Here is a 57,671-nt window from a genome sequence, read left to right as displayed (position 1 = left end):
AGGGGCAAGGGAATTTCGCCATTATGGAAAATCACGAGCTGCAATTGTCGATACAGGCTCTGAGCGCTGAGGATGATTCTTCTACAACAGAAGAACAAATGGACTCTTTACTACAGTTGTTAGACGCTTTAAATGCTCAACTCAATTCTGAAGAGACCGTTCCAGCGGCAGAAGAAACATGGATTTTGGTAGAAGACATTCTTGAACAAATTGCCGGCCTGCTGCTTCAAAAGCTTCCTGTATCTGTGCAGGACGCTATGCGGGCAGATCACCAGCCAACCGCTTCTGCTAACGTAAAGGAACAAATCAGCCAATTGCTTCCGCTTCTTCAACAGCTTGGCTCTAAATCCGAACAGAACAGCGTGGATCTGCCCTTAGCTTCGAAACAGCAGCTGAATGTATTATTGGCACAGTTGGAGACTGTTACTCGTCATATTGCATCAACGACGGTGAAACAAAATGTGCAACCTGTGATCGATGCAGATGCTCTAGTCGCAGCACAGGCAGGTCAATCCGAAAAGACGGAAACAGGCAAACCTAATCCTTCGACTGCATCAACAGGACAATCTGTTTCCAGTCCTTCCCTTACTGTGGTGAATATGAATCACGCTGCGGCTCAAGCGTCTGAGAGTCAACCGATCCAAGAGGTTTCCGAGAAGCCAGCGGTGACCCAGGATGCTTCTGCAGCTGTTAAGGAGCCGCAAGTTGAGACTGCGGTGAATGTAAAGACGGATGTCCCTGTACATAAGGCGGCAGCTGATGTACAAGCCAATCCTACCGTGAAGATGCATGCTCATCAATTTGCGGAGGAAATGAGCCGACTGGTCAAATCCATGAATTTGTCACAGCAAAACGGCATGGCGGAAGCGAAAATTATTTTGATGCCTGAAACACTGGGGCAAGTTGAAGTCCGCATCAGCATGCAAAACGGTGTCATGACTGCGCAATTTGTGGCCGATACGATGCTCGGCAAGGATGCCCTGGAAACACAGCTCCTTCAACTGAGAGCTTCTCTGCAGCAGCAGGGACTGCAAGTAGATAAACTGGAAGTAACCCAAAGCAGCGTATTTGCAGGCATGAATCAAGAGCAGCAGAGACAAGGCTTCACACACCAGTCTCCTTCGCCGAAATCGAATAAAGACAAAGTAGAGGCTTACGAACAAACTGCAATCGTTGACGAAGGAATGGATGATTCAGGTTTGGACGATGAAGTGCGTGAAGGCGGGTTCCATGCAACAGCGTAATTCATCTGCTCGTAAAGGAGGGTTAGAGAAATGGCGGATAATGTATTTGGTACGAGCAATATATGGCCGAATTATTCTACGCAAAATATTAACAAAGTAACACGAGAGCCGAAAACGGAATTAGGTAAAGATGAGTTTTTGCAATTGTTGGTTGCACAGTTGAAGAACCAAGACCCTACCCAGCCGGTAGAGGATCGTGAATTCATCTCCCAAATGGCGCAATTCAGCTCTGTCGAACAAATTATGAATATGTCTCAGCAGTTGAGCATGATGCGCCAGTCCATGGGGATTTCATCCGATTTGATTGGGAAAAACGTGAATTTCATCGTTTGGAACACTGCGACTTACCAAGAACAAACCATGACGGGTATTGTCGAAGGGATTAAGATGAAGGATGGCTATCAGTATGCAATTGTTGATGGCCAAGAAGTGTCGCTGGATCAAATCACTAAAATTTGGTTTTCGGAAGAAGAGCCTGTTGTAGACGACGGCAGTGAAGAAAGTGAACACACCGATTCAACTCCCGACACAAACGAGTCTACTGCTGGGGACACTCCCGTGACTGAAGGAAGTGAATAAGATGGCAGACCAGTTTAGGGTTGGCAGCTTATACAGCCCTCAGATTCATCCGAAAGCGGTGAACAAGGCTCAAACTTATGCTCGCCGGAACGAAACCAGTTCATTTGAAAATCTTCTCAATCAACAGCTGTTGAAATTTAGTCACCACGCCGAAATGCGGTTGGAACAAAGAGGAATTGAAATTCCTCCTGAGCAAATGGAGAAGCTGGAGGCCGCAGTCAATAAGGCGGCTCAAAAGGGTGCGAAAGAAACACTGTTGCTGATGGATCAAATGGCTTTTATCGTGAATGTCAAAAATCAAACTGTCGTAACTGCTATGGATCAAACGGCATTGAAGGATCACATCTTTACGCAAATTGACAGTGCAATGATAGTTCAATAAACCAATTGGGCTGGCCCGCTTATGGAGGCCCTGGCCGCTGACCGATTGATGCGGCTTATAACGAAGGAGGATGTTTTCATGCTTAGATCACTGTACTCCGGAATTTCCGGTATGAAAGGCTTTCAAACAAAATTAGACGTCATTGGTAACAACATTGCGAATGTGAACACCGTTGGATTCAAAGGAAGCCGTGTTATGTTTCAGGACATTTTGTCACAAACGATCTCTGGGGTTTCTGCACCAACCGATGAGTCCGGCGGTGTGAACCCGCAGCAGGTCGGACTTGGCGTTGAAATCGCAGCAATCGACACGATCCATACGGGAGGCAGCGCAATGACGACGGGTCAAGTCACAGATTTGCGCATTAACGGTGACGGTTTTTTCGCGGTTAGCTCCGATGTCGATGGAGAGAACTCCTATTTAACTCGTGCCGGTAATTTCACAGTGGATGCGAACCGTTATCTTGTCAATGCGGATGGAATGTTCGTACTCGGCGCTGACGGCGCTCCGATTCAATTGGATGATGATATTAACGCTTTTACCATTTCGCAGAACGGACAATTCGTCGTGATCAACGCAGATGGTACGAACGAAGTGCGTGAGGATCTGGCGATTGGCGTTGCTCGAGTAACGAATCCTGGTGGCTTGGAGAAAGTGGGAGGAAGCCTTTATCGGTTAACTCCAAATGCGGAGATGGATGCTGAAAGTGTACTTGACATCATCGGTGCCGCAGGCGATGAAGAGTTGGGAACAGGTACAATTATTTCCGGACAGTTGGAAATGTCGAATGTCGATTTGACATCTGAATTTACGGAAATGATCGTTGCTCAAAGAGGATTCCAATCCAACTCCAGAATTATCACTACATCGGATGAAATTTTGCAAGAGATTGTAAACCTGAAGAGATAATGACGCTTAAGTAAACGTTAAAATGATTGGCTTTCGGCTTCCCGGTTCAGCGATGCTGGACCGGAGCCCTACATATTTTTCGGCAGGAGGAGCCTGATGATATCCGTTACCCGTTTAAATGGCACAAAGTTTACGTTAAACGCTCTACTTATTGAATCTATTGAGTCAACTCCGAATACCATCATTTCCTTGATCACAGGGAATAAATTCATAGTTCTCGAACCAGTAGAAGATGTGGTAAGCTTAGTTCGACAATATTTGAGAGGGATCGGTCTCATTGGGACGACTGCACTACTTCATGTCGAGGAGGAGGCTGACTAAATGAAAAAAATGCTTCCCGTATTAATTATCGTCCTAGTTTCAATTACCTTAATTTCGGTCGCTGCCTTTTCCTTATATCACTTTGTACTTAATGACTCTGGCAGCAGCAATAATGAAGCCGCCATCGAAGAGACAAAGCCGCTTACCGCGGAAGAGAAAAAAGAGCTTACCGTGGAAGTGAATGATATCATAACGAATTTATCCGAATTAAATTACATTGTTAAAGTGAATATGGATTTCATCGTAGATAGTGAAGAAGCCAAAAACGAATTAACTCTGCTTACTTCAACCGTTAAATCGATTATGGTAAAAACATTGGCTGACACGGCACCTGATGAAATGAAGGGCAGCAAAGGCCAAGATACATTTACAGCAAAAATTATGAATGCGGTCAACGCAGAACTTCAAGAAGGCAAGCTAGTCCAGGTCCAAATTACAGACTTGGTCATTAATCGTCAATAGGCTTTCATGGTGACTTTGCAAAGGGGGTGGATGTTATGGTAGATGTACTTTCGCAAAATGAAATAGATGCCCTCCTCGCGGCGCTTTCTTCCGGGGAAATGAATGCAGAGGAACTGAAAAAAGAAGATACGGAGAAGAGAGTCCGTGTTTATGATTTCAAAAGAGCGGTTCGGTTTTCGAAGGATCATATTCGGAGCTTGACTCGGATTCATGAAAATTTTGCCCGATATTTGACGACATATTTTTCTGCACAGCTTAGAACTTTTGTACAAATCAATGTCGTCCAAGTGGAGCAGCTTCCTTATGATGAATTTATTCGTTCGATTCCGAAATTGACGATTTTGAACATTTTTGAAGCAGCGCCTCTTGAAGGAAGAATGGTGCTTGAGGTAAATCCGAACGTTGCCTTCGCGATGCTGGACAGATTGCTTGGTGGATCAGGCACAGCACCATCTAAGGTCAGCGCGCTGACCGAAATTGAAACCAATGTCATGGAAAGAATTTTTTCGAAAGCTTTCGATAGTTTGCAGGAAGCCTGGAAGACCGTAATAGACATTGAGCCTCGAATGGAGGCATTGGAGACGAATCCGCAATTTATGCAGATTGTTTCTCCTAACGAAACCATAGCATTGATTTCATTAAGCACTAAAATCGGTGATACGACAGGAATGATTAATCTATGTATTCCTCATGTGGTGATTGAGCCTGTGATGGCCAGATTATCTGTTCACCACTGGTTCGTCTCACAGAAAAAGGCGAGGGATGAAAAGGATCAAATCGCACTTACGCATCACCTGAATCAAGCCAAACTACCCGTCATTGCTGAATTGGGTTCCTCAGAGATTACCGTTCATGAGCTTCTGAATTTGGCGGTTAACGATGTAATCACTCTGAACAAGCCGACAAATGGCGGCTTGCAGATTAAAATAGGTGAAAAAGTTAAGTTTATCGGAAATCCCGGACAAGTAAAAGGGAAAGTAGCTGTCCAAATTATGGAAGTTGTTGAAGAGGAGGAAGAAGATGTCGAGTAATAAGGATTATTTATCTCAGGAGGAAATCGATGCGCTTCTTAATCACGCGTCATCTCCTTCTGAAGAGGGAAACACTTCTTCAGACACTTCGGTCGAAGATATTTTAACCTCTTTGGAACAAGATGCACTGGGCGAAATCGGTAATATCACTTTTGGAAGTGCGGCGACTGCTTTGTCTACACTGTTGGGCAAAAAGGTGGATATTACGACTCCAAAAGTATCCATCGTGAGAAGTGAGGCACTGCAGAGCGAATTTCCCGAACCGAACGTAGCCGTACATGTGAATTATGTGGAAGGCTTTCAAGGCGTTAACTTGCTTGTTATTCAGAAGCGGGATGCTCAGGTCATTGCGAATTTAATGCTGGGCGGCGATGGTACAATCGTTGAAGAAGAGTTGAACGAGATTCATATCAGTGCCGTGCAAGAAGCGATGAATCAAATGATGGGTTCTTCCGCGACTTCGATGTCTACGATATTTAACCGATTGGTGAATATTTCACCTCCAGGAATCGACATTATGGATTTGGCGAACGGCCAAACGGAAACACCCCTTCCGCAGGAAGAAGTGTATGTCAAGATTTCGTTCCGTTTGAAAATCGATGATTTGATCGATTCGACCATCATGCAGCTCCTTACCGTTTCTTTTGCCAAAGAAATGGTGAACAGCTTGATGGGCGGCTCTGAGGCAGCAGAAGAAGTAGCCGCAACAGCGGTAGAAGAACCACCTGCACCTGCGCCACAAGCTGTACCGCAGCAGGCTCCAATGCACGATCAACAGCCTCCTGCAGCTTCGGTGCACCAAGCACCTCCTGTATATCAAGAACCATATGCGCAGCCGCCATACTATGAACCATCTGCACCTGCGTCTGGACATATTCAGCATCAGCGCAATGTTAATGTGCAGCCAGTAGAATATACCCAGTTTCAGCCACAAGGTTTTTCACAAGCAACAGGCGGCAACCTAAATCTTTTGATGGACATTCCTTTGAAGGTTACCGTAGAACTAGGGCGTACATCGAAACTAGTCAGGGAAATCCTTGAATTGTCCCAAGGCTCGATTATCGAGTTGGACAAGCTTGCAGGCGAACCTGTAGATATTTTAGTGAATAATAAGTTGGTGGCCAAAGGCGAGGTTGTCGTTATTGATGAGAACTTTGGGGTTCGTGTAACGGATATTGTCAGTCAGGCAGATCGTTTAAAAAACATTCAATAATCGATTATGCAGTTACTAATTAGGTATTTTCAATCATTTATGAAATTGATTTAATCATTGTACTTTTATTTCAGGAGGAGACGGATACTATGTCGAACAGAGTATTAATTGTGGATGATGCAGCATTTATGAGAATGATGGTAAAGGACATTTTAACGAAAAATGGTTATGAAGTCGTAGGAGAGGCAAGCGACGGAGCACAAGCCGTTGAGAAATACAAGGAAGTAAAACCTGATCTGGTAACGATGGACATTACGATGCCGGAAATGGATGGGATCGCGGCTTTAAAAGAAATTAAAAAAATGGATCCGAATGCAAAAGTCATTATGTGTTCCGCTATGGGACAGCAGGCGATGGTTATCGACGCTATTCAAGCAGGAGCTAAAGATTTTATCGTGAAACCTTTTCAAGCGGATCGCGTGATCGAAGCCATTAAAAAGACGCTGGGATAAGCCCCGGCCTTTTTTTAAGAGAGAGGATTGTGTTCAGTGAAAAGAAGAAAAAAAGGATTCATTCTGCTGCTTACATCGCTGTTGCTGCTAGTTGCATTGAATTCGCCTTTTGCAGTGTTCGCTGCCGATCAGGAAGAGAGCAATACAGAATTTAGCGGAATAGAATCCGGATTTTCATCTTTCGTATACGTGTGTGTTGTTCTTCTTATTATTATTGGATTAATTGTCGTCATTCTTCGCTTTTTGGGGAAGAAGAATAAAATGCTCTTTTCGCATCCTGGATTAAGAGTGGTTAGCGCAATTTCCCTTGCACAAAATAAATCTCTGCAGCTGGTTGAAGTCGGCGAGAAAATATATGTTCTTGGTGTCGGTGATGATATTTCCGTGATCGATACGATTGCATCTGCTGAAGAAAAGGACCAGCTGCTGTATTTGCTTGAATCGAAACAAGCCGAGACGTTGTCCTCGAAATGGTCCGACTGGCTGAATCGTATGCGGTCGCCGAAGAAAGATGAGAAAGAGACGATGGATCATGATGACGCTGCTTCTTTTCAGCAAGTAATGATGGAAAAATTCAATCGGATATCCGATCAAAAGCAAAAATTGCAGGATTTGCTGCAGGAACAAGAGGACAATAGGAAGGATCGCAGATGAAAAAAACAAGTATGACGCTATCCGCTATATTGATGATATGGCTGGCAGGGGTAAAGCCAGCGATGGCGGAAGATCTGATAAATATTCCTGGCGTAGAGTCTTCCAGCACGGTAACGATCATTTTATTGATTACTGTGCTGAGCATTGCACCTGCAATCTTACTGTTGATGACTTGCTTTACCCGAGTTGTCGTCGTGCTGGGATTCGTGAGAACCGCACTAGCGACCAACGCGATGCCGCCGACACAGGTATTAGTCGGACTGGCTATGTTTATCACTTTTTTCGTCATGGCGCCTACTTTAGGTGAAATCAATGAACAGGCACTGCAGCCGTATTTGCGTGGCGAAATTACAAGTCAAACCGAAGTGCTGGAAAAGGCAGCAGAGCCCATGAAAGAGTTTATGGCGAGTCATACACGAGAGAAGGATTTGCTGCTATTTCTTGATTATGCGGGGGCCGAGAAGCCGGAAGATGTTCAAGATATTCCTTTAACGGCGCTTATACCCGCCTTTGCTCTGAGTGAACTAAAGACAGCATTTCAAATGGGCTTTATGATTTTTATCCCTTTTCTGATCATTGACATGGTCGTGGCCAGCATTTTGATGTCTATGGGGATGATGATGCTTCCGCCTGTGATGATCTCACTGCCATTTAAAATCTTGTTATTTATTTTAGTAGACGGCTGGTATTTAGTCGTTCGGTCACTGCTGCTCAGTTTTAATACATAACGATAAGCGAGGGAGACTTCATGAGTTCAGAGTTTGTCATAAAATTGGCTGGAGAAGCCATTTATACGGTTTTAAAAGTTAGTCTGCCCTTAATGCTGTTGGCTCTCGCTGTCGGGTTAATTATTAGCGTGTTTCAAGCAACAACACAAATTCAGGAGCAGACTTTGGCGTTTGTTCCTAAAATTATCGCAGTACTGGTCGCTTTATTGTTTTTCGGCAGGTGGATGATCACAAGCATGGTGGATTTTACGTACAGCCTACTAAATAATTTACACAACTTTATAGGGTAGTGGTCGATGGTGCAATGGTTTTTAGATCACCTGCCACATGTTCTGCTTGTTTTTTGTCGAATCACATCTTTTTTTGTCGTGGCACCCATATATTCCTATCGCGGAGTGCCTGCGCCATTTAAGATTGGCTTCTCTAGCTTTATTGCATTGATCACATTTGCAGCCATTTCATTTGATGAGCCCGTTACGTGGACGCTGAGCATCATTCCATTAATATTGAAGGAAGTCGCCGTAGGATTGATGCTGGGCTTTTTGGCCTATTTGTTTTTTACGGTGGTACAAATTGCCGGATCCTTTATTGATATGCAGATGGGTTTGGGGATTGCTAACGTGGTGGATCCGATGACAGGCGCACAAAGCCCGATCATCGGTAATTTCAAATTTTATCTGATGACTTTAATTTTTCTATCGATGAACGGTCATCATTATTTGATTACTGCGATTATGAAGAGCTATCAGTGGGTTCCGATCAACAGCTTGTTTTTTGCCAACTTGGAGAATGGAAGCATCAGCGAATTTATTTTGAACATATTTATTCAGTGCTTTACATTTGCTTTTCAAATGTCAGCGCCGATTATTGCCGCTTTGTTCTTAACCGATGTGGCGCTTGGGATTCTAGCAAAAACTTCACCACAGTTTAATGTTTTTGTCATCGGTTTGCCGCTGAAAATCATTGTTGGTTTCTTGCTGCTGATTGTGGTCATTCCAGGCCTGCTATATTTATTTACACAACTGTTCGAATCCATGTTTCAGGAAATGGAGCGATTTCTTAAAATCATGGGAGCTTAAGTGAGGGGGAGAAGATGAGGGTGACTACCTTCGAGCCGCGGATGCGGATGAATCTTCAGTTTTTTTCGCAAGAAAAAACAGAGAAGGCTACCCCGAAAAAGCGCAGCGATTCTCGTAAAAAAGGTCAGGTTGCCAAAACCGCTGAACTGCCCAGTGCACTCATTTTATTGTTCAGCTTTTTAACTCTATTTTTTTTGGGCGGTTATTTTAAAGAGAGAATTCATCATCTTTTCCTGCTGACGTTCAACAAATATATGGTGATGGATGTAAGTATTCATACGGTCTTGGCCATGGCCAGCGAGGTCATATGGCAAATTCTTCTGCTGCTTATGCCGATTATGTTGGTCGCCGTTTTATTTGGATTTATCGGGAACTACGTCCAATTCGGACTGCTCTTTACAGGCGAACCTTTAAAAATGAAGCTGAACAAGCTGAATCCGATTGAAGGCTTTAAACGTATATTCGGGCTTCGTTCTTTAGTAGAACTGTTAAAATCGATTATTAAATTGCTCGTAATCGGTCTTGTCGTTTTTTATACGATATGGAAAGAAAAGGACAACATTCTCGCTTTAGCGACCGTCCCGCTGGATCATATCTATTCGTATATTGCGGGCTTGACTCTAAATCTCGGACTTCAGATTGGCGTATTGCTCATTGTACTTGCTGTACTGGATTATTTCTATCAAAAATACGAATACGAGAAAGGTTTGAAGATGTCCAAGCAGGACATTAAAGATGAGTACAAAAAAGCGGAGGGTGACCCTAAAATTAAAGGCAAGATTCGCGAGCGTCAACGCCGAATGGCGATGCAGCGAATGATGCAGGAGATACCGAATGCGGATGTCGTCATTACGAACCCAACGCATTTTGCTGTAGCAATTAAATATGACAATCAACAGATGGATGCCCCCACTGTGATTGCAAAGGGTCAGGACTTTTTAGCTTTAAAAATTAGAGAGAAAGCGAAAGAGCATGGAATTATGACGATGGAAAATAAACCTCTCGCCAGAGCGTTGTATCACCAAGTTGAAATCGGGGAAGCGATTCCTGCCGAATTATTCCAAGCTGTGGCCGAAGTTTTAGCATATGTATACAAGTTGCAAGGAAAAACGTCGAGTAATTCATGATTGCTGCTAGTTCATGAGGAGGACCTAAAGGGTGAAACCAAGAGATCTGCTAATATTAATTGGCATCATAGGCATCGTATTAATGATGGTATTGCCGCTGCCGACAATACTGCTGGATGTCCTTCTAATCATCAATATCTCGTTAGCCTTAACGATCCTGTTGCTAGCTATGAATACGCAGGATGCATTACAGTTTTCTATTTTCCCTGCGATTTTATTGGTAACCACCTTGTTCCGTCTGGCACTTAATGTTTCCTCAACAAGATTGATTTTATCCGAAGGCCATGCAGGGGACGTCATTACCACGTTCGGGAGCTTCGTCGCCGGCGGCGAATTAGCTGTCGGGTTTGTCGTATTTTTGATTCTCGTCATTGTGCAGTTCCTGGTCATTACCAAAGGATCGGAACGGGTTGCAGAAGTCGCGGCACGTTTTACATTGGATGCGATGCCAGGGAAGCAAATGAGTATTGATGCTGATTTAAATGCTGGATTGATCAACGAACAGCAGGCTAAGGAAAGACGGGAAAAAATTGAGAAGGAAGCCGACTTTTATGGAGCGATGGACGGTGCGAGTAAATTCGTTAAAGGAGACGCCATTGCGGGGATCATTATCCTGCTCATAAACTTGATCGGCGGATTTGCGATCGGGATGGCGAGCGAAGGATTGTCCTTCAACGAGGCGATTTCCAAATACTCCATTTTAACGATCGGGGACGGATTAGTCAGCCAAATTCCTGCACTGCTTATTTCTACGGCTGCTGGTATTATTGTGACACGCTCGGCATCTGACGGTAATTTTGCGGAGGATATCTCTTCACAGCTGCTCAGCTATCCTAAACTGCTTTACATCGTCGCCGGAACGATAACGGTATTGGGTCTTTTTACCCCAATTGGTCCTGTGACGACATTACCGATTGCCGCTATTCTCGTTTTCGCTTCTTATCGTATCCAGAAAACGATGAATAAACAGCAGGCTGAAGCCAGTCAAATGGTAGAGGAACAGGAAATTGAGGAGGTTCGCAGCCCAGAGAGTGTAGTAAATCTGCTGCAGGTTGATCCTATTGAATTTGAGTTCGGATACGGGCTCATTCCTTTGGCTGATGCTCAGCAGGGAGGAGACTTGTTAGACCGGATTATTATGATCCGCAGACAATGTGCTTTGGAACTAGGACTTGTGGTTCCTGTGATCCGTATTCGCGACAATATTCAACTAAAACCGAATGAATATGTCATTAAAATTAAAGGAAATACGATCGCGCATGGTGAATTATTACTTAATCACTATTTGGCGATGAGTTCAGGACTAGATGATGATACTATTACTGGAATCGAAACGACAGAGCCTGCTTTCGGACTGCCTGCATTGTGGATCGACGAAGCAATGAAGGAGAGAGCTGAAATGTCCGGTTATACGATCGTCGACCCTCCGTCCGTGGTTGCCACTCATCTTACGGAAATGATCAAGCGTCATGCTTATGAACTCGTGGGCAGACAGGAGACGAAAATGCTGGTCGATCATTTGAAGGAAAGCTCTCCTGCTTTGGTTGACGAATTGATTCCGAATATTTTGTCGATTGGTGACGTTCAAAAAGTACTTGTCCGCCTTTTGAAGGAAAAGATATCGATCAGAGACTTGGTCACGATTTTCGAAACGCTGGCGGACTATGGAACCTACACGAAGGATCACGATATTTTAACGGAATATGTTAGACAAGCCTTGTCGAGGCAAATTACACATCAATTTGTCGGTAATGAAGAGGTGCTCCGGGTGGTCACGATCAGCCCCGCTGTGGAGAAGAAAATTGCTGAAGCGGTTCAACAGACCGATCAAGGCTCTTATCTTGCTTTAGATCCGATGACCAGTCAATCCATTATTCGCAAAATGAATGACGAACTGCAAAAGCTGCTGCAGATCGGCCAACAGCCAATCGTTTTGGCATCTCCTACGGTTCGCATGTATTTGCGGGGTCTCATGGAAAGAGTCATGCCGGATATCCCGGTATTGTCTTACAATGAACTGGAATCCAACGTTGAGGTACAAAGTATTGGGGTGGTGAACATATGAGAGTAAAGCGCTATTTGGTAGACACCATGCCAGATGCCTTGCATAAAATACGGGCCGATCTAGGTAAGGATGCTGTCATTATTAATACGAAGGAAATCAAAGTTGGCGGCTTTTTAGGTTTATTTCGCAAAAAGAAAATCGAAGTCATTGCCGCGCTGGATTCGAACGAGAAGCCTACGCCGGTAACGACCGCCGCTAATCTGGACAGCTTTACTGAAGCATTGAAGTCAGCCCAGACCAATGTACTGAAGCCGGAAGTAGAGAGTGCTATAGAACAGGCACCCATCATCCCGCCGGTAATGACGGCTAGGTCGGAAAGGGTTTCGGCATCCACCAGGTATCAGCCAACGTATGAAAGGTCGTCCACGAACCGTCCATCCTCTTCTGAACCGATGGGTGAACATATATGGGATGAATTGAAGCAGTTGAAGGAAATGTTGAAGAAGTTAAACCATCTACAGACAGAGGGAACTCCGTCACTGCCTGAAGGGTTTCAGACTTACAAAGAATTGCTGCTTCAACACGGGGTAATGCGTGAGATTGTCGACTCGATTATGGAACAGGCAATGGACGCAAATAAGTCTGCTGCGGGTCAAGCAGCAGAAGTCGCTTCAGAAGCCGTTCCTTTCATTCGCAGCGTGATGCAAAACATTCTTCCGGAGGAGAGGTTTGAGGGACTAAACGAACATGCCAGAATCGTCAATTTTGTTGGACCAACCGGTGTCGGCAAGACCACCACGATTGCCAAACTAGCTGCTGAGCAGGTGTTGAAGCAAAATAAAAAGGTGGGCTTTATCACCTCTGACACTTACCGGATTTCTGCGGTGGAGCAGCTGAGGACCTATGCCAATATTTTGAATGTTCCTTTGGAAGTCGTTTTTTCACCGCAGGAATTAATCAAGGCCTTCCAAAAGCTCGAGGATTGCGACCTAATTTTTATGGATACGGCTGGAAGAAACTACCGCAATGAAATGTTTGTATCGGAATTAAACAGTTTGCTTTCATCACATGAGAGCAGTGAAACGTATCTTGTGCTGAGCTTGGCTGCTAAATACGCTGACATGAAATTGATTACGAAGAATTTCTCGAAATTTAAGCTGGATAAGGTGTTATTCACGAAGCTGGATGAAACCGAAACGTATGGTGCGATTCTGAATATAGCCTATGAGTTCCCGCTCAAATTGTCTTATATAACGAATGGACAAAACGTCCCTCAAGATATCGAATGCATGCAACAGAACGACATCTTAGAACTACTGTTGGGGGAAGATGGCCATGGTTGATCAGGCCCAGGCATTAAGAAATTTGGTGAAAGCGTCGGCGGTAGACGGTCAAGCGAAACAAACCAGAGTAATCACGGTGACAAGCGGTAAGGGCGGCGTCGGTAAATCAAACTTCACGCTCAATTTTGCCCTTGCACTTCAGTCTCAAGGCTATAAGGTTGTGATCTTTGATGCAGATATCGGTTTAGCCAATTTGGATGTATTGATGGGGATGTCGCCGCAATACCATCTGTATCATTTGCTGAAGAAAGAAAAAACGATCCATGAAATTATTCATCAAGGACCAGGCGGCTTGCAGCTCGTTGCCGGCGGCTCAGGGTTCAATGATTTACTGTCATTAACCGATGAGCAGCTGGAATATTTTGTAGAACAAGTAAGCCAGTTAAGCGGAGTGGTCGATTTTATTTTGTTCGATACGGGTGCGGGTTTGTCAAAAGAGACCTTAAAGTTTATCGTTTCCGCCGAACAGACCTTTGTCGTAACGACACCGGAACCGACTTCGATTACCGATGCCTATGCCATCATTAAAATGGTGCAGCAAATGGATCATCACAACGTTCAGTTTAAATTAGTCATTAATCGGGTGTCGGATTGGGAGGAAGGAAAAGCGACTTCGGACAAAATCAGCTTTGTCGCTAAACGCTTCTTAGGTATTGATATTGAGACCGTCGGTTATGTTTCCGATGACAGCCACGTGTCTAAATCAGTTAAGAAACAGGTTCCCTTTTTGATCGAACATCCGTCCTGCTCAGCTTCTCGGGATATACAGCGTATAGCCAAACAATTTATTAGCGGCAGCACGATGAATGGCGAGCAGACGGGTCTAAAAGGCTTTCTGACCAAAATGATACGCTTCATGAAATGATGGCTAACATCCAGATTTAAGCTTCATAGGGGTGATATGTGATGAAACGGTATAAAATCATGGTCGTAGATGATTCAGCGTTCATGAGAAAAATGATATCTGACATGATAAGCAGCGATCCGCTGTTTGAAGTCGTATGTAAGGCAAAAAATGGCCAAGAAGCAGTTGAGCTGGTGAAAGTGCACAGCCCCGATGCGATTACAATGGATGTGCACATGCCGCTTATGGATGGTCTGGAAGCGCTGCGTCAAATCATGAAGGTGCAGCCGACCCCTGTGATCATGCTTAGCAGTGAAACAGCGGAGGGTACAGAGGTTACCATTCAAGCTCTGCAAGCAGGAGCGATCGATTTTATTCAAAAGCCTTCAGGTGCGATATCCTTGGACATTCATAAAGTAAGTTCAAATCTTTTGGAGAAGCTGAAGATTGCCGTAAACAGCCGCCAGAACATAGCCATGCCACCGGCTGTTTCTATAAGTCCAAAGCCTCCAATATTTCCGAAGAAGTCGGGAGATCGTTTTCATCAGTTGGTTGCAATTGGCACTTCAACAGGTGGTCCCAGAGCCCTTCAGCATGTTCTATCTGAAGTCCCTCAAGGGTTTCCTTCGCCGATCGTCATCGTGCAGCATATGCCGCCGAAGTTCACCTTGTCTTTAGCGCAGCGGCTGGACTCGATCTGCAGCATTCATGTGAAAGAGGCTGAGCACGAGGAAATGCTGAAGCCAGGTACAGCTTATATTGCTCCCGGTGGATACCATATGAAGGTGAAAAGAAAAGGAACAGACTATCAAATTACTTTGTCGCAAGAAGAGCCGATGATGGGGCACAGGCCATCCGTTGACCGCTTGTTTGAATCGATTGCCACTCTGCATGAACTGAAAAAATACGTTCTGCTGTTAACAGGGATGGGCAGTGACGGTGCTCGCGGAATGCAGGCGATTAAAAGTGAGGGTTCAGCGGTTACTTTCGCAGAATCCAAGGAGACCTGTGTTGTCTATGGGATGCCCAGATCAGCCGTTGAGCTTGGAGTTGTTGATCATGTTCTTCCGCTCCAAAGGGTGATGTCCAAGATGTTGGAAGTTTTTCAGGCGGTTGACAGCTAAGATGTTAACCGCATAAAGCCTGACCCATTATTTAAGGAGGTGCAAACATATGGAAGTGAATCAGTACTTATCCATGTTTATCGACGAATCCAAGGAACATCTTCAGGCGATGAATGAAAACCTGTTGAGTCTAGAGAGCAATCCAGAGGATTTGTCGATCGTTCAGACTATTTTTCGTTCTGCTCATACCTTGAAGGGGATGTCGGCAACGATGGGGTTCGAAGATTTGGCTTCGTTAACCCATGAGACCGAAAATGTCTTGGACATGGTTCGCAACGATCAATTAAAAATGAACGAGCACATTTTTGATGTGATGTTCAAGAGCTTGGATCATCTTGAAAAGATGGTTGAGGACATCATTCAGGGAGGCACGGGCAAAGCGGATGTGACTGAAGTGGTCGGCCTGCTTAAAGCGATTGTCAAAGGGGACGTTCCGCAAGATAATCAGCAGACTGCTGCGTCAGACAGTGGGCCCATATTGGATGAATTTCAGCTTTCCATATTAAAACAATCCGCGGAAGCGGGTCATTCGATATATCGTATTTCGGTATCGATTCGTGAAGACTGTATGCTCAAAGCGGTTCGAGCCTACATGGTGTTTGAAGCATTGGAACAAAACGGTGAAGTGGTCATTTCCTCGCCGCCGGCGGAGGATATTGAACAGGACAAGTTCGGGCGCCAATTTTCTTTGTATTACATAAGTCAATTGGACGTAAGTTCTCTGCAAAGCACAATTGAGAACATTTCGGAAATTGAAACGGTCACGGTGGAGCAGCTTCAAGTTCAAGCACTGGATGAAATTGCATCAGCTCAAAAACAAGCCGCTGCAGCAGCGGTTGCCGAAGCCCCAAAATTGGAAACAAAGAAGGCTGATGGTGAAGCAGGCAGCAAGCAAGCAGCGCCAAAGGCTGCAGGACAGATTGCTCGTACCATTCGGGTCGATATTGAGCGCTTGGATCAGCTCATGAATTTGTTCAGTGAAATGTTAATTGACCGTGTTCGTCTGGAATCGCTTGCGGACGAAATCAGACGTTCGGATTTGACTGAAACCGTGGAACACATGACTCGCATCAGTTCTGAGCTCCAAAACTTAGTACTGAAGCTGAGAATGGTGCCTGTCGATACGGTATTCAATCGTTTTCCTAGAATGATTAGGGATATTGCCAAGACGCTGGGCAAAAAGATCGATCTGGTGATTTCCGGCGCGGATACAGAGCTTGACCGTACGGTCGTTGATGAAATCGGTGATCCGCTCGTTCATCTTCTTCGCAACTCTGTCGATCACGGTGTTGAACCGATTGAGGATCGGGTTAAGGTGGGCAAATCTGAGATTGGTACGGTGCATTTGAGAGCGTACCACAGCGGAAATCATGTTTTCATTGAAATCGAAGATGACGGCCGAGGCATCATTAGAGAAAAAGTATTGAAAACGGCTTTGAAGAACGGTGTTGTCACCGAAGAACAAGCAGGAAAAATGTCAGACAACGAAGTGTTCCAGCTTTTATTTGCTTCCGGTTTCAGTACAGCGGATAAGATTACCGATATATCTGGACGCGGCGTTGGTCTAGATGTCGTTAAATCAAAGATTCAGTCCTTGGGCGGGCACGTTGAGGTGGATTCGGTACCGAATAAAGGAAGTAAATTTACGATTCAGCTTCCGCTTACTTTATCGATCATCACAGCGATGCTTATCCGATTAGGCCAAGAAAAATATGCGATTCCGCTGTCTTCTATCGTAGAAACGGCACTTGTGAGTAGACAGCAGTTGAAGTATGTTCACGGGCAGGCAATGCTGGATTACAGAAACGGCGTGATTCCAGTCATTTCACTCGCGGACGTGCTGGATTGTCCTCCGGAGTCTTCTGAGTCAGCAGAAATGAATCTAGTCATCGTGAAGAAAGCTGAGAAGCATGCAGCATTGATTGTGAGTGAGTTTATTGGCCAACAAGAAATCGTCTTGAAATCACTCGGAAACTATTTAAATCAGACGTTTGCGGTATCCGGTGCAACGATACTCGGTGACGGTCAAGTGGCATTGATCATCGATCCGACGACATTGATTAAATAGCGCCTTTCATCTACGAAACAATCTTTCCTATTATATTGTGGTTTTGATCATAGAAATGGATGGTTCTATTAACGCATTGTGACAATAAGGAGGTTATCAAGATGGCGGAAGAATTAGAATTAAAGGTCATCGTGTTTGCTCTTGGCGAAGAAGAATATGGGGTAGAGGTAGACAAGGTACAAACGATTGAAAGAATGACACCGCTCACTCGAGTTCCTAAGACACCTGATTTTATCAAAGGAGTTATCAATTTAAGAGGCGTTGTCGTTCCAGTAATCGACCTAAGAGGCCGGTTTCAGCTGCCTGAGGCGGAATATACGGACAGCACACGCATCATCATCGTTCAGGTGAACGATATTCAAGTTGGTTTAATTGTTGATTCTGCGAACGATGTCATCGATGTGAGCAGTGACAAGATTGAAGCCGCACCTGAAGTCGTTGGCGGCATCAGAGCCAAGTATCTTCGTGGAGTGGCAAAACTGGACAATGGCAAGCTGCTGATCATGCTTAACTTAGATCAAGTTTTGAATAAAGATGAAATCATTCAGCTTGAGAAAATCGAGGAGTAGAAATCGTGTCGCTTTTTAATCAATTGGATGATTTAAAGTTCGATGTCTTGAGGGAAGTAGGAAATATTGGCGCTGGTCATGCCGCGACCGCATTGTCCAAATTACTGGACAAGCCGGTAGATATGAAAGTCCCTCAAGTAAGGATAGTAGAATTTGAGGAAATACCGGAGAGTGTAGGCGGAGCTGAAGAGGTTGTTATTGCTGTATTTCTTAGAGTTATAGGGGACGCGCCGGGAAATCTGTTCTTTTTGTTAAGCAGAGACTCGGCCTTGAGTCTTCTCTCTAAAATGGTAGGATTGGAACATATCCCTTCCGATGAAGATTGGTTTGATCTGAATGAAATTCAGATTTCAGCAATCCAAGAGATTGGCAATATCCTTGCCGGTTCATATCTTTCTTCACTGGCAGATTTTACCCAATTGGACATGTCGCCGACAGTCCCTTCCATGACCATTGATATGGCAGGGGCGATACTAAGCTACGGCATCATGCAATTTGGAGCGATGGGCGAGCATGCCGTGCTGATCGACACTTCATTCTATGATGGTACGGACCGGGTAGAAGGTCACTTTTTTCTCATTCCTGATCCGGAATCGTTCGAAAAAATATTTTCTGCATTGGGAGTGCCTCATGAATGACAGAGTTGCAATTGATTAAGGTTGGGATGGCCGACCTGAATGCCACGAACGAGGATCGAATTCTTCGTACAACCGGATTGGGCTCATGTGTCGGCCTCACTTTGTTTGACCCCCTGCACAAGGTAGCGGGTCTTGCCCATATTATGCTTCCCAGCTCTAGCATTGCACGGGAAGGCCAGTTGAATAAAGCGAAATACGCGGACACTGCCATACCAGAGCTTATAGACCGAATGCTGCAGCTCGGAGCGAACAAGGGAAGGCTTGAAGCAAAGCTGGCCGGAGGTGCTCAAATGTTCTCATTCAACACAGGGAATGACATGATGAAAATCGGTCCAAGAAACGTTGATAGCTGTAAGGAAATTCTTGCGCAGCTGCACATCCCGATCCGATCCGAAGATACGGGCGGGAATTATGGTCGTACGATTGAAATCTCTAACGATACGGGAATGCTGACCGTGAAGAGTGTAAATAAAGGCATAAAGGAAATTTAAAATGAAACGGAAATTACAAATCAGCTATATTTTAGCGATTGTTGGATTTGTTTGCACGTACTTGTTTTCAAGCATGAATAATCCGATGGGGACGGCATTTATCCGTTCATTCATTTGTTTTGTCATCTTTTTTATCTCGGGAGTCGTTGTGCTGAGTCTCATTGAAAAAATTGTGAAGGAAGCCACGGTGAGTTCTGAGAATGCTGTCCAAGAAGAAGGTGTGGGCCAACAGGTCGATCTGTCCACACCTGAAGATTGGGTCATGCCAGAAGCTGATGCGGAACATGCTGCCGGCAGTGAAGGGGAGCAAGGTTTTGAACCTATACAATTCCCTCGTTTCAAAACGAAAGAAGAACGAAGCCCTGAGGAAATGGCCAAGGCCATTCGTCATCTTTCTGATCAATAAGGATGGTGAAACCGATGAGAGCGGTCAAACAATTCGATCGCAAATCCGAACAGCAGCTGTGGATAGAGTGGAAGCAAGATCATAATTCGGAAGCCAAAAAGGCGTTAATTGAAAAGCATTTGCCTTTAGTAGATTATGTTGTCAACCGTTTAGCTATCGGGTTACCGGGAAATGTTTCAAAAGATGATCTGACGAGTCATGGGATCATGGGATTAATCGATGCTGTTGAAAAATTTGATTTAAGCCGTAATTTGCAATTTGAAACTTATGCCTCATGGAGAATTAGAGGTTCAATTATAGATGGGCTGCGGCAAGGGGATTGGGTACCTCGTTCCGTGAGGGAAAAAGCAAAAAAGCTGGAGGAAGCTTACCAAACCTTGGAGCAGCAATATTTAAGATCTGTATCGGACGACGAAGTCAGTTCCTATTTGCAGATAAATAAAAAAGAGTTGGATCAGATGCTGCAGGAAGTGGCGGTAACGACTTTATATTCCTTGGAAGAACCGATCAAGGAAGAGGAAGCAGAAACTCGGATGGCGCTGCTTATGGATGAGTCGGCGAAAAATCCGGTTTCTACGATCCACGATGTTTATTTGAAGGAATCTCTCGCTAGAGCGATTGAACGTTTAACGGAAAAAGAGAGAATCGTCGTTACTTTGCTGTACTATGAAGACCTGTCTTTAAGTGAAATTGCTGAGGTGATGTCGCTTACGCCGTCACGTATTTCTCAACTTCATTCCAAGGCGATTTTAAGATTGAGAGGCGCTTTACAGAGAAATAAAGAGCAGCTGATGAACGAGGTCTAATTTAAAGCAAGTTTTATTGAAGGGGATGAAGTAATCGATGAGCAGCGTATTGGATCGTATCATTCAGATCGACATATCCAGTGATAAGCTGGCAGCTTACTTATCCTTTCGTCCCGCAGATGAAGAAGACATAACTTTTTCGACGGAAGAGCTGGAAGCATTTGTACAAAAGCACGGGGTTCGCTTTGGCGTTTATCATGATGTTTTATCCAAAATCGCCAAGCAGCCTGAACAATATTTTGCAACCAAAATACAAATTGCAGCAGGTCAGCCCCCTGTTCAAGGTGAGAATGGCTTTATTCATCTAATTCTACCTAATCAGAGTGGATCCTCACCGAAGGATGCGGGTGATGGCAGCGTCGACCTGAAAGAAATTAAGCGTCTGAATAACGTGAAAAAGGGGCAGCCGATCGCAAGCCGAGTTGAAGCGAAAGAAGGGATTCCCGGAAAAACGATTGGCGGCGAAGATATTCCAGCAAAGCCTGGTACAGAAGCACGGTTTAAAATTGGAAAAAATGTCGTTTGTGATCCGGGCAATACGACGATGTACGCAGCGATTGATGGATTGTTCACTTATACAGAGGATGAGAAAATGAACGTATTTCCTGTATACGAAGTGAACGGGGATGTCGATTACAGTGTAGGAAATATTGATTTTGTCGGTAATGTCGTCGTGCGGGGCAATGTGTTGACTGGATTTAAAATTAGTGCGGCTGGGGATATTCGTATTGTCGGCGGAGTTGAGGGAGCAGAGATTGAGGCCGGCGGATCGATTGAAATTTCAGCGGGCATTCTAGGCCATAATAAAGGTCATGTCATTGCTGCTCAGAACGTGAAAAGCTCTTTCATACAGGATGCCAATGTGAAAGCAGGCAAGAATGTGATCGTCAATCAGAGCATCATGCATTCTCAGATTCGTGCGGGAAAGGCAGTCGTATGCAATGGCAGCAAGGGCCTTATCGTCGGCGGCCACATTCAAGCCGGAGAATATATCCAAGCTAGAACAATCGGAAATACGATGTCTACAGCAACTGTACTAGAAGTTGGTGTTCTGCCTGAGCTTCGCAATGAGCTGTTGGAATTGAAAGGGAAAATGACGGAGTCTATGGATAATTTGGACAAGACGGATAAAGCTCTAAAACTGCTGGATCAAATGGCAGCAACAGGACAGATCGATAAGGATAAGCTTGCGCTCCGAGTCAAATTAAGCAATACTCGCAAACAGACAAACGAAGAATTAGAGCATATTCGCGAACGAATGCTCGAAATTGAAAAAGCGCTGGAGGATTCTGGAGACGCATACATTGAGGTCATGTCAACGATTTACGGCGGTTCCAAGCTGGTGATTGGGCGAATGATCAAGTTTATAAAAGACCCGATTAAGTACATCAAGTTTCATATTCGAGACGGCGAAATCAGCACAAGTTCAAGATAGAGCTTCATTCCGTTTGGTTCAGGTGGACGCGATTAAAGAAAACGCGGGAGGTACCAAGGATGAACTTGAAGCCGGTAGAATTACAAGTGGCTCTTCCTCGTACGGCAGAAGCGGGGATTCAACAAAAAAATCAAATGGATCGTCCAGTAACTGAACAGCAAATGCTTGCAGCGGCCACGATACAGGAAGAGTCGACAGCGAGGAAGAGAGCGTCGAAGGCGGATGAATCCGCTGAATCTGATCTTAGAGATGCACAGCATCAAAAGAACCCATCAGATCCGCAGCATCACAGGAAAAATAAAAAGGAGTCTTCCTCGGAGACATGGAAACATCCGCATAAAGGACATCATATTGATTACACATTATAAACGAAACTGTAATAAGTTTGCGCAGGGCGCAGCCTTAAGATGAGCTTCGGATTCAGGTGTGATAAAGGAGTTATAAAATGGAAGCATGGCAGCTGATTGCGATATTGGGGGCAGTCATTGTGTTGTTTTCGTGGATGCAGCCCAAACGAAATGATATGGGACCAAACGGCGGGTGGCTTAAAGAAATGGAAACGACATTGGAGCAGTTCTCCATGGAGCTTGAAGCCGGCAACGAAAAAGTAATGGAACAGGTTGCTCAAATGAAACAGCAATATGAGGATCAAATTCACACGCTTCGAGGCAAAGTAGAGATGATGGAGCAACAGCTGAATGCGGTGCAGCAGTCGGTTCGGCTCGAGATGAAGGAAATGCTGCATGAACAGCAGCTAAAGCTCGAAGATTGGAAGAGCAGGCAGAGCACAGTTGTTCCTGTAAGGGATAAAGACGCGGATGCTCCAAAGGCGGTGCCGTCCGAATCCGGCTCATCAAAGGAAGATGAGTCTTCTATTGCGACAAGATACAAGGACTTATTGGAACTGTATGAACAAGGGAAGTCTCTGGAGCACATCTCCAAAAAATTCGGCATTCATAAAGGGGAAGCGCAGCTCATCGTGACACTCGCAAGAGAGGAGAAGCTAAACCGTGTTCAAAAATAAGTGGTTTCTTCGTGGGCTCGGCATCGGAATGTTCTTGGCCGCGGTACTTATCTTCTTCATGCAGTCGGCGCAAAGCATGAAAGATACACCGATCGCCGACGTGACAGAAATGACGGAGAATGCTTTGAAATCAGAAGCGGAGAGACAGGGGTACAAGCTGTATCCCATGAACGAGACATGGTACAGCGAAACGCAGCTGCAGGAGAGAATCCAAGCTGCGCTCGATGAAAGGGAACCCGTTCAACCGGAAAAAGAGATCATTCACTCTTTTTATATTTCCTACATGATGAGCACAACACAGGTTTCCGAGCTGCTGCTTGCCATGGGGCTCATTACCGATAAAGCCGCCTTTCTACAAGAAATGATTAATGAAAAACTAACGGATAATTTGCAGGTCGGTGTATTTGAGTTTACGGGACAGCCAAGCATGGATGAGATTATCGAAACTATAACAACACCTCGTTAAGGCGAATTTCGTCGATCTGAGGTGTTGTTTCCTTTTTGTCGAAGGAAACCCAGGTCTCTATTGCAACACGATTTCAGTTATGGTATATTATTTGACGGTGTTAAAAACACACGTTGTCCAATTTTGTCAAAGGTGCTTTCAATGATTGAAAGTCTTGATGAAAGATGAAGGCAGCGGAGGTACACAAAAACCAATATTAGAGGAGGTGTGTGAGGATGGCAGTCATTTCCATGAAACAGCTTTTAGAAGCTGGGGTACATTTCGGTCACCAAACTCGTCGTTGGAATCCGAAAATGGAAAAATACATCTTCACCGAAAGAAACGGAATTTATATTATCGACCTGCAAAAAACGGTCAAAAAAGTGGAAGACGCATACCACTTTGTTAAGGATCTTGCTGAGAACGGCGGAACGATTCTTTTCGTCGGAACAAAGAAGCAAGCTCAAGATTCAGTGAAAGAAGAAGCCGAGCGTTGCGGCATGTACTTCATTAACCAAAGATGGTTAGGCGGTACGCTGACCAACTTCGAAACGATTCAAAAACGAATCAATCGTCTTCATGAGCTGGAGCGTATGGAAGAAGACGGTACATTCGCAGTTCTTCCTAAAAAAGAAGTTATTATTCTAAATAAAGAAAAAGCTCGTTTGGAGAAATTCCTCGGCGGCATTAAGAACATGAAGAAGCTGCCTGATGCTTTGTTTGTTATCGATCCTCGTAAAGAGCGTATTGCGGTAGCAGAAGCACGTAAATTGGGAATTCCTATCGTTGGTATCGTGGATACGAACTGTGATCCTGATGAAATCGATGTAGTCATTCCGGGTAACGATGATGCCATCCGTGCGGTTAAATTGCTCACTGGCAAAATGGCTGATGCAGTAATTGAAGCGCACCAAGGGGAACAAACTACAGCTTAATGGCAAGAACAGCTTGAGCATCTTACTTAAGCGGTTTGAAAGGGTGGTTGGAAGGTCGAATAGAGCCTTATCACCACCCTTTTTTTAAAAGATACAGAAAAGCAGTTTTTGTCTTAAAGTGTCGCGTTGTAAAAAAGAATAAATCACAAGGACATAAAGGAGGCTTACACTTATGGCAGTAAGTGCGAGTGCAGTAAAAGAGCTAAGGGAAAAAACCGGTGCGGGAATGCTGGATTGTAAAAAAGCGTTAGAAGAAGCAAATGGAAATATTGACAAAGCTATTGAAGTGCTTCGTGAAAAAGGTCTTTCCGCTGCTGCGAAGAAATCGGACCGTATTGCAACTGAAGGCTTGGTCGAATCTTACATACACGCGAACGGCAGAATCGGCGTGCTTGTTGAAATTAACTGCGAAACCGACTTCGTAGCTAAAAACGAAGGCTTCAGANAAACGAAGGCTTCAGAGAGTTTGTTCGTGATGTAGCGATGCAAATCGCCGCAACAAGCCCGAAATATGTTCGTCGTGAAGAAGTACCTCAGGAAGAACTGGACAAAGAAAAAGAAATTTTGCGCGCACAAGCGTTAAATGAAGGCAAACCTGAGAAAATTGTAGATAAAATGGTCGAAGGCCGTATTTCTAAATATTACGAAGAATATTGTTTGATGGAGCAAAGCTTCGTTAAAGACCCAGACAAAACGATTACTGAGCTGGTGAATGAGAAGATCTCCACCATCGGTGAGAACATCACGATCCGCCGTTTCGTAAGATATGAGCTCGGAGAAGGTTTGGAAAAGAAACAAGACAACTTCGTAGAAGAAGTAATGTCTCAAGTGAAACAATAATCAGGTGAAAGAAAAGAATGGAACACCAGCCGTGTTCCTTCTTTTTTACCACATCGGATAGATAAAGCTTACGATGCACTATGACGGAGAATCCGCGAAAGAGGTTTCTCAAAAATATGGAACGCCAAAATGACAATTTCGTTCACTGGCGATTCCGTAAATGTGATGCCGAGGATGAAATTGTGACCTAGAGTTTCGCTGTTTCGGCTGATTAAATCCTTTCTTCACGGGGTGGTATGTTCCTCAGGGCATTCGGGGAAAGTGAAGGAGAATATCGAATCATGGTATATTAACACGTAATTGCAAATCGTGTGAATGGAGGGCGCGGAACTTTGGCACAGCCTGTTTTTAAAAGAGTAGTATTAAAGCTGAGCGGTGAAGCTTTGGCTGGTAATCAGGGATTTGGAATCGAAGCGGAGACGATTAACTCTGTTGCTCATCAAGTCCAGGAAGTTGTGGAATTAGGTGTCGAGGTCGCCATCGTGGTAGGCGGCGGGAACATCTGGAGAGGCATTTCGGGAAGCGCTCAGGGCATTGACCGGGCTACGGCAGATTATATGGGTATGCTGGCAACCGTCATGAATTCTTTGGCTCTCCAGGATGCACTCGAAACGATTGGAGTTCCAACACGAGTACAGACGTCGATCGCGATGCAGCAAATTGCTGAACCGTATATTCGCAGAAGAGCCATCCGCCATTTAGAAAAAGGCAGAGTTGTCATTTTTGCGTCAGGCACAGGTAATCCGTTCTTTTCCACGGATACGACTGCTGCGCTGCGTGCGGCGGAAATTGAAGCTGAAGTGATCCTAATGGCTAAAAACAAAGTGGACGGTGTCTACTCGGCGGATCCGATGAAGGACCCTAGCGCTGTCAAATACGAGCATCTCACGTATATGGAAGTGCTGAATAAGAACTTGGGCGTGATGGATTCAACGGCATCATCGCTCTGTATGGATAACAATATCCCATTAATTGTGTTCTCTATTACGGAGAATGGTAATATAAAACGAGTCGTACTCGGAGAAAAAATTGGTACAACTGTCAAGGGGAGTGTGTAAATCATGCCTCAGTCGATTAAAGCCAATGCGGAAGAAAGAATGAATAAAGCCATTCAAAATTTAAAACGCGAGCTCGCTTCTCTAAGAGCTGGAAGAGCGAACCCAGCCTTATTGGAAAGAATTCAAGTTGATTATTATGGTGCACCTACACCGTTAAACCAAATGGCAAATATCTCAACACCGGACGCTAGAACATTAATCATTCAGCCTTGGGATAAAACGATCATGGGTGCGATTGAAAAAGAAATCATGAAGTCCGATCTGGGGCTTACGCCGACCAATGACGGTACGATTATTCGAATCGTCATTCCAGCACTTACAGAAGAGCGAAGAGCCGAGCTTGTCAAAATGACGAAGAAGTTCGGTGAGGAAGCGAAAGTCGCTGTTCGCAATGTGCGCCGTGACGCGAATGAAGAGATCAAGAAAAAAGAAAAGACGGACATCTCCGAAGACGAATCCCGTCGTCATCAGGATGACATCCAAAAGCTAACCGATCGGTTTGTTGCAGAAGTGGATCAAGTCTTGGCAGCCAAAGAGAAAGAAATCATGGAGATATAGCAATGACTACCCCGCGTTTCGTGGGGTTTTGTCTATGTCCTGATTCCTTGACGGGGGATTAACTATGAAACATATTTTACGCAGGTTCAAACAACATCATATTACGGCGGATGATATCTTGAAAGCCGGATCGGTACCGAAACACGTGGCAATTATTATGGACGGCAACGGGAGATGGGCTAAAAAATTCGGGCTCCCTCGTGCTGCAGGTCATCATACCGGTATGAAAAACGTGAAAAAAATCACGATTGCCGCCAAGACGATTGGTGTTGAGGTACTGACTTTGTACGCGTTCTCTACGGAAAATTGGAAGCGTCCCAAGGAAGAAGTCGATTATTTAATGAAGCTGCCGCAAGAGTTTTTTCCTCTGGAAATTGAAGATTTAGAGCAGAATAATATTCAGGTGCGGATGACGGGTTCTAAAGAACAACTCCCCGAATTTGCATTAAAGCCTATAGAGAATGCCATTGAACGAACCCGTCATAATGATGGCATGATCCTAAATTTCGCCTTGAATTACGGCAGTCGGTTAGAAATCGTACATGCTGCGAAGCATCTCGCTGAGGATCTTTTGGCCGGTCGTATACATACGGATGACATTAATGAACAAGCGCTTAACGATAGATTGTTAACGTCTGACTTACCTGATCCGGATTTGCTGATACGTACGAGCGGAGAATTGCGTCTGAGTAATTTTATGCTGTGGCAGCTGGCGTACACGGAGTTTTGGTTCACGGAAGCATACTGGCCAGAATTCAATGAACCGTTATTTTACTCTGCGATTCGGGAGTACCAGAACCGGGCAAGAAGATACGGCGGCCTATAGTCCCAGCATTGGAGGTGCATTTTGTATGAAGCAGCGTCTGATTACCGGTGTTCTCGCAGCGATCGTATTTCTTTTTTTGCTGTATTTCGGAGGAGCCGGATATACCATATTGATCTTAGCACTTGCCCTCATTGGTTTATTTGAATTCGTTCGTTTAAACCGAATTGCACCGTTTGGAGTACCGGCACTGATCGGGTACGCTGCAGTAGCTTGGCTCACCATCCCTTGGGAGCATTATGAAGGTGTACAGTTTTACGGAGAACAGATGATTTGGATTTCGATGTTGGTGTTTTTTGCGGTTACCGTCACTAGCAAAAATCGAATCAATGTCGAGCAAGCAGCGTTGCTCTTTCTTGGAGTGGTTTATGTCGGAACAGGCTTCCATTATATGCTGTCGACTAGACTCATTCCGGAGGACGGTCTATTTTGGACTTTATTGATTTTTATCAGTATTTGGGTGAGTGACATCGGAGCTTACTTTACGGGTAGAGCCATTGGGAAGCATCTGCTTTGGCCTGCGATTAGTCCGAAAAAAACAGTGGAGGGTGCCGTAGGCGGTTTAATCTTGTCTATTGCGGCAGCTTTGCTTTTTTCATTGTATTCTCCCGAAAGGCTGGATTTTATCGAGGCGCTGTGGATTGGATTGGCTGCATCGGTTATAGGGCAGTTGGGCGATTTTATACAGTCCGCATACAAACGCGCCAGAGGCGTGAAAGATTCAGGCACGCTGCTGCCTGGACATGGCGGGGTACTGGATCGTTGCGACAGCTGGATTATCGTGTTTCCATTCATTCACTTTATGTCACTCATTCCGGTATAAGTCTGCCGAATGATCTTTGGATGATTGCCAGAGGAGGAACCAATGAAGAAACGAATTGCAATTCTAGGATCGACGGGTTCGATTGGAACTCAAACGCTCGATGTGATCAAACACCATCCGGAGCAGTTCGAGGTCGCTGCGCTGGCTGCAGGAAGCAACATCGATTTGCTGGAATCCCAAATCTTTACCTTTAAACCGAAGCTCGTTTCGGTCGCAACGAAGGAATTGGCTGATCGATTAGCAGCAAGAATCGGGTTTGGCACTCGCGTAGTGTATGGCGACGAAGGGATTCTGGAGGCAGCTGCCCATCATGAGGCGGATGTGGTGGTCACAGCGATGGTAGGCAGTCAAGGGCTGCGGCCTACGCTAGCGGCCATTGAGTCTGGCAAGCATATCGGGTTAGCGAACAAGGAAACGTTAGTCAGTGCCGGACACATTGTGACGGAGAAGGCACGCAAGCATCAAGTAGATCTCATTCCGGTGGATAGTGAGCACTCCGCCATCTTTCAATGCTTGAATGGGGAGAAGCGCGAGCAGATTCGCAAGCTGATCGTTACCGCTTCCGGTGGTTCGTTTCGAGATAGAAGCAGAGATGAGCTGAAGGATGTCACTGTGGAGGATGCATTGAAACATCCGAATTGGTCCATGGGCGCCAAAATCACAATCGATTCCGCTACTTTAGTTAACAAAGGACTCGAAGTGATTGAAGCACATTGGTTGTTCGGTATTCCATATGAGCAAATTGAAGTCGTCATTCATCCGGAAAGCATCATTCATTCGATGGTAGAGTTTCAAGATCACAGCATTATGGCGCAGCTGGGCAATCCAGATATGCGGGTGCCAATTCAATATGCGCTGACCTACCCGAATCGTCTGCCAAGTCCCTCTGCTCCATTACAATTCGGACAGCTGAGATCATTGAATTTTAAATCTGTAGATTATGATCGATTTCCGTGTCTTCGATGGGCGATCGAGTGCGGCAAGCAGGGCGGGACGGCTACAACTGTGTTTAATGCCGCGAACGAAGCTGCCGTCGGCTTGTTCTTGGACCGCCGAATCTCCTTCTTAGAAATCGAATCCTATATCGAGCAGGCGATCACGGAGCATCATTCCATACCCAATCCAAGCCTTGAAGAAATCGCCGAGGCGGATCGATGGGCAAGAGCCAGTGTCCTGAAGTGGTCACAGGCCTGAAGCAGTTTTTTGGAAGATGAGGGTTCTCTTGTGTTTGAACTGGGAATAATGATAATCTAAGGACATGTACAACACGGAGGAGGATTCGGGACGTTGACGGTAGAGGGCATTTTATTAACCATGTTCATGTTTTTTTTATTGGTCGGATTTCATGAGTGGGGGCATTTCTACTTCGCGAAGAGAGCAGGCATCTTGGTTAGAGAATTTGCCATCGGCTTTGGTCCGAAGCTGTTTACTTATAAAAAAGGTGAAACCCGCTATACACTGAGATTGTTCCCGATCGGCGGATTCGTAAGGATGGCCGGTGAGGATCCGGAGCTCGTGCAAATTAATTCCGGTCAGACGATTGCCGTCCAGATCGATTCGCAGGGTAAAGTGCATCGAATGTATTTAGATCGGCTGGATGAGCGTGAAGATTGTATCATCGGGACGGTCGAGCATCTGGATTTAGAGCACGAATTGACTTTGAAATTAGATGTAGACGAAGAACTTCAATCGTTCCATGTTCATCCGGAAGCGATCATGATCGCCAGAAATACAGAAACCCAAATTGCCCCTTGGAACCGTCAATTTGGCAGCAAATCTGTAGGCAAACGGGCTATGGCCATTTTTGCCGGTCCGTTGATGAATTTTATTTTAGCTTTTATCCTCTTCTTCATTTTTATCTACATGACTGGAATCCCGAACGGAGAGCCTACCCATTTGGAGATTGGCCAAGTCGTCGAATCGTCTGCGGCTAGCGAAGCGGGATTAGAAGCAGGAGATGTGATTAAAAGCGTAAATGGCGAGGCGGTCGCCGGCGACAGTCAAAAGCTGATTGAAACGATTTCCGGTTCGGCGGATCAAACGATGGAGTGGGTTATTGTGCGCGGCGATGAAGAACATACGCTGCAGGTGACTCCGAAAATGGAAGACGGGCAGGGCAAGGTGGGTATTACCATCATACAGAAGGGAATACCATACCGAAATCCAACCATTGGCGAGGCCTTCGAGAATACGGCGCTAACTATGAAGAATGCAACCGAGCAAATCTTTTTAGCCCTTAAGAAGCTCGTTACATTACAATTCAAAATCGATGATTTAGGCGGTCCCGTACGTATTACAGAGGTCACGAATGAAGCGGTAAGCCAAGGCTTCAATATTTATATATCATGGACGGCGATACTTAGCCTATATCTTGGCATATTCAATTTGCTGCCGTTCCCTTCATTGGATGGAAGCAGGCTGCTGTTTATCGGCTTGGAGGCGCTGCGGCGTAAGCCGATCGATCCGAACAAAGAAGGCATCGTGCACTTTATCGGCTTCGCCTTACTGATGGTGCTGATGATTGCGGTCACGTACAACGATATTTTACGATTATTTAAAGGGTAAAACGTATATTAAATTCAACACTACTATGCATGAAGAACATCGGCTTCGAGGGGGGCGTTTCGTCCTTTCATCGGAGCCAAGCACGTTTCGGGTGAAGTTAGGAGGACGTTATGTCGAAGGATAAACAATTTGTTCGGGAAATCACACCGCAGGCCGAGGATTTCTCGAGATGGTATATTGATGTAATCAAAAAAGCTGACCTGATGGATTACTCCCCGGTACGCGGCTGTATCGTGTTCAAGCCGGAAGGCTACGAGCTGTGGGAGCTTTGCCAGCGTGAATTGGACGCACGGTTCAAAGAGACGGGCCATCGAAATGCATATTTCCCGCTTTTCATTCCGGAAAGCTTCTTTCAGAAGGAGAAGGAGCACGTGGAAGGCTTTAACCCTGAGCTTCCTTGGGTGACAGAGGCTGGCGGGGAGAAGCTGGAGGAACGCTTGGCCATTCGTCCTACTTCTGAAACCGTTATTGGTCATATGTATTCGAAATGGATTCAATCGTACCGCGATTTGCCGGTACTCATCAATCAATGGGCGAACGTTGTCCGTTGGGAGAAAAGAACGCTGCCGTTCCTGCGAACGAGCGAATTTCTGTGGCAGGAAGGACATACGGCTCACGAGACAGAGGCAGAAGCGAGACAAGAAACGCTTCAAATGCTTGAGATTTATCGTGATTTCGTCGAAAATTTCCTAGCGATTCCGGTCATTGTGGGACAGAAGACGCCTTCCGAGAAATTTGCTGGAGCAAAGGAAACGTATTCGATCGAAGCGATGATGAAGGATGGCCGTGCGGTGCAAGCGGGAACGTCGCACTTCATGGGCACGAACTTTGCTGAAGCGTTCGAAATTAAATATTTGGATCGGGACAATCAACTGCAGTACGCGCATACCACCTCATGGGGAGTCAGCACTCGTCTGATTGGTGCGCTCATCATGGTTCATGGGGATGATCGCGGTTTATGTCTGCCTCCGAAAGTCGCACCGACGCAGGTCATTATGATTCCGATCGGTCCTGCCAAAACAAGGGATCAGGTTGTGGCTAGAACGGATGAACTGTATGACGTGCTGAAGAAAGCAGGCATTCGGGTTCGAGTGGACGATCGACAAGACTTGAGTCCAGGCTGGAAATTTAACGAATATGAGATGAGAGGCGTACCGATTCGTCTGGAGCTAGGCCCTAGAGATATGGAAAACGGACAAGCCGTTCTCGTTTCCAGAGTCACTGGCGAGAAGCGGGTGGTCGCTCAGGATCAGCTCGTGGAGGAAGTAGAGCGGTTACTCGCGGAAACCCATGAGCAAATGTATAATAACGCGAAAGCATTCATGGAGGAAAATCTGAAGTCGGTGGATTCACTCGACGAACTTAAAGCCTCGATGGAGCAAAAACGCGGCTTCTACTTGGCCGGATGGTGCGGATCGGCGGCGTGCGAGCATCAGGTGAAGGAAGAGAGCGGTGCGACAAGCCGCAACATTCCATTCGAGGTGCAGGAGCACAAGAGCACATGTCTCGTTTGCGGCGATGTTGCGAAGCACACGGTCGTATTTGCGAGAGCTTATTAATTCGAATACGTTTAAATAAAGAATAGGCAGACGGTGAAAATCCGCTGCCTTTTTTATTTCACGTTTTGAAGGGTTCCATTCTCAACTGCTCCTCTTCAACTGCAAAGTTTTTCTAACCCCCATACAGGGAATCGTTCATCACGGAAGTCTCATTTATGGTATGATAGAGAATAGTAGATTTGGATGTTTTGAGATTGAGAGAAATTGAATTTGGGGGAGCGATACGATGGGACAACCTGCACAGAAGAGAGAACGTTTCGAAATGCTGATGCAGCAGGCTGGCATTCCCGACGACTGGGTAAAGCAGTACTTTTACGAAGGCTACATAGATCAGGTGATCTGCAGCCGTTCCAATAAGGAATGGATTTTTCGCATCGCCAAGCAGACGCTGGTGCCCCAGCAAGTTTATCGGAGCTTCTGTAAATATATTCAAGATAAGTTTGCGCATATTGCGAGAATCAGCTTTATTATCGATTATGATGAGCAGGTAGGCCACGCAGAAATTGCCGAGGAATATTGGCCATTATTTATAGATTGGATTCAGCGGGAAGTGGCTTCTGTGAATGGCTGGATGACAAAAGCACGTAAAGAAGTTGTCGGCAAGACACTGCATCTGCGTCTGCTCGACCAAATGGGCATTGAGCTGGCCAAAAAGCGGAGTATTGATGAGAAGTTGAAATTCTTCTTTAAGTCGTTCTTCTGCCGGGAATTCAACGTCTTATTTGAGCTCAGCGATAACAGCGAAGAAGAATATGAGAAATTTGCACAGCAAAAAGCCGAGGAAGAGAAGACCGTAACACAGAACATCATGACGGCGATTGAGAAGGAGAAGGAAGTGGAGGACGGCGAGGATCCGGTTAAACTTGTGTACGGGTATGACTTCCAGGATCAGCCGGTACCGCTGCAGGAGATCGTCGACGAAGAGAAGAAGATTACGATCCAAGGATCTGTCTTTAATTTAGAGGAGAAGGAGCTGCGCAACGGCAATACCTTGTTCCAGTTCTGTTTAACGGATTTCACGGATTCGCTGCAGTGCAAGGTGTTTGCGAAGAACAAGGAAGACTTGAAAATACTAAGACTGCTGAAGAAAGGGATTTGGGTTCGGGCCAGAGGACGGATTGAGTATGATCGTTTCATGCAGACTCCAGAACTGGTCATGATTCCATCGGACCTGCATGAGGTGCGTTCTCCAATCGCAGAGCGAGTGGATCAGGCCGAGGAGAAGCGGGTTGAATTCCATCTGCATACGAATATGAGTACGATGGATGGCATAACGCCGGTCTCGGAATATATAAAGACGGCAGCAAAGTGGGGCCATAAAGCGATTGCGATTACGGACCATGCCGGTGTTCAGTCTTTCCCGGAAGCGTACCATGCTCAGGAGAAGCATAAGATTAAAGTGATTTACGGTGTGGAAGCGAATGTCGTGAACGATTCCGTTCCGATCGTTACCCATGCGGTGGAACAAGAGCTGCAGGATTGTACGTATGTCGTATTCGACATCGAGACAACGGGTCTCTCAATTATTAACAATAAAATCATTGAAATCGCTGGCGTAAAGATGAAGGATGGCAAGGAAATTGATCGTTTCTCCACCTTTGTCAATCCGCATGAGCGTATACCATACCATATTACCCAGCTCACGAGCATTACGGATGAGATGGTGCAGGGGGCTCCTGAACTGGAGCCGGTGCTCAAGGAATTTTCTCAGTTCGTAGAAGACTCGGTGCTCGTCGCGCATAACGCCCGATTCGATATGGGCTTCGTGCAGGCGAATTTAAAGCAGCTCGGACTGCCGGAGCTTCCGAATCCTTCGCTCGATACGTTGGAGCTGGCAAGACTGCTGTATCCGACGATGAAAAATCACCGGCTCAACACATTGGCGGATAAGTTCAAGGTCAGCTTGGAAAATCATCACCGCGCTATTGACGATACGATTGCGTTAGGCCATATTTTGTTCCATATGCTGAAGGATGCGGCGGCTCAAAACATGACTAAGCTGCATCGCCTGAACGATTTTGTCGGTAAGGATTTATCGAATGCTCGGCCGTTTCACTGCTGTATATATGCGAAAAATCAAATCGGAAAGAAAAACCTGTTCAAGTTGGTTTCTCTTTCCCATACCGAATATTTCAAGAGAGTTGCCTGCATTCCAAAGAGCAAGCTCGAGGAGCTTCGCGAAGGACTGATCATCGCTTCCGGTTGTGAAAAAGGCGAGTTCTTCGAATCCGTGCTGAACAAGTCGCAGGAGGAAGCGGAGCAAGTCGCGGAATTTTATGATGTGCTGGAAATTCAGCCGATCGGCAACAATATGCATTTGGTCGACAAAGGCCTTGTAGGCAGTGCGGCGGAGCTGCAGGATGCAAACCGAAGAGTTATCGAGATTGGCAAGAAATTAGGCAAGCCCGTGATCGCTACCGGCAATGTGCATTATCTGCATCCGAAAGAGAAAATTGGCCGGGATATTACGATTCACGGCATCACGGGCTTCAGTCCTCTAAAGGATATGAAAAAGCCTGACGTCCATCTTCGTACGACGGAAGAAATGCTGAAGGAATTCGAATATCTGGGAGAAGCGCTAGCCCATGAGGTTGTGGTCGCGAACACCAATAAGCTGGCGGATCAATTTGATGAGATTGAGATGTTTCCGAAGGAGCCATTCTTTCCCGTCATTGAAGGAGCGGACGAGGAAATCCGGACAACCTGTTACGCAACAGCGGAGAGCATCTATGGAAATCCGATTCCGGAAGTCGTCGTGAAGCGCTTGGAGAAAGAGCTCGAGCCGATTATTAAATACGGTTTTGCTGCCCTGTACTTAATCTCTCAGCGACTAGTGAAGAAATCGAACGAGGACGGCTATTTGGTTGGTTCCAGAGGCTCGGTAGGATCATCGGTTGTGGCAATGATGCTGGGGATTTCCGAGGTTAACCCGCTGCCGCCGCATTACGTCTGTTCGAATTGCAAGCAGAGCGAATGGTTTACTGACGGAAGCGTGCCGAGCGGCTTCGATCTGCCAGATAAAGAATGTCCGCATTGCGGAACGATGATGAGAGGCGATGGACAGGATATTCCATTCGAGACGTTTCTCGGCTTCAAGGGAGATAAGGTTCCCGATATCGATTTGAACTTCTCCGGGGAGTATCAGCCGCACGCACACAATTATACGAAAGTGCTGTTCGGGGAAAAGAATGTATATCGCGCAGGTACCATTGGTACCGTGGCGGAGAAGACGGCCTTCGGCTATGTGAAGAAGTACGAGGAAGAGCACGGTAAAAAGTGGAGAACCGCAGAAGTACTGCGGCTCGCAAGCGGATGTACCGGCGTAAAACGAAGCACGGGCCAGCATCCGGGCGGAATCGTGGTTGTGCCGGACTATATCGAGGTAGAAGATATTACTCCAGTTCAATATCCGGCTGATGATACGAGCGCGGATTGGAAGACGACCCATTTTGATTATCATGCCTTCGATGCGAATTTGCTGAAGCTCGATATTCTCGGACACGATGATCCGACGATGATGCGGATGCTGCAGGATTTAACGGGGGTTGACCCAACGACAATCCCGATGAACGATCCGAAAGTAATGAGTATTTTCAGTTCGACGGATGCGCTAGGCGTCACACCGCAGCAGATTCGTACCCCTGTAGCGACGTACGGCGTTCCGGAGATGGGAACGAAATTCGTTCGTCAGATGCTGGAGGAAACGAAACCGACCACATTCGCCGACTTATTGCAGATCTCAGGGCTGTCGCACGGTACCGGCGTATGGCTCGGGAATGCGCAGGAGCTTATTAAGAACAACACTTGTACCATTAAGACGGTTATCGGCTGTCGTGACGATATTATGCTGTATTTAATTTACAAAGGCGGTCTGGATGCGGGACTTGCGTTTAAAATTACAGAGAGCGTACGTAAAGGGAAAGGTCTTACGGATGAATGGATTCAAATTATGAAGGAGCATAAGATACCTCAATGGTATATCGACTCCTGCCTGAAGATCGAGTACATGTTCCCGAAGGCGCATGCTTCGGCTTATGTCATTTCGGCTGTACGAACAGCGTACTTCAAGGTATATTATCCGATTCAGTTTTATGCGACTTATTTTTCCGTTCGAGCCGAAGACTTTGATCTAGACTTGCTTTGCCAAGGATATGACGCGATATTGAAGCGGCTTATTGAAATCGAGGATAAAGGTTTCTCCGCTACGCCGAAAGAAAAAGCGTCCATCAGTGTGCTGGAAATGGCGCTGGAAATGACTGCACGCGGCTTCAGCTTCAAGCCGATTGACCTGTATAAATCCGATGCGACCAAGTTTAAAATTGAAGGCGATTCGCTTATTCCGCCGTTTTCGGCGATTGCGGGTGTAGGTATCAATGCGGCCAAAAACATTGCCGCTTCTCGTGAAGAGGGCGAATTCCTATCGGTCGAGGATTTTCAGAAGAGGTCGAAAGCTTCGAAAACAGTGATCGAGCTTCTGCAGTCGTTCGGCTGCTTCCGAGGCATGCCGGAATCGAACCAGCTTGCACTGTTCTAGGTGGCTCCTTGGGAGGCTAGAGCTGCCTTCCAGCCCTTGTAACACTAGGTGGCGTGTGTTATAATTGAGACAAGAATTACATTTTTCGGAAGAAAGAGTGGGGAAACCCACTCTTCTCTTTTGGAGAAAATACCTTATACGGGTAGTTTCCCGCATCGGCACAAACCGAATGATCGGAATACGCTAAGAACTAAAGGAGGCCAACACTAAGTGGGTCAACAAACCATCAAAGCCAAAGTCGAACAAATGGTTCAGCCTTTCTTGGAGGAACACGGTTTTGAACTGGTCGATATTGAGTACGTTAAAGAAGGTGCGAACCGCTTTTTACGCATATTTGTAGATAAAGAAGACGGCATTGATATTGAAGACTGCGGTCGCATCAGCGAATTTATGAGCGCCAAACTGGATGAAGAAGATCCAATTCCCGACGCTTATTTTCTAGAGGTTTCTTCGCCAGGAGCGGAAAGACCGCTTAAGAAGCCTCGGGATTTTGAACGTTCTATAGGGAAATATGTTTTGGTTACAACGTACGAACCGATCGATGGGCAAAAAGAGTTTGAAGGCACGCTGACCGCCTATCAGGCAGACGAACATCTCGTGGTGAAAGTAGGCAAGAAAGACATTCAAATTCCTCTGGATAAAGTGGGGAACGCAAGACTCGCCATTCAATTTTGACAAATAGGGATACATATCTGAGAGGAGGACGACGCATTCCATGAATACAGATTTTATTGAAGCGTTGAATGAGATTGAAAGGGAAAAAGGAATCAATAAGGACGTTTTGATCGAGGCGATCGAGGCGGCGCTGATCTCGAGCTACAAGAGGAATTTTAATACTGCAGCCAATGTTCGAGTGGATATCAACCGAATGACGGGTGTTATCAAGGTATATGCCCGTAAAACTGTTGTCGATGAAGTATTGGATTCAAGGCTCGAAATTTCACTTGATGCGGCGCATGAAATGAATCCAAACTACCATTTGGATGATATTGTCGAGATCGAGGTTACACCGAGAGATTTTGGCCGTATTGCTGCCCAGACGGCGAAGCAGGTCGTCACGCAGCGTATTCGAGAAGCGGAGAGAGGCCTCATTTATGAAGCCTATGTGGATAAGGAAGAAGATATTATTACGGGCATTGTGCAGCGAATTGATCAGCGCAATCTGTATGTTGACCTCGGCAAAGTCGAAGCGGTGCTGCCGCTGGGCGAAATGATGCCGAACGATAAGATCGGCCAGGGAGATCGTATTAAAGCGTTTATTACCAAGGTCGAAAATACGACCAAGGGACCTCAAATCTTCTTGTCTAGAACACATCCAGGCTTACTCAAGCGATTATTCGAGCTGGAAGTTCCGGAAATCTATGACGGTATCGTGGAAATTCGTTCAGTAGCGCGTGAAGCGGGATACCGTTCAAAAATTGCGGTCTATTCCGATAATCCAGATGTCGATCCAGTCGGCTCCTGTGTCGGCCCGAAAGGCTCGCGTGTACAGACGATCGTGAATGAATTGAACGGAGAAAAAATCGACATTGTTCGGTGGTCTGACCATATCGAAGAATACGTCGCCAATGCGCTCAGTCCTTCTCAGGTCGTGGAAGTCATCGTGATGGAGAAGGAAAAGATGGCGCGCGTCATCGTTCCTGATCATCAGCTCTCATTGGCCATTGGTATTCGCGGGCAAAACGCGAGACTTGCGGCCAAATTGACCGGTTGGAAAATCGATATTAAGAGCAATACACAGGCGATCGAAGAGGCGTGGAAGACGGAATCGTCTGAACCTGTAGAACATGAAGCAGGTGCCGACAACGCCTTGCAGGAAGAAATCGAATAATCGGAATATATAGAACGGATTTCGTGGCAGAGGAGTGTTTCGAATGAAGCAGAGAAAGGTGCCTTTGCGCAAATGCATTGCATGTCAAAAGATGCTCTCCAAAAAGGAACTCATTCGCATTGTAAAAACACCTGAAGATGACATCGTTGTCGATTTTACGGGAAAAAAATCAGGACGCGGGGCATATACATGCGGTTCATTGGAAAGTGTGGCGATGATGCGAAAGACTCGGGCGCTGGAGCGTGCGCTCGGTTGTACAATTCCGGCAGAGGTATATGACCGAATTGAAGCGGAAATTCGGGAAAAGAATCGTCAAGTGATCTGCGCCAAGGAAGGGACGGCTGAGGTTGAACCATAATCAGAAGCTGACGTCGCGGATTGGTTTGGCACAGCGTGCGGGGAAGCTGGTTATGGGTGAAGAAGGAGTGATCAAGGCGATAAGAAACGGTGAAGCCTACGCTGTCATTATCGTTCGAGACGCTTCAGAGAACACTCGAAAAAAAATCAGTGATAAATGTGCCAGCTATGGAGTTCCTTTGTTGGAAATATTGGATCGATATGAGCTGGGAGCTTGCACCGGGAAAGATGTAAGAGTGTCAGCAGCCGTTACGGATGAAGGGTTCGCCCGAATGATACAGGAGAGTGCGAAACAATATACGGAGGTGGACGGTATTGACTAAACACGAGAAGCAGAGGGTTTATGAGTACGCGAAGACCATCAATATGAGTAGTAAAGAGATTATTACCATTATGAAACGTCTCGACATACCGGTAAATAATCATATGAGCGTCATGGAATCGGATGCCATTGCAAAGGTGGAAAAGTTTTTCAAGGATATCAAAGAAAATGCAGCGGCTAAGCAGCAAAAGAAAGAACAAAAAGGGGAAGCGATAGCAACCGTGCAAAATGTAACGAATCAAAATACATCACAGAATCAGTCTAGTGCGGATAAATCCGTATCTAGTGAACGCCAGCAGGACCGTAAGCCACAGCAAGCGTCTCGTACGCAGAACCGGAATAGCAACGGGGAGCAAAGAAGAGATGCTCGCACGCAAGGGACATCACAACAAGGAAGACCAACCGGCCAAGGTGGCCAAGGCGACCGCAGCAAAGAATTCGGTCAAAGAAGAAATCATCCGCAAGGTGCAAATCAAGGGCAAGGCCAGAGAGCGCAGGGACAAGGAAATGCGGGACAGAATGCAAGAAGGGATTCTTCCAGACCATCTGTTCCTTCCAAGCCTGCGAATGCTGCTCTTCGTTCGGAAGAAGAATTTAACGCATCCAAAGGGAAGACCACGAAGAAGGATAAAGCCAATCCGAAACGATTTGATGATAATAAAGTGAGCACCATTAAAGGCGGAGGCCGTGGCGGAAAAAACTTCAAAGGCAAACGCAATCAGCAGCATAGAGGTCAAGAACGCAGAGAAAAAGTGGATAATACGCCGAAGAAGGTTATTGTCCGCGGAACGATGACCGTCGGTGAAGTAGCGAAGCTGTTCCATAAAGATGCTTCAGAACTTATTAAGAAGCTGTTGATGATGGGTGTCATGGCGACGATCAACCAAGAGCTCGATTTGGACACGATTCAGCTGATATCTGCTGAATTTGGCATTGAAGTGGAACTGAAGCTGCCTGTTGAAGAGGATCCATTCGAAATGGATGAGGTCGTCGAAGATCCCGAGAATCTAATGGAACGTCCACCGGTTGTTACCATCATGGGTCACGTTGACCACGGGAAAACTACATTACTAGATGCCATCCGTCACACCAATGTAACAGCTGGGGAAGCGGGAGGCATCACGCAGCATATTGGTGCATATCAGGTAGAGAGCAACGGGAAGAAAATTACGTTCTTGGACACCCCGGGTCACGAAGCGTTTACAACCATGCGTGCACGCGGATCAAAGGTGACCGACATTACGATTCTTGTCGTGGCTGCGGATGACGGTGTTATGCCGCAAACCGTTGAAGCGATCAACCATGCGAAGGCGGCTAACGTACCGATCATCGTTGCGGTCAACAAAATCGACAAGCCGGAAGCCAATCCGGATAAAATTCGCCAAGAGCTGACGGAGTATGCTCTTATTCCTGAAGAATGGGGTGGGGAAACCATCTTCGTCAATGTATCGGCGAAAAGCAGAACAAATCTAGACGAACTGCTGGAAATGATCTTGCTGGTTGCTGAAGTGCAGGAATTGAAGGCTAATCCAAACACAACTGCGAAAGGTACCGTTATTGAAGCAGAGCTGGACAAAGGGAAGGGGCCTGTTGCCCGTATTCTGGTTCAAGACGGAACGCTTCGTATTGGGGATCCGTTCGTCGCAGGTGTTTTCTTCGGACGTGTTCGTGCCATGGTGAACGACAAAGGGCGTCGTCTGAAGGAAGCGGGACCTTCTACACCTGTAGAGATTACCGGACTCCATGAAGTGCCGCAGGCAGGAGACCGCCTGATCGCTTTCGATGATGAGCGCAAGGCAAGAGAAATTGCTGACAAGCGGACGATTACACTCAGAGAAAGCGAATTAAACAGCAGCTCACGCGTGACATTGGATGATCTATACAAGCACATTCAGGAAGGCGAAATGAAAGAGCTGTTCGTCATCATTAAAGCCGATGTTCAAGGTTCGGCCGAGGCGCTGAAAGGCTCCTTGGAGAAAATTGACATCGAAGGTGTTCGCGTGAAAATTATTCACACGGGCGTAGGTGCAATTACGGAGTCCGACATTATCTTGGCCTCTGCATCGAATGCCATTATTATTGGCTTCAACGTTCGTCCAGAACCTGCAGCGAAAATCACGGCTGACCAGGAGAAGGTCGATATTCGCCTGCATCGGATTATCTACAATGTCATTGAAGAAATTGAACAGGCGATGAAAGGAATGCTCGATCCGGTTTACAAAGAACAGGTAACGGGTCAAGCGGAAATCCGCAACATCTTTAAAATTAGTAAAATTGGTACCGTTGCGGGCTGTATGGTCATTTCAGGTAAAATTACCCGCAATGCTCAGCTTCGTGTCATTCGCAACGGAATTGTCGTATATGAAGGCGAACTGGATGCCTTGAAACGGTTTAAGGATGACGTCAAGGAAGTTGCACAGGGATACGAGTGCGGTATTTCTGTGAAAAACTTCAACGATCTCAAAGAAGGAGATATCCTAGAAGCTTTCGTCATGGAAGCAGTTGAGAGGTGAACATAGATGGCGAAAATCCGGGTCGGCCGGGTCGGCGAGCAAATAAAAAAAGAACTCAGTGTTTTGATTCAAACGGAGATTAAAGATCCGAGGGTCGGCTTCATTACAGTAACCGGCGTAGATGTGACGAACGACCTTTCCCTTGCTCGTGTGTATTTGAGTATTATGGGAGACGATGAGCAGAAGGCAAATACGCTGAAAGCTCTAGAAAAGGCGAAGGGCTTCCTGAGATCAGAAGTTGGCAAAAGGATCCGTCTACGGCATGTGCCCGAAATCGAATTTCGTTTCGACACTTCGATCGAATACGGCAGCCGCATAGAGAAATTGCTTCATCAAATTCAAGATAAGGACACGGATCGCTGATGAAGACTGCATATCAAGATCAGCTGCATGAAGCCAAACGATTTATGGAAAGCTACAACCACTTTTTGGTTGTCTCCCATATTCATCCAGACGGAGATGCGGCGAGCTCCACTTGCGCGATTGGTTTGATCTTGGACTTTTTAGGAAAACCGTACACCCTCATGAATGAGGGTGCGGTTCCTGGAAAGTTGTCCTACTTAAAAGGATTTGACCAAATTGTCAATTATACATTGTCTGACCGAAATTATTCCTTCGACGCGGTGATTAGTGTGGATTGTGCTGATTTTGAGCGTATGGGTGAGACTGTTAAGCTTTTTCCAAAGGATATTCCGCTGCTCAATATTGATCACCACCCGACGAACGATCAGTTCGGCACCGTTAATCTTGTTGAACCTCAAGCGGCAGCGACCGCAGAAATCTTGTTCGACTTAGTAGAATACATACAGATTCCATGGTCGAAAGAGCTGTCAGATTGTATTTATACGGGTTTGCTTACCGATACGGGAGGCTTTCGTTATTCGAATACGTCTTCCAAAGTAATGAAGGCAGCTTCTCAGCTTCTAGACTACGGCACGGATGGGTACGAGCTGTCGGACAGACTGCTCGAGCAAACGACCCGTGCTCATGTGGAGCTGCTCAAAAAATCGCTTAACAGCTTAAGCTTTGCACATGATGATCAAATCGCTTGGGTCACGGTAGGGAAAGAAGACATGCGGGAAACAGGAGCCATGCAAGAAGATTTAGAAGGGATTGTGAACTATCCCCGTAATATTGCAGGTGTCGAAGTCGGTATGCTTTTTAAGGAAATGATGGACGGTACCGTAAAATGCAGCTTTCGCTCCGCAGGCAAGGCCGATGTAGCCCGCATCGCACAGAAATTCGGTGGAGGCGGTCATGTTCGAGCTGCAGGCGCAACGTTAAAAGCACCGCTCACACAAGCGATTGAGATGGTGGTCGAAGAAGTGAAGAGGGCTCTCGATGCTTGAGGGAGTACTGCCCATTTATAAGCCTGCAGGAATGACGTCTCACGATGTGGTTGCAAAGGTTAGACGCATATTGAAAATTCGCAGAATAGGCCACACCGGCACGCTTGATCCGGCCGTGACAGGTGTTCTTCCTCTCTGCATCGGAAGGGCGACCCGTCTTGTAGAATATATTCAAGAACGTCCTAAGCAATATGAAGCTGAAATGCTATTCGGATATGCTACCGATACCGAGGATACGACAGGAGAGACGATAGAGAAGGCAAAGGAAGTCCATATTTCTGAGGAGGACGTCCACCGGGCGCTGCAAGCGTTCGTCGGTACGATTGAGCAGGTTCCTCCTATGTTTTCTGCTGTTAAAGTGGGCGGAAAGCGTCTATATGAGTTGGCTAGGCAGGGTCAGACCGTAGAGCGTAAACCAAGAACCGTTCAAGTTTACGCGATCGAACTGCTGTTTTTTCAAGCTGTAGAACCTTACCCTATTTTGCGCTTTCGGGCAGACTGCTCGAAGGGGACTTACATTCGTACACTATGTGTAGATATCGGTAAAGCTCTCGGCGTGCCTGCGGTCATGAGCAAGCTGGTACGTACCCAAACCGGTTCATTCGCACTATCGGACTGTGTTACTCTAGAGCAGCTGCAAGCGGCTGCGGATGAAGGACGTGTGCAGCAGCTGCTTACAGCTGCTGACCGCGCGGTGGCACATCTGCCGGAACTGCACTTGTTCCAGAAGGAAGCCATAAAAGTGATGAATGGACAAGTTCTTGAACTAGCTGAACAGCCATTTCCTTCCGGTCTTGTGCGAGTTTACGGTGACGATCTTGGGTTTATTGGAATTTATGAGTGGAATGAACAATCCGGCAAACTCGTTCCAGCGAAAGTTTTCAGAACATTGAATGAATAGAGAGGTGAAAGGATTGAAAGTCATTCATTTATCGCATCCGATCCAATTCAACGAGAAGGAACAACAGATCGATTCTCACGTCATGGCGATCGGAGACTTTGACGGTGTGCATCTTGGTCATCAAAAAGTGATCCGTCATGCTGTCGATTGGGCGCAGTACCAGGGAATCGCAGCTTCGGTGATGACCTTTCACCCTCATCCTAGAGAGGTTCTGGGCAATGAGCAATACAGCAGAACGTTGGCTTCGCTGCAGGATCGGCTGGACCGATTCGAACAGCTCGGCGTCGATATGGTGTTTGTTGTAGAGTTCCATGCAGAGTTTGCCAAACTTTCACCGGAAGTATTTTTGAATCAATACGTGAAGCAGCTAAAAGCACGAGCGGTCGTCGTAGGCTTTGATTTCAAGTTTGGCAATAAAGGCGCCGGCAATGCCCAGACTTTAGAAGCATGGGCGGGTGGTGAAGGAATTCTGGTCCACATTATTCCCGCCTATCAGTTGGACGGGGAAAAGATTAGCAGCTCTCAGATCCGTGAACTCATTGAGAAGGGTCGGGTCAAGGAAGCCAAGCACCGCTTGGGCTATTATTATACGATTGCGGGAAAAGTCATTCACGGACATGCCAGAGGCAGAACGATTGGCTTTCCAACGGCAAACTTGGAGTTGAATCATGCATATGTTTTGCCGCAGTCTGGTGTTTATGCCGTATTAGTGACTGCTGATGAGGACCGCAGGATGGCTGGCGTTATGAATATCGGCGTGAAACCGACTTTTCATTCCGGCCACGATCTGTCCATCGAGGTACATATTATGGATTTTCAAGGAGACCTTTACGGCAAAACCTTGCAGGTGGAAATATTGGAGCATATTCGGGCAGAGCAGAAGTTTCCTTCCATTGAAGCATTGGTGGAACAAATCAAACGAGACAGTGAAAACGCGAAAAAGATTGCGGAGCAAGTTTAAAACATTTACTTTATTCCTGTTCTTATGTTATACTATTTCACGTTATGAAAATTGAACCGTAGCTTGGAGTTTCGTCTCACCAGCGGGTTCTGGGCTAGCGGCGATTATGAAAAGAGGAGGTGAACGGGATGGCAATGACACAAGAGCGTAAACAACAGCTAATTCAAGAGTATAAAACTCATGAAACGGATACAGGATCCCCTGAAGTACAGATCGCTATCCTGACAGAAGATATCCAAAATCTGACTGATCATTTGCGTACGCACAAAAAAGATCATCATTCCCGCCGTGGATTGTTGAAAATGGTAGGTCAGCGCAGAAAGCTTCTTGCTTATTTGAAAAACAAAGACGTAAAACGTTACAGTTCTTTGATCGAAAGACTCGGACTGCGCCGCTAATAGCTGTGAGCAAAAAACAACCTCTGTCACCGGAGATGCTTCGGGCTGGAGGTTGTTTTTTCATACACCAATCCATTTCATAAATGATCTAAATACCGATTTTGTAACTACATATGGATCGATTGAACCGTTCGATACAACATGTGTAGCCTTGATTAAAGCTGCTGATGGTATTATGAAATTGATTTCGCTTATGCATTTTTTTTAATGGGACTGTTGTAATTTTTCCCATGGTGGAAGGAAATAATGAACATAATGACGAATTAGAATAAGATTTAAGGTTCCTTGGAATTACATAATTGAGTTTAGGAGGGAATGTATGGAACAACGTATTGAAATGGATCTTGCCGGAAGAAAACTGGTACTCGAAACCGGAAGACTAGCGAAACAGGCGAATGCCGCGGTGACCGCCCGTTATGGTGATACGGTCGTGCTATGTACGGTCACAGCATCCAATGAGCCGAAAAATTTGGATTTTTTTCCGTTAACGGTCAATTATGAGGAAAGATTGTACGCCGTAGGTAAAATTCCAGGGGGATTTATTAAAAGAGAAGGACGTCCGAGCGAGAAAGCGATTTTGGCTGGACGCTTGATTGACCGTCCGATACGACCTTTGTTTCCAGAAGGTTTTCGTAATGAAGTACAGATCGTTGCTCTCGTGATGAGCGTCGATCAGGATTGCTCTCCGGAAGTGGCAGCGATGATTGGTACGTCGGCTGCACTCAGCATATCGAACGTGCCTTTCCAAGGCCCTGTAGGCGGTGTGGTCGTCGCGCGGGTAGATGGTCAGCTGATCATTAATCCGACTGTAGAACAGGATGAGAAAAGCGATTTATATATCGTTGTTGCGGGAACGAAAGACGCCATTATGATGGTTGAAGGTGAGGCTAACGAAATTCCAGAAGAAGAAGTGCTGGAAGCGATTATGTTCGGCCATGAGGAAATCAAGAAAATCGTGGCTAAGCAAGAAGAGCTGGTGGAGTTAGCAGGTAACCCGAAAATGGAAGTCGTGCTTCACGAAGTAGATTCTGAGGTGAATCAAAAGGTTCGCGAATTTGCGCAAAGCCGTCTGCTCGAGGCTGTACAAGTTCAGGAGAAGCATGCCAGACAAGAAGCGATTGACAGAGTCAATCAAGAGACGATGGAGCATTTTACCGAACTGTTTGCTGAAGAACCAGAGAAGCTTGCTGATGTGAATGAAGTGCTCCACGACATTGTGAAAGAAGAAGTGCGCCGCTTAATTACGCATGATAAAGTGAGACCGGATGGAAGAGCACTGAATGAAATTCGTCCGATTGAATGCGATGTGTCGCTGCTTCCAAGAACGCACGGCTCCGGCTTGTTTACGAGAGGACAGACGCAGGCACTCAGTATTTGTACGCTGGGCGCATTAGGTGACGTGCAGATTTTGGATGGTATTGATCTGGAAGAAACAAAACGTTTTATGCATCATTACAACTTCCCTCCGTTCAGCGTCGGCGAAGCAAGACCTTTAAGAGCGCCTGGACGCCGTGAAATTGGGCATGGAGCATTGGGTGAAAGAGCACTTGCGAAAGTGATTCCGTCTGAAACCGAATTCCCGTACACGATTCGCTTAGTGTCTGAGGTGCTCGAATCGAATGGATCGACTTCTCAAGCAAGTATTTGCGCAAGTACACTCGCCATGATGGATGCAGGTGTTCCGATTAAGGCGCCAGTTGCCGGTATCGCAATGGGACTCATCAAAGACGGAGATCATTTCTCGATCTTGACCGATATCCAAGGGATGGAAGACCATCTTGGCGATATGGACTTTAAAGTAGCGGGAACGTCGAAAGGTGTAACAGCGATTCAGATGGATATTAAAATCGATGGAATCAACCGCAGCATTTTGACCCAAGCACTCTCTCAAGCAAAAGATGGAAGAATGTTTATCTTGGGTAAAATGATGGAGGCGATTTCCGAGCCAAGAAATACGCTGTCCCGATATGCACCTAAGATTTTAACGATGCAAATCAATCCGGATAAGATTCGAGATGTGATTGGAACCGGTGGTAAAGTGATTAACAAGATCATTGAAGAAACCGGCGTTAAAATTGATATCGAGCAGGATGGACGCGTATTTATCGCTTCAGCGAACGATGAGATGAATCAGAAGGCAAGACAAATTATCGAGAATTTAACGAAGGAAGTGAAGGCCGGAGAGATTTATCTTGGTACGGTTAAACGGATTGAGAAATTCGGCTGCTTCGTTGAAATTTTGCCAGGCAAGGAAGGACTTGTGCACATTTCTCAGCTTTCCACGGAACGAGTGGGTAAAGTAGAGGATGTAGTGGCGATTGGTGATTCGATTACAGTCAAAGTAACCGAAATCGATCAGCAGGGTCGTATTAATTTGTCAAGAAAAGCCGCACTTCCTCAGCAGCCGCAGGTGCCGCAATCGTAGGATGTGAAGCATTCAAGTAAATAACGATGGAGAAAGAGTCAGAACCGTTTCTGTCTCTTTTTTTAATGGAAAAATACTTCCTATAAATGTTTTTTCATCCCCTTCATGACCATGTATAAATGTGGACAAACTTACATACATATGATTTCAACGACATCGAAGAAGGGGTAAAAATAATGAAACCAAGAAAATGGCTGCTTCTATGCTTCATTCCGCTTGTTTACATGGTGTTAAAGCTGCTGCCGCAAGTCGATACGTATATTCATTCTATCCAATGGGCCGCAGCCGTACGACATACGGAAGAAGCAGTACAAGGAAAACCAGGTGGCGAGAGCCATGGAGTGGATCAGGAATTAATGAAAAGAATACAGGAAGGAGCTCGGCAGCGAAGCGAGGAAGCCAAGGATGCACGTATCGACTCGGTTTGGAAGGCAATCCCCGCGTATAATGGCTTGCTCGTTGATGTGGAGCAGACGTACCGCGTTTCTCAGGGCCATAAGGAAATTATTTGGGTTTATGAGGAAGTAGAACCTAAGGTTCGCTTGGAGGATCTCGGAGCACAGCCGATCTATCGCGGGAATCCGAATAAACCGATGGCGTCCATTATGATCAATGTCGCTTGGGGTGACGAGTTTCTGCCTTCGATTCTGGATACGCTGGAACGTGAAAATGTGCACGCCACCTTTTTCCTTGATGGCAAATGGCTAAGCAAGCATATGGATACCGCAAAAGAGATTTTGGCTGCAGGACATGAGCTTTCGAATCATGCTTACTCCCACAAAAATATGAGTGAATTAAGCACAGAGGAAGCGAAGCAGGAAATTGTCCGCACCGAGCAGCTGCTGAAGGAATTAGGAGTAGAAAATCGGTTGTTCGCACCGCCTTCAGGAGATTTCGACGCGGAAACGGTCCGCATCGCCAAGGAACTGAACTTATACACCATATTGTGGACACTGGATACGGTGGATTGGAAAAAACCGCCTGCCGATTCTATCGTAAGAAAAATTTCTGCAGGTGTAGAACCGGGCTCACTTATTCTAATGCATCCTACCGAATCCTCAAGCAGAGCGCTGCCCGGTATGATACAAGCGATCAAGCAAAAAGGTCTGATCATAAGCACGGTCTCCGATTTGATCTCGCCGAAAAGACCTGATTCAGTTGAGACGCCGTTCTATTTTTGATAAGATACCGAGTAGCTCCGTATTTTTGTAGACTCATATAGGCCTTATGCAACAACGGGCCCTTTAGGGGGATTGTAGTGAAGCATCATACATTATCTAACGGTATGCGAGTCGTGATAGAAACCATTCCTACCTGTCGATCTGTATCGTTCGGAATTTGGGTGAAGACGGGCTCTCGCAGCGAAACGAAAGAAAATAACGGGATTTCTCATTTTATTGAGCACATGCTCTTCAAAGGAACGGACCGTTACAGCGCGAAAGATATAGCGGATTATTTCGACGGAATCGGCGGAATGATTAATGCCTTTACGGCTAAGGAATATACGTGCTATTATACCAAGGTTCTCGACGAGCATCTGCCCGGTGCACTCGAGTACTTAGCCAGCATGTACTTTGATTCTGTTTTCGATGAAGAAGATATGGAAAAGGAAAAAAATGTGGTCCTTGAGGAAATTTCGATGTACGAGGATACGCCGGACGATCAAGTACATGATTTGCTGGCGGAAGCCTGCTACGGCGACCACTCATTAGGCTATTCGATTTTGGGCACGGAAAGCAATCTCGCTTCTTTTAAACCAGATGATTTAAGAAGGTATATGAAGGAGTATTACACCGTAGATCATACCGTCATTAGTTTGGCAGGGAACGTAGATGAGCGGATCATACCGCTATTGGAGCAGCATTTTTCACGTTCTAACAACCATAGTACGGCTATTGCCTACGAAGCTCCCGTATTTACACCGAAGTCGCTGTTCATCAAGAAGGCAACCGAGCAGAATCATATTTGTCTATCATTCCCGGGCCGATCACTGCAGGATCCACATCTATACTCGATGATTTTGTTAAACAATAATATCGGTGGTGGGATGAGCTCGAGATTGTTCCAAGAAATCCGAGAAAAAAGAGGACTGGCTTACTCGGTTTATTCGTACCATTCCTCCCATGCGGACAGTGGATTGTTCACGATTTATATCGGTACCGCTCCGAAACAGACAGAGGAAGTGCTCAAAGTAACGATGAGCATTCTGGAAGAGATCCAAGCAAAAGGTTTGACCGAGGAAGAGCTGCATCGGGGCAAGGAACAAATGAAAGGCAGTCTGATCCTTAGTCTGGAAAGCAACAGCAGCCGAATGAATCGGAATGGAAAAAATGAACTCATGCTCGGCCGTCACGATACGCTTGATGAGATGGTTCGACGTATTGAAGCCGTTCAGATGGAAGATATCAGACAGATGATTCAACAAGTTATTGCACAGCCTTTTGCTTCGGCGATGGTCGGCAATTCTGACGAAGCGTTAAATCGCATGAGGAGGGATGCAGAGTGAGTTATACAGTCCAAATCAAGAGACTCCCTGGGGGCGAAGATCTGCCCCTGCCGCAGAAAATGTCCGAATGGGCAGCTGGCTTTGATCTCTACGCGGCTGTAAGCGAACCTGTCGTCCTGCAGCCTGGCGAAAGACAGCTGATTCCGACAGGCTTTGCGATGGCCATGCCCCCTGAGCTGGAAGCACAAATCAGGCCGCGCAGCGGACTCGCGTATAAACACGGAATTACATGCTTGAATACTCCAGGAACGATCGACGCGGATTACCGGGGAGAAGTCAAAGTGCTGCTCATAAATTTAGGTCAAGAATCGTTTGAGATTCAGCGCGGAGAACGGATTGCTCAAATGGTCATTCAAGTAATTCCAAAAGTCGAGCTTACGCAAGTAGAGGAACTGTCCGATACCGTTCGCGGCGCGGGAGGCTTCGGGCATACGGGGAAATAATCTTAATAGCTGTATGATGGATATAACGGTCTTTGAGGGGAATATTCCCCTATCTGTACATAACCTTCGGCATCACTGTGTTCTCACAGGCTGCTGAAGGTTTTTTTTTATTTGTGCTTGGAAGTCCAAACTGTACTGCAATCGTGCATATGAAATGGAGAGTAACCTAAAAATGGGCTCTCGCATAAGATGTCATGTAAACCGCGACAGAAGGGAGTGTGTGAGCCATGTTGACGGGAATTCATGCCGTGTTTATTGGCGGAGATGCAAGACAATTAGAAGTGATTCAGAAGTTTGCTGAAAAGGATGCTACGGTAACGCTGATCGGATTTGATAATTTGCAAAATCAGTTTTCCGGCGTCAAAAAAGCTTCTTTGTCTGAAGAACTGCTTCGAGAGGCCGATGTAATCCTGCTGCCGGCGGTGGGGACGGATGATAACGGAAAAATCGATTCGATCTTTTCATCGGAAGAACTAATATTGACCGAGGAGCTCATGCGAAGCATGAAGAAAAGATGCACGATTTATACCGGCATGGCAAAACCTTACTTAAAAAAGATGTGTCATGAGCATGGTGTGCGGCTGGTTGAATTGTTTGATAGAGACGATGTGGCGATCTACAATTCTGTACCTACTGCAGAAGGCGCCTTAATGCTGGCGATTCAAAACACTGACATTACCATACATGGTTCCGAGTGTATTGTGCTGGGATTAGGCAGAACGGGGATAACCATGGCGAGAACGCTGCAAGGAATTGGAGCAAAGGTGAAGGTAGGCGTACGGAAGAAAGAGCATTACGCAAGAGCGGAGGAAATGCGCTTTAATCCTTTTTATGTTCAGGACTTGGCCTCCGAGGTGTCGAATGTAGACTTAATTTTTAATACGGTGCCGGCCATGATTGTTACGGCTCAAGTGATTTCCCACATGCCTCATCGTTCGGTAATCATCGATCTGGCCTCTCGTCCGGGAGGAACGGATTTTCGTTTTGCTGAAAAAAGAGGGATTAAAGCGATCTTGGCTCCGGGGTTGCCCGGTATTGTAGCCCCTAAGTCAGCAGGGAAGATCATTGCCAATTGTGTGATTGACTTGATTATGGAAGATCAAGAGAAATGGGGGAATGGCTGATGGATTGGAAAGGAATTAACGTTGGTTACGCATTGTCTGCCTCGCACTGCACTTTTGAAGAAGTCATGCCGCAAATCCAACGATTTGTGGACGCAGGAGCGAAAGTATATCCGATTGCCACCTATTCTGTAATGAATACCGATACTCGTTTCGGAAAATCCGAAGATTGGCAAAAACAGTTGAAAGAAATGACGGGGAATGATATTATTGCTTCAATCGTGGATGCTGAACCACTCGGTCCATCCAAGCTTCTCGATGTAATGGTGATCGCACCTTGCACCGGGAATACGACGAGCCGATTGGCGAATGCAATCACAGACAGTCCGGTGTTAATGGCTGCTAAATCCCAAATGCGCAATCAACGTCCGCTTGTTCTAGGGATTTCAACCAACGACGGTCTTGGGCTTAATTTCGCGAATATCGCGAAGCTGGTTGTGGCCAAAAATATATATTTCGTCCCTTTTGGTCAGGATGCCCCGGATAAGAAGCCAAACTCACTAGTCGCTAGAATGGAACTCATCATGGAAACGTGTGAAGCGGCACTTCAGGGTAAGCAGCTGCAGCCCATGGTAATCGAAAAATTCAAAGACCTGGCGTAGACTTGGGGAAAAGCTTTGGGCATGATCGGCACTGCGTATTCTTGAAATCATTCATTTCATGAATATGTAGTGCTGTTTCAAATATGTACCCCAAATAAGAGGAGCAATTCACATGTCGAATCAAAAGCAGTTTAATGTAGCAGTCGTCGGAGCTACCGGTGCGGTTGGACAGAATATCATCAAATTGTTGGAGGAGCGAAATTTTCCTATCAACGAACTAAAGCTGCTTTCATCTGCGAGATCTGCGGGCAAAGCCGTACCTTTCAAACGCAGCGAAATAACTGTTCAAGAGGCGATGCCGCAAAGCTTTGAAGGAATCGATATTGCATTGTTCAGTGCAGGCGGTGAAGTCAGTAAAACGCTGGTACCGCATGCTGTACAAAGCGGTGCCATTGTCATTGACAATACGAACGCTTTTCGGATGGATCCAGATACACCGCTTATTGTTCCGGAAGTGAATATGGACCAAATGAATGGACATAAAGGTGTCATTGCCAACCCAAACTGTTCAACGATTCAGCTGGTCGCCGCACTAAAGCCCTTGCATGACTGCTATGGCATTTCCAAAGTGATTGTTTCAACTTACCAAGCGGTATCCGGCGCCGGAGTTCAAGCGATTGAGGAGACGCTGCGACAAAGCAGGGAAGTGCTTGATGGCCATGAGGTTAAGCCTGACATCTTACCGGTAGGTTCTCTGCCGAAGAAGCATCAGATCGCTTTCAATGCCATTCCTCAAATTGATAAGTTTGAAGAAAACGGCTTTACGTTGGAAGAAATGAAAATGATAAGAGAAACGAAAAAAATACTGGGCGATGATTCGATTGAAGTGACAGCGACCTGCGTTCGCATCCCTGTCATCTACGGTCATTCTGAATCGGTTTATGTCGAATTAAAGAAAGATTTCGTGATGGAGGACATCCGCAGCATACTCACTAACGCCCCGGGTATTGTACTGCAGGATGATCCCAAGCAGCAGCTTTATCCGTTAGCTGTGAACGCAGCGGGAAGGCCTGATGTCTTTGTTGGCCGGCTGCGTAAAGATTTAAATCATATGCGTGCGCTGAATATGTGGATTGTATCTGACAATCTGCTTAAGGGCGCAGCATGGAACGCTGTGCAAATCGCGGAGTACATCGCAATCGAACAAAAGTAAATCGTTTCAGCTGTGCCATGATCGTTCCGAATGTCGAGACGATATACAGCAGGAGGGAATCGTGTGCGGATACTCGTTCAAAAATTTGGAGGAACATCTCTTGCCACTGGAAAGGCAAGGAAGCAAGCCGTTCATCATGTAAAGAGGGCTCTTGAAGAGCAGTACAGTGTCGTCGTCGTAGTGTCAGCGATGGGACGTAAGGGTGACCCCTACGCGACGGATACCTTGTTAGAATTGGTGCAGTCCCACGGCAGCCTGCTTCAAAGCCGAGAAACCGACTTGCTATTAAGCTGCGGTGAGTTGATTTCTGCCGTTGCCTTTTGCAGTATGTTGAAGGAAGAAGGCATTCAAAGTACGGTATTGACAGGTCCCCAAGCTGGAATTATTACGAATGGAGATTACGGTAATGCCCAAATCGTATCGATTCAGACGAGCCGAATGATGAAGCACTTAGATGAAGGCAAAGTGGTTGTGGTAACGGGCTTCCAAGGGAAATCGGTGACCGATGAGATCACGACACTCGGCCGGGGCGGCAGCGACACATCGGCGACGGCTATCGGTGCGGCGCTTCATGCGGAATTTGTTGATATATTTACAGATGTAGAAGGCATATTAACGGCTGATCCAAAGATTGTGAAGGATACCAGCCGTCTTTCTGCAGTAAGCTATATGGAGATCTGCAACATGGCTTATCAAGGGGCAAAGGTGATTCATCCGCGAGCTGTCGAAGTGGCCATGCAGGCCAACATTCCTGTTCGCGTGCGATCCACCTTTTCCGAAGATGAAGGAACGCTCGTCGCATCTCCGGAGCATTTGCAAAAAAAATCGATTTTTGTTCGTGATCGCTATGTGACAGGGATCGCCAGCGTATCTCATGTCACACAACTTCAAATTATGTCAGATGAAGGGCAGTACGATCTCCAACTCAAAGTGTTTAAAGCCATGGCGCAAAATAATATTAGTGTCGATTTTATCAATGTCAACCCTTCGGGCGTCGTCTACACCGTTTTTGACCATCAAGTGTATGATGCACTGCGTGTCATTGATGAACTGGGCTATCATGCGATATATACCAGCAATTGTGCCAAGATTTCCGTCATTGGCGGCGGTATGAACGGTGTTCCAGGCATTATGGCATCTATCGTAGAAGCGTTAACGGAAGCGGACATACAAATATTGCAATCAGCCGATTCGAATACAACCATATGGGTGCTGGTTGCTGGAGAACACATGGAAAAAGCCATGCAAGCTTTGCATTCTAAATTTAATTTGCATGCTTTGAGCGAGACGGCCGCAAGCCGAGAACAATAAGGGGGAAGGAAAGTGGATTTTGGCAGACTTGTGACAGCCATGGTCACGCCATTCGATTCAGATTTACAAGTGGATTACGCAAAAACGGAAGAACTGGTTGACAGATTAATTCGCCATCAGCATACAGACAGTATTGTGGTGTGCGGAACAACCGGAGAATCACCTACATTAACAGACGAGGAAAAGGTTAAACTGTTTGAAATAGCAGTGAAGGCGGCCGGAGGACGATGCAAGATTATTGCCGGAACGGGTTCGAACAATACGGCACATTCGATCGAGCTTACGCAATTGGCCCAAAAGGCGGGAGTGGATGGAGTATTATTGGTGGCTCCGTATTATAATCGTCCGAACCAGGAAGGATTGTATCAGCATTTTAAGACGATTGCTGAATCCACAGATTTGCCGGTCATGCTGTACAATATTCCAAAACGAACAGGTGTCACTCTCAGCACAGACTTGATTGTGCGTTTATCGAACATAGACAATATCGTCGCTACGAAGGAATCGACGGGGGATCTGGAGCAAATCGCCCAGATTGCAGCTCAAACATCAGACAGCTTCAAAGTATACAGCGGTGATGATTCTTTAACACTGCCGGTGCTTTCGGTAGGCGGTTATGGTATCGTAAGTGTGGCCAGCCATATTATTGGCAAAGAAATAAAGCAAATGGTGGAGCACTTTGTATCAGGAAAAGTGCAAGAGGCGGCAAGCTTGAACGCGCAGCTGCTGAATATATTTACCGGTTTGTTCATCTGCCCGAATCCGGTTCCGGTGAAATACGCTCTAGAACTGCAGGGCTTCCAAGCCGGTGGAGTGAGACTCCCTCTTGTTTGGCCGAACGAAACAGAGCAAGCGGCGATCCGCAAGCTATTTTCCAAGTAAATCATTTATAGGGTGTTAGAGTAAAGGAAAGAACCTCTTAAAAAGGAAATATTTTGTGAAGGTAAAACCAATGTCTAACGGCATCGGTTTTATTTTTTTGGGAATAATATACATAAGACATTTCACTGTCCACTTGTTTTTTGCGTTTTTCTTCATGTATAATTAATATCAAGTGACTGGGTACGGTTCTAATGGTTTGATTTATATAAAAAGTCGTCAATATAATATAGGAGGATATTCATGTCAAAAAAGAATACGGATAAATTAGTCATTTTCGCCCTGGGCGGCTTGGGTGAGATTGGCAAAAATATGTATGCTGTACAGTATGCAAATGATATTGTTGTCATTGATTCAGGTCTAAAATTCCCGGAAGAAGATATGTTGGGTGTAGATATTGTAATCCCTGATATATCTTATCTTCTTGAAAATAAAGACAAGGTTCGAGGCATTCTGATTACACATGGTCATGAAGACCATATCGGCGGCCTTCCTTATGTCTTGAAACAACTGAATGTTCCAATTTATGGCACAAAGTTGACTCTCGGACTTATTGAAGCCAAGCTCCGCGAAGCGAATATACTGGGAGAAACGAAACGTATTTTAATCAATGCGGATTCTGAAGTGAAGCTGGGCTCGATGACAGCGACCTTCTTCGCTACAAATCACAGTATTCCAGATTCAGTGGGTGTATGCTTGGACACGCCGGAAGGGCTTGTTGTTCATACCGGTGACTTCAAGTTCGATCACACGCCAGTGAATGAACAGTATGCTGACCTGCATCGGATGGCTGAGATCGGCAGCCGAGGCGTGCTCGCATTGTTATCAGACAGCACGAATGCAGAACGACCGGGCTTTACACCATCAGAGAGAAGCGTAGGCAACGAACTCGAAAAACTGTTCTCAAGTGCAGATCAACGAGTTGTTGTAGCTACGTTCGCGTCGAACATTCATCGCATTCAGCAAGTCATCGATGCCGCTTATAGTACGAACCGCAAGCTGACCGTCATCGGCAGAAGCATGGTCAACGTCGTATCGATTGCTTCCGAGCTTGGTTACCTCAATGTGCCGGACGGAATGCTGATTGAGCCGGAAGAGGTGAATAAGCTGCCGGCTGATCGAGTCGTTATTCTTTCTACAGGCAGTCAAGGAGAGCCCATGTCGGCATTAACTCGAATGGCTCGTTCCAACCATAAGAAAATCGACATTCTTCCTGGAGATACCGTGATTATCGCAGCGACGCCGATTCCTGGGAATGAGAAGTATGTCGGTCGTACTGTAGATGAATTATTCCGACTTGGTGCGAATGTGATCTATGGACCGGGCAGCGTATCCGGTGTCCACGTCTCTGGGCATGGCAGTCAGGAAGAACTTAAGCTGATGCTAAATCTGATGCGTCCGAAATACTTCATTCCGATTCACGGTGAATACCGAATGCTCAGACATCATGCGATGCTGGCTGAGTCCGTCGCCATCGAGAAAGAAAACATCTTTATTATGGACAACGGCGACACTGTAGAAATTC

At 46.0% G+C, this 57,671-nt stretch carries 57 protein-coding genes and 1 pseudogene (2 of these 58 cut by a window edge); all 58 read left to right on the top strand.

Annotated features, from left to right (window positions below; translation table 11 throughout):
* Positions 1-1,244 carry the 3' portion of a flagellar hook-length control protein FliK gene (locus ACFPXP_RS07340; protein ID WP_379893577.1) on the top strand. 190 nt of this gene lie to the left of the window's left edge, so the window shows 1,244 of its 1,434 coding nt (coding positions 191-1,434); its start codon lies beyond the left edge, outside the window; it ends in the stop codon at positions 1,242-1,244.
* Between the two features lie 30 nt (positions 1,245-1,274).
* A complete protein-coding gene (flgD, locus tag ACFPXP_RS07335; protein WP_379893576.1) occupies positions 1,275-1,823 on the top strand; it encodes a flagellar hook assembly protein FlgD in 549 nt (182 codons plus the stop codon).
* A 1-nt stretch (position 1,824) separates the two neighbouring features.
* On the top strand, positions 1,825-2,205 hold the full coding sequence (locus tag ACFPXP_RS07330; protein WP_379893575.1) for a TIGR02530 family flagellar biosynthesis protein: 381 nt from the start codon (positions 1,825-1,827) through the stop codon (positions 2,203-2,205).
* Positions 2,206-2,283: 78 nt separating this feature from the next.
* The gene (gene flgG / locus ACFPXP_RS07325) at positions 2,284-3,114 is read left to right on the top strand and encodes a flagellar basal body rod protein FlgG (RefSeq protein ID WP_379893574.1); all 831 of its coding nucleotides are present in this window, start codon (positions 2,284-2,286) and stop codon (positions 3,112-3,114) included.
* Between the two features lie 96 nt (positions 3,115-3,210).
* A complete protein-coding gene (locus tag ACFPXP_RS07320) occupies positions 3,211-3,435 on the top strand; it encodes a flagellar FlbD family protein (RefSeq protein ID WP_379893573.1) in 225 nt (74 codons plus the stop codon).
* On the top strand, positions 3,436-3,897 hold the full coding sequence (locus tag ACFPXP_RS07315) for a flagellar basal body-associated FliL family protein (RefSeq protein WP_379893572.1): 462 nt from the start codon (positions 3,436-3,438) through the stop codon (positions 3,895-3,897).
* 35 nt (positions 3,898-3,932) lie between these two features.
* Complete coding sequence (gene fliM, locus ACFPXP_RS07310; RefSeq protein ID WP_379893570.1) at positions 3,933-4,928, top strand: flagellar motor switch protein FliM; 996 nt, start codon at positions 3,933-3,935, stop codon at positions 4,926-4,928.
* Positions 4,918-6,141: a flagellar motor switch phosphatase FliY gene (gene fliY, locus ACFPXP_RS07305; protein ID WP_379893569.1), complete on the top strand. Its 1,224-nt coding sequence runs from the start codon at positions 4,918-4,920 to the stop codon at positions 6,139-6,141. The genes fliM and fliY overlap by 11 nt, the downstream gene beginning before the upstream one ends.
* A gap of 89 nt (positions 6,142-6,230) precedes the next feature.
* Positions 6,231-6,593, top strand: coding sequence for a response regulator (locus ACFPXP_RS07300; RefSeq protein ID WP_379893568.1), 363 nt, complete (start codon positions 6,231-6,233; stop codon positions 6,591-6,593).
* 36 nt (positions 6,594-6,629) lie between these two features.
* Positions 6,630-7,247 carry a flagellar biosynthetic protein FliO gene (gene fliO, locus ACFPXP_RS07295; RefSeq protein ID WP_379893567.1) on the top strand — a complete coding sequence of 206 codons (618 nt, stop codon included), beginning with the start codon at positions 6,630-6,632 and terminating at the stop codon, positions 7,245-7,247.
* A gap of 62 nt (positions 7,248-7,309) precedes the next feature.
* Positions 7,310-7,975: a flagellar type III secretion system pore protein FliP gene (gene fliP, locus ACFPXP_RS07290; RefSeq protein WP_379893688.1), complete on the top strand. Its 666-nt coding sequence runs from the start codon at positions 7,310-7,312 to the stop codon at positions 7,973-7,975.
* A gap of 20 nt (positions 7,976-7,995) precedes the next feature.
* Positions 7,996-8,265: a flagellar biosynthesis protein FliQ gene (gene fliQ / locus ACFPXP_RS07285; protein WP_379893566.1), complete on the top strand. Its 270-nt coding sequence runs from the start codon at positions 7,996-7,998 to the stop codon at positions 8,263-8,265.
* A gap of 6 nt (positions 8,266-8,271) precedes the next feature.
* The gene (fliR, locus tag ACFPXP_RS07280; RefSeq protein WP_379893565.1) at positions 8,272-9,054 is read left to right on the top strand and encodes a flagellar biosynthetic protein FliR; all 783 of its coding nucleotides are present in this window, start codon (positions 8,272-8,274) and stop codon (positions 9,052-9,054) included.
* Between the two features lie 14 nt (positions 9,055-9,068).
* Positions 9,069-10,181: a flagellar biosynthesis protein FlhB gene (gene flhB / locus ACFPXP_RS07275; protein ID WP_379893564.1), complete on the top strand. Its 1,113-nt coding sequence runs from the start codon at positions 9,069-9,071 to the stop codon at positions 10,179-10,181.
* A gap of 31 nt (positions 10,182-10,212) precedes the next feature.
* On the top strand, positions 10,213-12,246 hold the full coding sequence (flhA, locus tag ACFPXP_RS07270; RefSeq protein ID WP_379893563.1) for a flagellar biosynthesis protein FlhA: 2,034 nt from the start codon (positions 10,213-10,215) through the stop codon (positions 12,244-12,246).
* Positions 12,243-13,529, top strand: a complete 1,287-nt coding sequence (gene flhF, locus ACFPXP_RS07265; protein WP_379893562.1) for a flagellar biosynthesis protein FlhF — start codon at positions 12,243-12,245, stop codon at positions 13,527-13,529. The genes flhA and flhF overlap by 4 nt, the downstream gene beginning before the upstream one ends.
* A complete protein-coding gene (locus tag ACFPXP_RS07260; protein WP_379893561.1) occupies positions 13,522-14,394 on the top strand; it encodes a MinD/ParA family protein in 873 nt (290 codons plus the stop codon). The genes flhF and ACFPXP_RS07260 overlap by 8 nt, the downstream gene beginning before the upstream one ends.
* A 41-nt stretch (positions 14,395-14,435) precedes the next feature.
* Positions 14,436-15,497, top strand: coding sequence for a protein-glutamate methylesterase/protein-glutamine glutaminase (locus ACFPXP_RS07255; RefSeq protein ID WP_379893560.1), 1,062 nt, complete (start codon positions 14,436-14,438; stop codon positions 15,495-15,497).
* A gap of 49 nt (positions 15,498-15,546) precedes the next feature.
* Positions 15,547-17,565: a chemotaxis protein CheW gene (locus tag ACFPXP_RS07250; RefSeq protein WP_379893559.1), complete on the top strand. Its 2,019-nt coding sequence runs from the start codon at positions 15,547-15,549 to the stop codon at positions 17,563-17,565.
* A 101-nt stretch (positions 17,566-17,666) separates the two neighbouring features.
* The gene (locus ACFPXP_RS07245; RefSeq protein WP_379893558.1) at positions 17,667-18,134 is read left to right on the top strand and encodes a chemotaxis protein CheW; all 468 of its coding nucleotides are present in this window, start codon (positions 17,667-17,669) and stop codon (positions 18,132-18,134) included.
* 5 nt (positions 18,135-18,139) lie between these two features.
* Positions 18,140-18,772 carry a chemotaxis protein CheC gene (locus tag ACFPXP_RS07240; protein WP_379893557.1) on the top strand — a complete coding sequence of 211 codons (633 nt, stop codon included), beginning with the start codon at positions 18,140-18,142 and terminating at the stop codon, positions 18,770-18,772.
* Positions 18,769-19,263, top strand: a complete 495-nt coding sequence (locus ACFPXP_RS07235) for a chemotaxis protein CheD (protein ID WP_379893555.1) — start codon at positions 18,769-18,771, stop codon at positions 19,261-19,263. Before ACFPXP_RS07240 ends, ACFPXP_RS07235 begins: the two co-directional genes overlap by 4 nt.
* A gap of 1 nt (position 19,264) precedes the next feature.
* The gene (locus tag ACFPXP_RS07230; protein WP_379893554.1) at positions 19,265-19,669 is read left to right on the top strand and encodes a hypothetical protein; all 405 of its coding nucleotides are present in this window, start codon (positions 19,265-19,267) and stop codon (positions 19,667-19,669) included.
* Positions 19,670-19,683: 14 nt separating this feature from the next.
* Positions 19,684-20,475, top strand: a complete 792-nt coding sequence (locus tag ACFPXP_RS07225; RefSeq protein WP_379893552.1) for a FliA/WhiG family RNA polymerase sigma factor — start codon at positions 19,684-19,686, stop codon at positions 20,473-20,475.
* Positions 20,476-20,512: 37 nt separating this feature from the next.
* Entirely contained in the window at positions 20,513-21,910 is a 1,398-nt protein-coding gene (locus tag ACFPXP_RS07220) for a DUF342 domain-containing protein (RefSeq protein WP_379893551.1), read from the top strand.
* A 59-nt stretch (positions 21,911-21,969) separates the two neighbouring features.
* Positions 21,970-22,278: a hypothetical protein gene (locus ACFPXP_RS07215; protein WP_379893550.1), complete on the top strand. Its 309-nt coding sequence runs from the start codon at positions 21,970-21,972 to the stop codon at positions 22,276-22,278.
* A gap of 77 nt (positions 22,279-22,355) precedes the next feature.
* Positions 22,356-22,934 carry a DUF6115 domain-containing protein gene (locus ACFPXP_RS07210; protein WP_379893549.1) on the top strand — a complete coding sequence of 193 codons (579 nt, stop codon included), beginning with the start codon at positions 22,356-22,358 and terminating at the stop codon, positions 22,932-22,934.
* Positions 22,921-23,400: a hypothetical protein gene (locus ACFPXP_RS07205; protein ID WP_379893548.1), complete on the top strand. Its 480-nt coding sequence runs from the start codon at positions 22,921-22,923 to the stop codon at positions 23,398-23,400. Before ACFPXP_RS07210 ends, ACFPXP_RS07205 begins: the two co-directional genes overlap by 14 nt.
* Positions 23,401-23,615: 215 nt before the next feature.
* Entirely contained in the window at positions 23,616-24,314 is a 699-nt protein-coding gene (rpsB, locus tag ACFPXP_RS07200; protein ID WP_379893546.1) for a 30S ribosomal protein S2, read from the top strand.
* A gap of 172 nt (positions 24,315-24,486) precedes the next feature.
* Positions 24,487-25,154, top strand: a pseudogene (gene tsf / locus ACFPXP_RS07195) (translation elongation factor Ts).
* Positions 25,155-25,486: 332 nt separating this feature from the next.
* On the top strand, positions 25,487-26,212 hold the full coding sequence (pyrH, locus tag ACFPXP_RS07190) for a UMP kinase (protein ID WP_379893545.1): 726 nt from the start codon (positions 25,487-25,489) through the stop codon (positions 26,210-26,212).
* A gap of 3 nt (positions 26,213-26,215) precedes the next feature.
* Positions 26,216-26,770, top strand: a complete 555-nt coding sequence (gene frr, locus ACFPXP_RS07185) for a ribosome recycling factor (protein WP_379893544.1) — start codon at positions 26,216-26,218, stop codon at positions 26,768-26,770.
* Positions 26,771-26,834: 64 nt separating this feature from the next.
* Positions 26,835-27,596, top strand: coding sequence for an isoprenyl transferase (locus ACFPXP_RS07180; protein WP_379893543.1), 762 nt, complete (start codon positions 26,835-26,837; stop codon positions 27,594-27,596).
* A gap of 25 nt (positions 27,597-27,621) precedes the next feature.
* Positions 27,622-28,416: a phosphatidate cytidylyltransferase gene (locus ACFPXP_RS07175; RefSeq protein ID WP_379893542.1), complete on the top strand. Its 795-nt coding sequence runs from the start codon at positions 27,622-27,624 to the stop codon at positions 28,414-28,416.
* A 42-nt stretch (positions 28,417-28,458) separates the two neighbouring features.
* Positions 28,459-29,610 carry a 1-deoxy-D-xylulose-5-phosphate reductoisomerase gene (locus ACFPXP_RS07170; RefSeq protein ID WP_379893541.1) on the top strand — a complete coding sequence of 384 codons (1,152 nt, stop codon included), beginning with the start codon at positions 28,459-28,461 and terminating at the stop codon, positions 29,608-29,610.
* Between the two features lie 120 nt (positions 29,611-29,730).
* Entirely contained in the window at positions 29,731-30,981 is a 1,251-nt protein-coding gene (gene rseP, locus ACFPXP_RS07165) for an RIP metalloprotease RseP (protein WP_379893687.1), read from the top strand.
* 110 nt (positions 30,982-31,091) lie between these two features.
* Entirely contained in the window at positions 31,092-32,540 is a 1,449-nt protein-coding gene (proS, locus tag ACFPXP_RS07160; RefSeq protein ID WP_379893540.1) for a proline--tRNA ligase, read from the top strand.
* Between the two features lie 226 nt (positions 32,541-32,766).
* Positions 32,767-37,074: a PolC-type DNA polymerase III gene (locus ACFPXP_RS07155; RefSeq protein WP_379893539.1), complete on the top strand. Its 4,308-nt coding sequence runs from the start codon at positions 32,767-32,769 to the stop codon at positions 37,072-37,074.
* Between the two features lie 210 nt (positions 37,075-37,284).
* Positions 37,285-37,749, top strand: coding sequence for a ribosome maturation factor RimP (gene rimP / locus ACFPXP_RS07150; RefSeq protein WP_379893538.1), 465 nt, complete (start codon positions 37,285-37,287; stop codon positions 37,747-37,749).
* A gap of 40 nt (positions 37,750-37,789) precedes the next feature.
* Positions 37,790-38,905, top strand: coding sequence for a transcription termination factor NusA (gene nusA, locus ACFPXP_RS07145; protein ID WP_379893537.1), 1,116 nt, complete (start codon positions 37,790-37,792; stop codon positions 38,903-38,905).
* Positions 38,906-38,948: 43 nt separating this feature from the next.
* A complete protein-coding gene (gene rnpM / locus ACFPXP_RS07140; RefSeq protein ID WP_379893536.1) occupies positions 38,949-39,263 on the top strand; it encodes an RNase P modulator RnpM in 315 nt (104 codons plus the stop codon).
* Positions 39,253-39,585: a L7Ae/L30e/S12e/Gadd45 family ribosomal protein gene (locus tag ACFPXP_RS07135; RefSeq protein ID WP_379893535.1), complete on the top strand. Its 333-nt coding sequence runs from the start codon at positions 39,253-39,255 to the stop codon at positions 39,583-39,585. Before rnpM ends, ACFPXP_RS07135 begins: the two co-directional genes overlap by 11 nt.
* Positions 39,586-39,628: 43 nt before the next feature.
* Positions 39,629-42,097: a translation initiation factor IF-2 gene (gene infB, locus ACFPXP_RS07130; RefSeq protein WP_379893686.1), complete on the top strand. Its 2,469-nt coding sequence runs from the start codon at positions 39,629-39,631 to the stop codon at positions 42,095-42,097.
* 6 nt (positions 42,098-42,103) lie between these two features.
* Positions 42,104-42,460 carry a 30S ribosome-binding factor RbfA gene (gene rbfA / locus ACFPXP_RS07125; protein WP_379893534.1) on the top strand — a complete coding sequence of 119 codons (357 nt, stop codon included), beginning with the start codon at positions 42,104-42,106 and terminating at the stop codon, positions 42,458-42,460.
* Positions 42,460-43,446: a DHH family phosphoesterase gene (locus tag ACFPXP_RS07120; protein ID WP_379893533.1), complete on the top strand. Its 987-nt coding sequence runs from the start codon at positions 42,460-42,462 to the stop codon at positions 43,444-43,446. Before rbfA ends, ACFPXP_RS07120 begins: the two co-directional genes overlap by 1 nt.
* Positions 43,439-44,347, top strand: coding sequence for a tRNA pseudouridine(55) synthase TruB (gene truB, locus ACFPXP_RS07115; protein WP_379893532.1), 909 nt, complete (start codon positions 43,439-43,441; stop codon positions 44,345-44,347). Before ACFPXP_RS07120 ends, truB begins: the two co-directional genes overlap by 8 nt.
* 13 nt (positions 44,348-44,360) lie before the next feature.
* Positions 44,361-45,308, top strand: coding sequence for a bifunctional riboflavin kinase/FAD synthetase (locus ACFPXP_RS07110; RefSeq protein WP_379893531.1), 948 nt, complete (start codon positions 44,361-44,363; stop codon positions 45,306-45,308).
* 128 nt (positions 45,309-45,436) lie between these two features.
* Entirely contained in the window at positions 45,437-45,706 is a 270-nt protein-coding gene (gene rpsO, locus ACFPXP_RS07105; RefSeq protein ID WP_379893530.1) for a 30S ribosomal protein S15, read from the top strand.
* A 319-nt stretch (positions 45,707-46,025) separates the two neighbouring features.
* Entirely contained in the window at positions 46,026-48,131 is a 2,106-nt protein-coding gene (pnp, locus tag ACFPXP_RS07100; RefSeq protein ID WP_379893529.1) for a polyribonucleotide nucleotidyltransferase, read from the top strand.
* A gap of 176 nt (positions 48,132-48,307) precedes the next feature.
* Entirely contained in the window at positions 48,308-49,312 is a 1,005-nt protein-coding gene (locus ACFPXP_RS07095) for a polysaccharide deacetylase family protein (RefSeq protein ID WP_379893528.1), read from the top strand.
* A gap of 77 nt (positions 49,313-49,389) precedes the next feature.
* On the top strand, positions 49,390-50,637 hold the full coding sequence (locus ACFPXP_RS07090) for a M16 family metallopeptidase (protein WP_379893527.1): 1,248 nt from the start codon (positions 49,390-49,392) through the stop codon (positions 50,635-50,637).
* On the top strand, positions 50,634-51,080 hold the full coding sequence (gene dut / locus ACFPXP_RS07085; protein WP_379893526.1) for a dUTP diphosphatase: 447 nt from the start codon (positions 50,634-50,636) through the stop codon (positions 51,078-51,080). Before ACFPXP_RS07090 ends, dut begins: the two co-directional genes overlap by 4 nt.
* 227 nt (positions 51,081-51,307) lie before the next feature.
* Positions 51,308-52,204 carry a dipicolinate synthase subunit DpsA gene (gene dpsA, locus ACFPXP_RS07080; protein ID WP_379893525.1) on the top strand — a complete coding sequence of 299 codons (897 nt, stop codon included), beginning with the start codon at positions 51,308-51,310 and terminating at the stop codon, positions 52,202-52,204.
* Positions 52,204-52,803 (top strand): dipicolinate synthase subunit B, encoded by a 600-nt coding sequence (locus ACFPXP_RS07075; RefSeq protein ID WP_379893524.1) that lies wholly within the window; start codon positions 52,204-52,206, stop codon positions 52,801-52,803. Before dpsA ends, ACFPXP_RS07075 begins: the two co-directional genes overlap by 1 nt.
* 112 nt (positions 52,804-52,915) lie before the next feature.
* Entirely contained in the window at positions 52,916-53,956 is a 1,041-nt protein-coding gene (locus ACFPXP_RS07070) for an aspartate-semialdehyde dehydrogenase (protein ID WP_379893523.1), read from the top strand.
* 63 nt (positions 53,957-54,019) lie between these two features.
* A complete protein-coding gene (gene dapG / locus ACFPXP_RS07065) occupies positions 54,020-55,267 on the top strand; it encodes an aspartate kinase (RefSeq protein ID WP_379893522.1) in 1,248 nt (415 codons plus the stop codon).
* A gap of 12 nt (positions 55,268-55,279) precedes the next feature.
* Positions 55,280-56,149 (top strand): 4-hydroxy-tetrahydrodipicolinate synthase, encoded by an 870-nt coding sequence (gene dapA / locus ACFPXP_RS07060; RefSeq protein WP_379893521.1) that lies wholly within the window; start codon positions 55,280-55,282, stop codon positions 56,147-56,149.
* Positions 56,150-56,389: 240 nt separating this feature from the next.
* A protein-coding gene (locus ACFPXP_RS07055; RefSeq protein WP_379893520.1) for a ribonuclease J crosses the window boundary here: on the top strand, positions 56,390-57,671 show its 5' portion. 395 nt of this gene lie beyond the right edge of the window; 1,282 of the gene's 1,677 nt are visible here — the first part of the coding sequence; it begins with the start codon at positions 56,390-56,392; its stop codon lies beyond the right edge, outside the window.

The sequence above is a fragment of the Marinicrinis lubricantis genome, from assembly GCF_042658665.1.
In the GTDB taxonomy this organism is placed as follows: Bacteria; Bacillota; Bacilli; order Paenibacillales; family KCTC-33676; genus Marinicrinis; species Marinicrinis lubricantis.
Note: the sequence above shows the minus strand (reverse complement) of the source record. Positions and strands in the feature narration are given on the sequence as shown.

What these genes read in the sequence shown, in the direction of transcription:
- flgD (WP_379893576.1), top strand. Translation starts at nt 1,275, where the DNA reads ATGGCGGATAATGTATTTGGTACGAGCAATATATGGCCGAATTATTCT.
- ACFPXP_RS07330 (WP_379893575.1), top strand. Translation starts at nt 1,825, where the DNA reads ATGGCAGACCAGTTTAGGGTTGGCAGCTTATACAGCCCTCAGATTCAT.
- flgG (WP_379893574.1), top strand. Translation starts at nt 2,284, where the DNA reads ATGCTTAGATCACTGTACTCCGGAATTTCCGGTATGAAAGGCTTTCAA.
- ACFPXP_RS07320 (WP_379893573.1), top strand. Translation starts at nt 3,211, where the DNA reads ATGATATCCGTTACCCGTTTAAATGGCACAAAGTTTACGTTAAACGCT.
- ACFPXP_RS07315 (WP_379893572.1), top strand. Translation starts at nt 3,436, where the DNA reads ATGAAAAAAATGCTTCCCGTATTAATTATCGTCCTAGTTTCAATTACC.
- fliM (WP_379893570.1), top strand. Translation starts at nt 3,933, where the DNA reads ATGGTAGATGTACTTTCGCAAAATGAAATAGATGCCCTCCTCGCGGCG.
- fliY (WP_379893569.1), top strand. Translation starts at nt 4,918, where the DNA reads ATGTCGAGTAATAAGGATTATTTATCTCAGGAGGAAATCGATGCGCTT.
- ACFPXP_RS07300 (WP_379893568.1), top strand. Translation starts at nt 6,231, where the DNA reads ATGTCGAACAGAGTATTAATTGTGGATGATGCAGCATTTATGAGAATG.
- fliP (WP_379893688.1), top strand. Translation starts at nt 7,310, where the DNA reads ATGGCGGAAGATCTGATAAATATTCCTGGCGTAGAGTCTTCCAGCACG.
- fliQ (WP_379893566.1), top strand. Translation starts at nt 7,996, where the DNA reads ATGAGTTCAGAGTTTGTCATAAAATTGGCTGGAGAAGCCATTTATACG.
- fliR (WP_379893565.1), top strand. Translation starts at nt 8,272, where the DNA reads ATGGTGCAATGGTTTTTAGATCACCTGCCACATGTTCTGCTTGTTTTT.
- flhB (WP_379893564.1), top strand. Translation starts at nt 9,069, where the DNA reads ATGAGGGTGACTACCTTCGAGCCGCGGATGCGGATGAATCTTCAGTTT.
- flhF (WP_379893562.1), top strand. Translation starts at nt 12,243, where the DNA reads ATGAGAGTAAAGCGCTATTTGGTAGACACCATGCCAGATGCCTTGCAT.
- ACFPXP_RS07260 (WP_379893561.1), top strand. Translation starts at nt 13,522, where the DNA reads ATGGTTGATCAGGCCCAGGCATTAAGAAATTTGGTGAAAGCGTCGGCG.
- ACFPXP_RS07255 (WP_379893560.1), top strand. Translation starts at nt 14,436, where the DNA reads ATGAAACGGTATAAAATCATGGTCGTAGATGATTCAGCGTTCATGAGA.
- ACFPXP_RS07250 (WP_379893559.1), top strand. Translation starts at nt 15,547, where the DNA reads ATGGAAGTGAATCAGTACTTATCCATGTTTATCGACGAATCCAAGGAA.
- ACFPXP_RS07245 (WP_379893558.1), top strand. Translation starts at nt 17,667, where the DNA reads ATGGCGGAAGAATTAGAATTAAAGGTCATCGTGTTTGCTCTTGGCGAA.
- ACFPXP_RS07235 (WP_379893555.1), top strand. Translation starts at nt 18,769, where the DNA reads ATGACAGAGTTGCAATTGATTAAGGTTGGGATGGCCGACCTGAATGCC.
- ACFPXP_RS07230 (WP_379893554.1), top strand. Translation starts at nt 19,265, where the DNA reads ATGAAACGGAAATTACAAATCAGCTATATTTTAGCGATTGTTGGATTT.
- ACFPXP_RS07225 (WP_379893552.1), top strand. Translation starts at nt 19,684, where the DNA reads ATGAGAGCGGTCAAACAATTCGATCGCAAATCCGAACAGCAGCTGTGG.
- ACFPXP_RS07220 (WP_379893551.1), top strand. Translation starts at nt 20,513, where the DNA reads ATGAGCAGCGTATTGGATCGTATCATTCAGATCGACATATCCAGTGAT.
- ACFPXP_RS07215 (WP_379893550.1), top strand. Translation starts at nt 21,970, where the DNA reads ATGAACTTGAAGCCGGTAGAATTACAAGTGGCTCTTCCTCGTACGGCA.
- ACFPXP_RS07210 (WP_379893549.1), top strand. Translation starts at nt 22,356, where the DNA reads ATGGAAGCATGGCAGCTGATTGCGATATTGGGGGCAGTCATTGTGTTG.
- rpsB (WP_379893546.1), top strand. Translation starts at nt 23,616, where the DNA reads ATGGCAGTCATTTCCATGAAACAGCTTTTAGAAGCTGGGGTACATTTC.
- frr (WP_379893544.1), top strand. Translation starts at nt 26,216, where the DNA reads ATGCCTCAGTCGATTAAAGCCAATGCGGAAGAAAGAATGAATAAAGCC.
- ACFPXP_RS07180 (WP_379893543.1), top strand. Translation starts at nt 26,835, where the DNA reads ATGAAACATATTTTACGCAGGTTCAAACAACATCATATTACGGCGGAT.
- ACFPXP_RS07175 (WP_379893542.1), top strand. Translation starts at nt 27,622, where the DNA reads ATGAAGCAGCGTCTGATTACCGGTGTTCTCGCAGCGATCGTATTTCTT.
- ACFPXP_RS07170 (WP_379893541.1), top strand. Translation starts at nt 28,459, where the DNA reads ATGAAGAAACGAATTGCAATTCTAGGATCGACGGGTTCGATTGGAACT.
- rseP (WP_379893687.1), top strand. Translation starts at nt 29,731, where the DNA reads ATGTTCATGTTTTTTTTATTGGTCGGATTTCATGAGTGGGGGCATTTC.
- proS (WP_379893540.1), top strand. Translation starts at nt 31,092, where the DNA reads ATGTCGAAGGATAAACAATTTGTTCGGGAAATCACACCGCAGGCCGAG.
- ACFPXP_RS07155 (WP_379893539.1), top strand. Translation starts at nt 32,767, where the DNA reads ATGGGACAACCTGCACAGAAGAGAGAACGTTTCGAAATGCTGATGCAG.
- nusA (WP_379893537.1), top strand. Translation starts at nt 37,790, where the DNA reads ATGAATACAGATTTTATTGAAGCGTTGAATGAGATTGAAAGGGAAAAA.
- rnpM (WP_379893536.1), top strand. Translation starts at nt 38,949, where the DNA reads ATGAAGCAGAGAAAGGTGCCTTTGCGCAAATGCATTGCATGTCAAAAG.
- infB (WP_379893686.1), top strand. Translation starts at nt 39,629, where the DNA reads ATGAGTAGTAAAGAGATTATTACCATTATGAAACGTCTCGACATACCG.
- rbfA (WP_379893534.1), top strand. Translation starts at nt 42,104, where the DNA reads ATGGCGAAAATCCGGGTCGGCCGGGTCGGCGAGCAAATAAAAAAAGAA.
- ACFPXP_RS07120 (WP_379893533.1), top strand. Translation starts at nt 42,460, where the DNA reads ATGAAGACTGCATATCAAGATCAGCTGCATGAAGCCAAACGATTTATG.
- truB (WP_379893532.1), top strand. Translation starts at nt 43,439, where the DNA reads ATGCTTGAGGGAGTACTGCCCATTTATAAGCCTGCAGGAATGACGTCT.
- rpsO (WP_379893530.1), top strand. Translation starts at nt 45,437, where the DNA reads ATGGCAATGACACAAGAGCGTAAACAACAGCTAATTCAAGAGTATAAA.
- pnp (WP_379893529.1), top strand. Translation starts at nt 46,026, where the DNA reads ATGGAACAACGTATTGAAATGGATCTTGCCGGAAGAAAACTGGTACTC.
- ACFPXP_RS07095 (WP_379893528.1), top strand. Translation starts at nt 48,308, where the DNA reads ATGAAACCAAGAAAATGGCTGCTTCTATGCTTCATTCCGCTTGTTTAC.
- dpsA (WP_379893525.1), top strand. Translation starts at nt 51,308, where the DNA reads ATGTTGACGGGAATTCATGCCGTGTTTATTGGCGGAGATGCAAGACAA.
- ACFPXP_RS07075 (WP_379893524.1), top strand. Translation starts at nt 52,204, where the DNA reads ATGGATTGGAAAGGAATTAACGTTGGTTACGCATTGTCTGCCTCGCAC.
- ACFPXP_RS07070 (WP_379893523.1), top strand. Translation starts at nt 52,916, where the DNA reads ATGTCGAATCAAAAGCAGTTTAATGTAGCAGTCGTCGGAGCTACCGGT.